Consider the following 57,671-nt stretch of genomic DNA (forward strand, 5'->3'; position numbering starts at 1 on the left):
CGGCGAGCGTGGCGTGCGGGCAGTCCGAACTTTTTTGGCTGACTTGCGCGGGATAGCCGTTTTTTTGGCAGCATGCGGCAGTTCGATTTTCAAATCCGGCTCATCTTCAAGAACCGTCTTGTTCTCCCTGCCGTCGCCGCATCCGCAATCGCCGGATTTATCGGCTGGTTCGAACTGCTGCAGCGGAGAGGTCAGACCGTAGCCGGAATAACCGTAAGTCGGAATCCCCCAATGTCCGCCCGAATAATTCGCTATGCCAGCCGTCTCTGGCCCATAGCCGTAATCATTAGGGCCACTTCCCGGTCCATAACCATAGCCGCCTTGCGGACCTTGGTACACCGGCAGCGTCTGCGGAGCTTCGTAGCCGTAACCATAGCCGCCTTGCGGACCTTGGTACGCTGGCAATGACTTCGGCGCTCCGTAGCCATAACCATAATCATCTTTCGGACTTTGGTACACTGGCAGCGTCTTGGGCGCTTCGTACCCGTAGCCATATTCGCCTTTCGAACCTTGGTATTCCGGCAGCGTCTTGGTCGCTTCGTACCCGTAGCCATATTCGCCTTTCGAACCTTGGTATTCCGGCAGCGTCTTGGGCGTTTCGTACCCGTAGCCATATTCGCCTTTCGAACCTTGGTATTCCGGCAGCGTCTTGGGCGTTTCGTACCCGTAGCCATATTCGCCTTTCGAACCTTGGTATTCCGGCAGCGTCTGCGGCGCTTCGTAGCCGTAGCCATAACCGCCTTGCAGGCCTTGGTACGTCGGCGCCGTCTGTGGCGTTTCGTAGCCGTAGCCATAGCCACCTTTCGGACCTTGGTCTACCGGCAGCGTCTGCGGCGCTTCGTAGCCGTAGCCATAACCGCCTTGCAGGCCTTGGTACGTCGGCGCCGTCTGTGGCGATTCGTAGCCGTAGCCATAGCCACCTTTCGGACCTTGGTCTACCGGCAGCGTCTGCTGCGCTTCGTAGCCGTAGCCATAACCGCCTTGCAGGCCTTGGTACGTCGGCGCCGTCTGTGGCGTTTCGTAGCCGTAGCCATAGCCACCTTTCGGACCTTGGTCTACTGGCAGCGTCTGCTGCGCTTCGTAGCCATAGCCATAACCGCCCTGCGGGCCTTGCTGAGCTGGAAGCGTCTGTGGTGCCTCGTAGCCGTAGCCATACCCGCCTTGCGGGCCTTGCTGGGCCGGGTACGCCTGCAGCCCTTCGTGGCCGTGTCCATAGCCACCTTGCGGAGCAGCAAGCGGCAAGACCTCGCTCTGATCGTATCCGAATGGTCCGATTCCTGCCGGTGAGCTGCCATAGCCATATCCCGGTCCGCCATGATCGGCTGGGCTTCCGCCATATGGATGCGGCGGCGTGATCGGCACCGGTGCTCCCCATGGAAGCTCCGAAGCTCCCAACGTGTGTTCTGGCGGGCAATCCGCTTCTTCAGCTGGGCTCTGCATCTCGGGCTTTTCGCCGTAACCGTAGCCCCCTTGCGTAGGCTGAATCACGCCATAACTCTCGTGATGATCATGCTTATGATGAGATTCGGGCAGAGACGGCATTTCATAGAGCGACATGACTTCCGTTGCCGGAATTCCGTACTGTGCGAACAGATCCGTACTCTTCTCGTATTCAATTTGGATCGCATAACCCGGTTTGGCGGCCGGCTGCTCCACGACAACGACAGGCGGCTGCTCAACAACTGGAGGCTGTTCAACAACTGGTGGCTGTTCAACGACAGGTGCCTCCTCGACTGGTGCTTCCTCTACAGGCACTTCCTCCACAGGAGGTTCCTCCGGAACGGGTTCCGGCACCGGTGTCGGGATCGGAGCCGTACTGGTTTTGCCTTCAATTGGAGCCGTATTGGCTTTGCCTTCTATCGGCGCCGTCGATTTTTTGCCCAGGAACGGAATCGACGGCAGCACTTCAGCCGGCAGTTTGCCTACTTTCCCGACTAAATCCGTCACGCCCTGCACGACCGACAACGGATGCAGCGGATGATGCCCGCTTCCTGCATGCGAATGCTCAACCGCCTCCGGCACGACGATCGGCGAGCCCGGCTTCGGCACGTTGACGACTTCGCCGGTCAGCAGCACGTTCGGATTTTTCAGATGCGGATTCGCCTTGATCATGTCGCTGAGCGGGATGCCCCACGATTTCGACAGCTTCCACAACGTATCGCCCTGCTTGACGACGTGCTGATGCATGACGTCGACTTGCACCGGCTTCCATGTCGGGACTTTCACTTTGGTCCCAACCTCCAGAACGTCGGGATTCGCAATGCCTGGATTCAGCTTTACGACTTCATCCAACGAGACGTTGTACTTTTTTGCGATTAAGTACAGGGAGTCGCCCTTTTTTACAATATGGATTTTCACTTGACGCTTACCTCCTGACGCATTCTCATACGTTCGCAACAGGCTAGCGCCCGTTGTTTATCCCTACATCCTATGCAGCAGATAGGCGAGTGTCTCCCTCTCAACGCAAAAAAAAATCGAGGCCCGGCCTGTTGGCAGGCGAGCCTCGAACGTGTCGAACCATTCCGATATGCAGTTAGCCTTCGTTGATCGGGTACGTAAAGCTTGGATAGGAGCCGAGCACGCGAACCTGGCATCCCAGCGCCTCGATCTCTTCAATGGCCGCCGGGAGCAGCACCGAGTCAAGCGACATGTTAATGTCGATAAAGAAATAATAGGTCCCGAGCTTCTTCTTCGTCGGACGCGACTCGATTCGGGTGAGGTTGATGCGGCGCCAGGCGAATGCGGAGAGCACCTGAGAGAGCGCACCTGGAAAGTCTTCCGGCAGCGTCACGAGAATACTTGTCTTCTGCACGTCCGACTGCCGTTCCGTGAATGGCCGATTGCCGACGAGCAGGAAACGGGTGAAGTTATTGTCGTGGTCGGTCACGCCTTGCTCCAGTATCTCGAGCCCATTGTTCGCCGCCGCGATCGTCGTCCCGATTGCCGCCCATCCTTTGCCCGGGTTGTCGCGTACTATCCGCACGGCTTCCGCAGTGCTGCTGACATGCTCCTGTTCCGCGTGAGGCAGATGCTCTCGCAAATACTGCAAGCATTGTGCCATGGCAACCGGATGGCTGAGCACCTTGACGATACGCCCGTAATCGAGCTTGTTATTCTCGTCCGTCACTTCTTCCTTGCGGCTGATCAGGTTTTGTATAGACGGATAGACCCATTCCGCCTGAATCGGCAAGTCCACTTCGTGAACAAGCCAATCCGTATGTAACGTAACCGAGCCTTCGATCGTGTTCTCGATCGGGATAATGCTGTAATCCGTCGTCCCGTTCGCCGTCGAAAGAAAGACGTTCGCGATTAACTTATGATACTCGTACTGTGCTTCCTGTCCCTCGAACAAATACCTGGCCGCTTCGTCAGATACAGAGCCTGACGGCAGCAGTGCGATTTTCGTCATGCCGTTGCTTCTCCTTTGATACGATCCATGAAGGCCAGGGCGTGTGCGGTTTCGCTCGTCGCCACGATCGGTCCGTCCGCGTCTGGACGCAGCCATTTCAATTCAGCCGTAATGCCCTGGTCACTCAGTGTTTCCTTCAAAAAATGCTCCAACTCGCGTTTGTTCGGATTTCCCGATTCAACCAGCGCAAGCAGCGTCGGTCCCGCCCCGCTCAGCGCGGCGCCCAGCGCTCCGTGCTCGCAGGCCCGATCCAAAATCTCCGCCATGCCCGGAATGAGCGCGGCGCGGTACGGCTGATGCAATCGGTCGCGCATCGCATGACGGATCAGCTCCAGCTTGCCGCTGGCAAAAGCAGCTACAAGCAGTGAGCTTGCGCCGACGTTGAATACGGCGTCCTTCATCGAAATCTCCGCGGGCAGCGCATGCCGCGCCTTCTCCGTGGACAATTGGAAATTCGGAATTGCTACCAGCGCCTCCATATCCTTATGTGGCTCGAGGCGCACGTGCTCCGCGCGACTGCCGTCCCACGCCGAGACCACGATGCCGCCGAATAGCGAAGCGCCTACATTATCCGGGTGGCCTTCGAGCTCGGTTGCGATTTGGAACAGCCGGTCATCGGATAACGGTTTGCCAATCAACGCGTTAGCCGCCACGAGCGCGCCTACGATAGCCGACGCACTGCTGCCGAGACCCCGCGTAAGCGGGATTTCGCTATACATCGAGATATGAAGCTCCGGCACTTGTACGCCGGCTTCGCCGAACACGCGCTGCGCGACTTTGTAGATTAAATTCGACTTGTTCTGAGGCACGCCTTCCAGCCCGTCTCCATACAGGTCGATGATCGTTTCGCCGTTAGCCGGGATCGACAGTTCCAGCCAAGCATATAAGGACAGCGCCATGCCAAGCGTATCGAAGCCTGGCCCCAAGTTCGCGGTACTGGCCGGAATTTTGACAAGTACGTGACGTTCGTTCATCGTGTGTTCACCTTCCACCTTCCATGCTAGCCTTCGACGCGGTAGACGCTCTTCACGCTTTTCACGACGTCCATGGATTCGAACGCGGCAAGCACTTTATTGACCGACGCCTTGCTGGCGTCATGCGTAATGATAATGATTTCGGCTTCCGAATGATTCGGGTTCGGCTGCTGCACGACCGATTCCAAGCTGACTTCGTATTCCGCGAATGCTTGTGTAATCCGTGCAAGCACGCCCGCGCGATCGTCTACATGAAGCAGCAAGTAATATTTCGAGGCGATCTGCTCGTCGGTCTTCAGCTTCTTCGCCTTGTACGTCAAGCCAAGCTGCTTGCCGTTCACGCCGAGCTTCAAATTCTTCACGACCGCGACCAAATCCGCTACGACTGAGGTCGCCGTCGGCAGCTCGCCTGCGCCAGGGCCATAGAACATCGTCTCGCCCACGGCTTCTCCGTAGACGTACACTGCATTGAACACGCCATTCACCGACGCGATTGGATGCGTCTTCTTCACCATCGTCGGCTGCACGCTGACGCTCATATAATCATCCTGCCGCTCCGCGATGCCCAGCAGCTTCACTTCATAGCCAAGACGCTTCGCGTATGCGATGTCCTCGCGGCTGACCGAAGAGATGCCCTTCACGTCCACGTCATCCAGCGCTATGTTCGCACGGAAACCAAGCGTCGAGAGTATGGTCATTTTGCGCGCGGCATCAAGCCCTTCCACGTCGGAAGTCGGATCCGCTTCCGCATAACCCAGCGCTTGCGCTTCTTTCAAGACGTCTGCGTAGTCCGCGCCCTCTTGACTCATTTTGGTCAAGATATAGTTCGTCGTACCGTTCACGATGCCCATGATTTTCGTAATCCGGTCCGAGGAGAACCCTTCGATCAGCGTCCGGATAATCGGAATGCCGCCAGCCACGCTTGCTTCGTACAAGACGTCGCAGCCATGCTGCTGCGCCTTGGCGAGAATCTCCGGACCGTGCAGCGCCATCAAATCTTTGTTCGCCGTGACGATATGTTTGCCGCGCGAGAGCGCTTCGAGAATGTAAGACTTCGTTGTCTCGATGCCGCCCATCACTTCGACGATTACGTCGATCTCCGGATTGTTGACGATCTCCCAAGGGTCTTCGGTCAATTTATCCGAGCTCACATTAATCGCGCGCGTCTTGCTTTTGTTCTGCACGAGCACCTTCTCGATGACGATCGGCGATCCGACCTGGCTTTGCAAATCCTCCTGATGCCCTTCCACAATACGAACGACGCCAGTTCCGACGGTACCTAGCCCAAGCAGGCCTACTTTAACAGGTTTCATAGGATTCTCCTCCATCTGGTTCAACATACACTCTCATCCTAGCCTTGTCCGATGATCGACGCCTTGCGTACGCCAGCCAGCTTGCGCAGCGACTCGACCAGCTCGATCGGAGTACTGCTCATAGGCGACGTATCGACAGTTACAACGACGTTCGCGAAGCCCTGAAGCGGAATGGACTGATGAATGGTCAAAATATTACCCTCCGAGCCGGCCACCAGGCCCAGCACTTTGGAGAGTATGCCCGCACGGTGCTCCAGGTCGACCGATATGGTCACGATCCGCTCCCGGTCCAGCTGATTCAGCGGGAATACGCCGTCTTTATATTTGTAAAAGGCGCTGCGGCTAAGGCCTGCCCGTTCTACCGCTTCATGGACGGTAGCCGCTTCGCCGCGCTGCAGCATCTCCTTTACGTGAATCGTCTTTACGATTCCTTCCGGCAAAATATCCTCACGGACGACAAAATAGCGTTCCGGCATGTTTCGTCCTCCTAATAAAGACATCTGTTCACTTATAGTGGACATTATAGCGGATAAACGGAGTAACGGCAATAGGCTTCGACAAAACTAGGAACTTTCACCGAAACTTCCTCGTTCAAAGTGAACATGTTCGTAACCATAACAAAAGCTGCTGTGCCCGGCCCATCAGAGTAAGGAGCCTTGCGCAGCAGCCTTTAGCCGCAGCGTGCTTATTCGTAGAAATAATCGGTGCCTTCGAAGAATTCAAAGGAAAACTCGCCGATATGGACCAGATCGCCGTCCTTCGCGCCAATCTTACGAAGTGCCTCGTCGACGCCCATCTTGCGCAGCGTGCGCGCAAATCGCATAACCGCGTCATAGGTGTTGAGGTTGATTCGTTTCATCATGCGTTCGACCGCCGGACTTTCAACGACAAACCAGTCGTTCTCGCGACGCACGGTGAACGTGTCGTCTTCCTTCTTCTCCATCGTGTACACTTTGCGCTCGGCGACTTCCTTAACCTCTTCGATGAGCGGCGCTTCCGGTACGGTCGCCAGGACGTCAGCCGCCTTGTACAGCAGCTCTTGCACGCCTTGCTTCGTCAACGAAGACGCCGGCATGATGTCGTATTCGAGCTCGCCGCCGTGTTCCTTCAGCTGTTCCTTGAACAGCTCCAGCTGCGCCTGCGCATCAGGCATGTCCATCTTGTTCGCCACGATGATCTGCGGACGCTCCGCCAACACCGGGTTATACAGCTTTAATTCTTCGTTGATTTTTATCCAATCCTCGAACGGGTCGCGCCCTTCCGAGCCGGACATATCGATCACGTGCAGAATGACGCGCGTACGCTCGACGTGACGCAGGAACTCGTGTCCGAGACCGATCCCTTCATGCGCACCTTCAATCAAACCCGGCAAATCCGCCATGACGAACGAACGACCGTCGCCGACGTCGACGACGCCTAGATTCGGCGTTAACGTCGTAAAATGGTACGCGCCGATTTTCGGCTTTGCTCCGGACACGACGGAGAGCAGCGTGGATTTGCCTACGCTCGGAAACCCGACAAGACCCACATCCGCCATAACTTTCAATTCCATCGTGATCCATCGTTCTTGGCCTTCTTCGCCATTCTCTGCGAAATCCGGCGCCGGGTTCTTCGCCGTCGCGAACCGCATGTTGCCGCGTCCGCCGCGCCCGCCCTTAGCGACCACGACCTTCTGTCCATGCCGAGTCATATCGGCAATAACTTCCTGCGTATCTTCGTCAATGATGATCGTCCCTGGCGGGATACGCACGTACATGTCTTCTGCTCCCGCGCCGTGCATCCCTTTGACCTTGCCGCGTTCGCCGCGTTCGCCTTTAAAGTGTCGCTGGTACCGGAAATCCATCAGCGTGCGCAGCCCTTCATCCACGACAAAAATGACGTCGCCGCCTCGACCGCCATCGCCGCCCGCTGGTCCCCCATTCGGGACATAGAGCTCTCGGCGATAGGATACGATTCCGTTACCCCCGTCGCCGCCTTTAACAAATACTTTGGCCTTATCTACAAACATGTATGTCCTCCGTTCAATGTGCGAGCTTCGCCAGCAGCTGCAAGCACGCCGGGCTTTGGTCCGATCCGGCCGGCGCCAGCCCAGAACCTTTCACCCGCTGCTTCCATCCTTGCTGCCACTGGGCGGGATCGTTCAGTTCCCCGCTTAACCGGAATGTGACGAGCAGCGCTTTCTCCTCGCGCCCAATTTCGAGCGTTATCTTGGCCGGCTCTCCGCCAGACGGTTTGATACCGAACCGGTATAAGTTAATGAGCTCCATAATTGCTTCCGATACACGATCGCTATCGATCGGCAATTCGGTTAAATTCAGTTCGCCTTCGATGCGTACATCCAGTTGGAGCGAATGCGTCAGTGTGCGGAACGATTGAATGAATGCAATCAGCGAAGGAACGCCGAGTCTTGCAATTTTGCTTTCTTCGGTCATTCTATCTCTTATTTGTTCCACATATTGCACCGTTCTATCCGTCTTCCCCATCCGTATGTACCCATATAACACTTGCAGGTCGTTCATCCAATCGTGCCGATGATGATTCAGCGTTCGCACCGATGCCGATTGCAGCGCATGTGTCGTTCTCGCGTGCCGCTGTTCCTGTTCTTTGCGTTCTACACTGATCCATACGATTGCTGCCAATATGGACCACGCTACGAATACGGCCAGAAGCCAAAGCTCGGACCGCCAAATCAGTACGGCTGCTGCAGGTAGCAACACGGATGCAGCCGCATAAAGCTTAACCGATGATAAGCGACTCATGCATACTGTCCTACTTTCCTGTCTTTTCCTTAGCTTAAACAGTATAGCACGACGAGGCGCAAAGTTCACTCCCGCGCTTGTTTCGGAGTGCGATTTGCGCCTCGTCGCGCTTCGCCCGGTATAAGGGCAAAAAGCCCCGGCCCTGCAAGCAGGACCGGGGCGGTTTGGACGATATTACTCCACTGCAGCTGCAACTGGAGCAACTTCGATTGGATACACGCTCACTTTTTTGCGGTCGCGTCCCCAACGTTCAAACTTCACGACGCCATCCACCAATGCGAACAGCGTGTCATCTTTACCGATGCCCACGTTGTTGCCCGGGTGAATTTTCGTTCCGCGTTGACGAACGAGAATGCTGCCGCCCGTTACCGCTTGGCCGTCCGCACGCTTAGCGCCAAGACGCTTCGAGTGCGAGTCGCGACCGTTCTTCGTGGAACCTACGCCTTTCTTCGAAGCGAAGAGCTGAAGATTCAGTTTCAACATGGTATTCCCTCCTTCATGTGTCGATTAGTTCACGAACTTCAACATATTTTCCGTAGGAAGCCGCAATCGATCCGAGCATTACCCGCATCGATTCCAGTAATAGTTGGATTCGCTCATTAATCGAATCGTCCGTTTGGAGCGGAATTGCCGACTGCAACCATCCGCTTCGCATGGAAGCCGGGAGCTCGACGCCGGTTAATTCCTCAATCGCGTTCACGGTACCGACCGATACAGTGGAAACGCCGGCGCAGATAATGTCTTTGCCGCGCTTCGCATAATCAGCATGTCCAGAAATCGCGAACGAAACGATTCGATTGTCCTCGGCCGACCGGATGAAAGTAGCGGTAATCATACGAAATCCTGCAATTAAGCTTGGATTTTGCCGATTGTTACTTTCGAGTACGGTTGACGATGACCTTGCTTACGGCGGTAGTTTTTCTTCGCCTTATATTTGTAGACGATAATTTTCTGACCTTTGCCGTGCTTCTCAACAGTAGCGGTTACGGATGCGCCGGAAACAACCGGAGTTCCTGTCACCAGACCGTTCTCGCTGGAAACTGCGAGTACGCGGTCAAACGTGATGTTGCCGCCTTCTGCTGCGTCCAGTTTCTCGATGTAAAGAACATCGCCCTCTTGGACTTTGTATTGCTTGCCACCTGTTTCGATAATTGCGTACATGGGTGCACCTCCTTATTTTCGAAGACTCGCCTGATACAGGTGTCTCGGATCGAAACCCGTGAACTTAATACCTGGTCTGCGCGGTATAGTGGATGAAAAGACCAGTTCTCATACGCACCATAGTATTGTAGCACAGTTGGAACCTAGACCGCAACAACAATATAGCGGCTATGAGAGCAGCAGCGGCGCGCTTTGCACTTTCCCCTTGCCCTTGCAAACGCTGCACGCTTCGATGCGCTGCGTATGTGCGCTCTCGCGCACCTTCTTGCGTGTCAGCTCGAGCAAACCAAGCTTCGTCCATCCAACGACCTGGCATTTGGTGCGGTCCTGCCTGATCAACGCCTCCAGCCGTTTCAACACTTCCTCGCGGTGACTGTCCAGCTCCATGTCGATGAAATCGATGATGATTATGCCGCCGGTGTCGCGAAGGCGAAGCAATCTCGCAATCTGTTCGACGGCTTCCATATTCGTACGGAACACGGTGTCTTCCAAGTCACTAGTACCGACATATTTGCCGGTATTCACGTCGATGACGGTGAGCGCCTCGGTCGTATCCCATACGAGATCCCCACCGCTGTTGAGCCGAATTCTCCGCTCGAACGCCTCGTTCAATTGGGTTTTGATTCGATACCGGTCGAACATCGGTTCCGGGCCGCGATAATGCTTCAGCTTGGGCAGCATCGCCGGCGCCATTTCTTTCACAAGCTGTTCCATCTCGGCGTACCGTCTACGGTCATCAATCCAGATTTCGTCCGTCTCCGCGGACAGAAAATCCCGGACAAGCCGCTGTGGCAGACTCGCTTCCCGATGCAGTTCGCACGGCGCCGCGCGATTGCCCCCCTTCCGCTCGATCTCGCGCCAACGCTCGCGAAGCAAGGTAATGTCCGCATCCAACGCCTCGTAAGCTTCGCCATCGGCTGCCGTTCGTAGAATGACGCCCTCCCCCTGCTCGCGGATCGCGTCACCGGTCATCCGAAGCCTTGTCCGTTCACCTTCGCTGGCCACTTTCTTGGAGACGCCGATATAGTCCGCGTGCGGCATATATACCAGGAACCGTCCCGGCAGCGAGTAGTGCGTCGTGACGCGCGCGCCTTTACCGCCGAACGGCTCCTTCACGATCTGAACGATCAGCTCTTGCCCATGCGACAACAGGTCGGTAATCGGGGGCTTCTCTTTCGGCTGCCTTTCCAAATGAGGATGCAGCACGTCGTCGATATACAGGAACGCGTTCTTGGCCAGTCCGATGTCCACGAATGCCGCCTGCATGCCGGGCAGCACATTCATGACTTTCCCTTTGTAGATGCTCCCGACGAGTCGGCCGGCGGCATCTCCTTTCTCCATGTCGAATTCGACAAGCAGACCATTCTGCACAATGGCCGTCTGGAGCGCGTCCTGACTGCCGTGTACGAGCATTTGCTTCATGATATCCAACCACCTGTCATGCCCATTGTTACGTCTATTTTACATGAAAAGCTCCAAAACTGCACGGTCGGGCTTCCCATCCTCCAAATAACCGTTGACCAGCTGCTGTTCAGGCAGCACGGCCAGAATTTGTCCGGAGTCTTCCATAACCACGATCAAGTGGTAGCTGTCCCGCTTGAATAGTCTTAGCGCAGAGGTGATCGTATGCGCCTTAGAGACGATTATCGGCAGCGCCCAAGCGCCTTTGGTCAAGTGCCGAGATGCGGTTAGCCCTCTGCCGGTCAAGAAACGGAGGAACAAAAAAGGTATATGCCGGTTATACGTCCAATTGGTCATAAGCAGGAAGATGCCGACAATAAGCAAATTCGGCTGGATCCTTGTCTCTCCACCGTGCAGCCACGGTATAATAGCGAACACGACCATCGCCCCGCTTAACACGAGACTGACGCGCGCCCCGATACGCAGCGTGCGGTGGAACGTCGTCGTACGGCTGAGCAGCGCGTTCATCAACTTGCCGCCATCAAGCGGCAGGATGGGCAGCAAGTTGAATAGCGCGATAATCGCGTTCGCCGAAATCACGTATTGCGACCATTCATCACTCCAAAGTCCGCTCAGCCCAAGCCCCCAAGCTGCCGCGGCCATCCATACATTCTGCAGCGGACCGGCAATCGCGACGATCGCCTCTTCCTTGGCCGGCATGCTGCTCGCATCCTCAACTTCCGCCACGCCGCCGAACGGAAGCAGCTTGACTTCGCGCACCGTCCAGCCGAATCCCTTCGCAACTGCCACATGTCCGAGTTCATGGACGAACACGAGCGCGAATAGCGTCATTAGCTCCGTGAAATATCCGGTTGCCACCGACGCAAGCATGATCAAGACGAATAACGGATGAACGGTCCATACGGTCCCGCCCCACTTAATCAAACGGGATTACGTCGGCGGGATCGACGTACCGGCCTTTCTCCTTGACGGCAAAAAACAACAAGCTTGTACCATCCTCGCCAGTCGTCCCCAGGGTGCCGATGTCCTGCCCCGCCTCCACCCAGTCGCTCTCGGCTACTTGTGCCGAGGCAAGCTTCCCGTAGATCGTCTCACGCCCATTAGCATGTTGGATGACCACCGTCTTGCCGCTCTCCCCGTTATCCGTTACTAAAGAGACCCGTCCCGTCTCGGATGCGATGACATTCCCACCGCCCTTAACCGCGATATCGACGCCGGACAGCGTCTGGGCGAACGATTGGACGATCATCCCGCCCGTGATCGGCGCCACCACCGGCAGTTGGATCGTCCCTTCCGTATATTGGGCCATGCCGCCGTCCTTGGCGCGAAAAATCGGAATAAACGATGGCGCACCGGCAAATGTTCGCTCATACCAAGTCGCGGCCGCCCCAAAATCGATCGCATCCGTGAGCGCTGCTGTTACGATCGCCTTGCCTCGCTGGGCAGCCGGATACTCCGATTGGAACATGGCATATAGAATGACGAATAATACGCCTGCCACCATGCTTTGGATGAAGAAAGCCCGCAATAACGGTCCGGTGCCGCCGCCGGACTCGGGTTGTTTCGTCTCCGATGTGCCTCGCGTCGGTTTGAGGGCCGTAACCGATCCCCACGACGGTTCGGATTCCCAGGGGTTGGGCCGTGTCTTCCATGCTAACTCGGGATCCAGGTTCTTTGGCTGCGTCGTTACGCTCGCGGGCAAAGGCGGTTTGCCCACCCAGGCGTCCGGCGGCAGCGGCTCGAATTCGTGTGGCAATGTCTGGGCGTTCTGCGGCGGTTGCGCGGCTTGCGCCTCCTGCTCCAAGATCCGCCGTATCCGTTCTTGGCGGCGCTGCTTCACGCCGTTCTTCGTATCCATGATTACATCCCCCCATCAGCCGACTCCCGAAGGACTTGGTTCGCGCGGCGATTTGCGCAAGACCTGATCCGCCAGGCATAGGCTTGTTCGCATCATATATATGAGCGAGATGGACGAGATATGAACGAACGGCTGCAGCGGAACGAGCCATTCGAGATCACAGAATGAACTGTTCCTGCTGCTTTATTTCGTCTGCATAAAAAAACCGCTCAGCGGGATTTCCGCTGAACGGCAACATGATCAAGTTCATATTTCTCTTGATGGGCTTTCACGCTGAACACCAGCCCGATGCACATCATGTTTAGCAGAAGCGAAGTCCCGCCGTAACTGATGAAAGGAAGAGTTATTCCGGTAATCGGCATCAGACCGATCATCATCCCGATATTCTGAAAGATCTGGAACACATACATGGATACGATCCCGATAATAATGAATGATCCCCGCAAATCGTAACACTGAAATGATATGAGAATCATCCTATATATCAGCAAGAAGTAAAGCAGCAAGACCACCGCGGCCCCCTGGAAGCCGAATTCCTCGCCGACCACGACGAAGATGGCATCCGAATACGGATAGGGGATGAACTTGCGGTTTTTGGAATCGCCTTTCATATATCCGTCCCCGGTTAATCCGCCCGAGCCGATGGCGATCTTGGCCTTGTTCGCCTGATAGACCTCTTTGTCCGACGCTTTGTCGGGGTTGATGAAGCCGTTAATCCGCTCATACCAGTGTGTTTTTTCCTTCTCGACGAGGAAGTTCTTGATCTCCGTGTTGTACTGGTTGAACAAGAAGACGAACAGCACCAAGCTCCCAATAACAATCGTCAGCCCCAACAGGACATGCGTGTACCGCACGTTCCCGATCCACAGCATGCCCAGCACGATGATCAGGTAAATAATCGCGTTCCCCAGGTCCGGCTGGATCATGACGAGCACGAAAGGCACGAACGAGAATGCCGCGATGAGCAGCAGATCCGAGCGAGCCCGAAGCGGATCGCCCTGCCTGCGCCCCATCAAGAAGGCGATCGTGATGATCAAGATGACCTTCTCTAATTCCGCCGGCTGAAATTGCAGTCCGCCCGGGAGCTGGAACCAGCTTCTCGCACCGTTAATTTCGGGGGCTGTTAAATAAACCACCACAAGCAGGATGATGCCGATCACGTACAGGTAAACCCAAAATTTCAAGAGAATACGGTAGTCGAACAACGTAACCATAGCCATGACGGCGAATCCGATACCGTAAAAGATAAGCGTCTTAACGTCGTAGTTCTTGAACTGAGGATCGCCGAAGGTGGCGCTCCTCACGAGCAGCGTACTGACGACCATGAGCATCAATAGTAGAAGGATGATGCCCCAATCCATTTTTTTAAATTTAGCGAGCAAATCCGATCATCCCATTCCGAGAAACTTCCGGAACCGCTTCAACGCGCTGGACTTGTCTTCAAGCGGCATTAGCGGCACCATGTCGCCGAGAATCCGGCGAGCAATATTACGATATGCGATCGCAGCGCGCGAAGAAGGATCCATGACCGTCGGCTCGCCGGCATTCGCCGCTTTGATGACACGCTCATCATCCGGCACGATACCGAGCAAATCGATAGCCAACACCTGGCAAATCTCGTCAATATCGAGCATCTCGCCTGAACGCACCATATTGGCGCGAATGCGGTTAATGACGAGACGCGCTTGCATGCCGCTTTGCTCCAGCAGCCCGATGACGCGATCGGCATCGCGAACGGCGGCATTCTCCGGCGTCGTGATGATGATCGCTTTGTCCGCGCCTGCGATGGCATTGCGGAACCCTTGCTCGATGCCCGCCGGGCAATCGATGATGACGAAATCGTAATCCTTCTTCAGTTCCAGTACAATATCGCGCACTTGGTCGGGCGAAATATCATGTTTGTCTTTTGTTTGCGCCGCAGGAAGCATGTAAAGTTCATCGAACCGTTTGTCCTTCACAAGCGCCTGATTCAATCTGCAGCGCCCTTCGGCGACGTCGATAAGGTCGTAAATGATCCGGTTCTCGAGTCCCATGACCACGTCGAGATTCCGAAGACCGATATCTGTATCTACCATGCACACTTTCTTGCCCAGCAGAGCCAGCGCTGTACCTAAATTGGCAGAAGTCGTCGTTTTGCCAACGCCGCCCTTACCTGATGTCACTACAATTGCCTCTCCCATGACAGACACTCCCCACTTGCCTTATTCAATCCTGCAAGGTAAACCGCTCCGATTCCGTATTAGACCTTGAACAGAATCGGTTCCTTGCGCAGCCGGTTTAAATGCGCCATTTTGTCAATCTGCATAACGCCCTCATTCAAGTACGCGAATTCCATCATTGCTTCCCCTGACATCCATTCATCCGGCGGGCGGCTGATGACATCGGCGATGCGAAGCTGGGTCGGTCTTAGCACGGAAGCGGCAATGACGGCGTCGTCCCTTCCGTCCTTGCCGGCATGCGCCAAGCCCCGAAGAGCGCCGAGCACGTAGATATCCCCCGTGCATAGCAGAGTCCCGCCTGGATTGAGATCCCCCATGAGCAGCAGATTGCCATCATGTTCGATCGTCTGGCCGGAGCGGACGATGCCCGTCAATATTTTGAGATTATCGCTCGATGGCGCCTCTTGCTGCGGAGGTTCTTCGCCCTCGATCGTTTGAACGAGCAGATTGCCGCGAGCTCTGATCATCGAACGAATCTGTTCCTTCATCTCGTCCGTCGCGACGCGCGCGCCTAACTTGACATGGACATGAACGATCGGACCTGTCAGCAGCTGTTGATGCGACTTTTCCAGTTTATATTGAAGTTCGGCCAGCAGTGCGGAAAAATCGCAGGCGTCATCTAGAAGGAACACGAGCCCTTCCTTTACGCCTTTAATCGTAATATGCTGCTTCTCGGTCACGCCCGTCCCTCCCCCTCTCTCTAGTATACGATTCTTTCCACGATGCGGCGATTCCTGCTTGCTTCGCTTCTATTCTTCCTCTTCCTCGGATTTCTTCGCGCCATTCCATTCGAACCAGCGCCGTGCCGGGATATACATAAGAAGCGCAAATCCAAATTGGAGGAATACACTCGGCAAAATATGATTGATGAGCGCCCAATCGTAGGCCATATGATTCAAGCGAAATACCTGATAGATAAAAAATACGGTCGTATCGTAGACGTATGTCGCAAGTCCGATGATCACGAGCGCCATCAGCAGCGTGCTGCGCTTGCGTTCCATCAACAGCCCTGTCAAGTAGCCGACGGCCGCGCCTGCAAAGGCATGCACGCCTAAAATATTATTGTAGAACACGATATCCTGCAGCAGTCCGAAACCGAATCCGAGAAAAAGAGCAGCATACCGATTCTTGTACAACGCAGCGAATAGGGCAAATGCCAGCGCGAAATGCGGAACAAGCCGGCTGGTCCATGCGTCGGGGAGCAGCCAGTAAAAAATCGTCCCTTCCGCGTAAAAAAACAGCAGCATGACGATTACGATGCGCGTCATGCTCATTGGTCCAGTTCCTCTACATCCGGCACCTTCACGACCAGAACCTCGGTCAAGTGTTCGAAATCTGCCGCAGGCTTGATCGTGGCCGTGTACGTCAGACCAAAATCGCCGACCTGCGCGGACTCGACCGTTCCAATGACCATTCCTTGCGGGAAGACGTTCACCAAACCGGATGTAATGATCGTGTCGCCTTTAACCGGTCTGTAACTTTCGGAGATCCGCGACATCGACAGCATGCCGGTCTCCGGATTATAGCCGTCGATTATGCCGAATGCATCCTTCTCGTGTCCGAGCACAGTCGCCGCGATCAACTTTGTGTCGGGAGACTTTTCGTCCAGCTCTGTAAGCGGCATGACATTCGAATATAGCGGATCTACACGATTGACTAATCCGACGAGTCCTTCGGTCGTGACGACGACCATATTGAGCTTGATGCCATCCTTCGACCCAAGGTCAATACGAATCGTTTGGTTGTAAGGATCGTTGCTGACCGCGATAACGTGCGCGATCATGTATTCATAGTCGTTCATCTTTTCTTGACGTTTGGTGAAATTAAGCGCTTTTTGGAGCCCTTCTATCTTATCTTCCATGTAATTAAACTTGCTCTTGTCCCTAGCATAGGCCGCGGCCGTCTTGCGCAGCTCCTCGTTCTCCTCGTAGATTCCGCGGAGATTCGCCAAATCTTCAAAGAAGCCCGCTATGTAGCCAGCGGGCTTGTAGAACCATTGCTGCACAACGCCGGATGCGTCCATGATGAAATTCTCGGGCCAGGTCAGCTTCTTCCGCTCTCCGATCGAGAATCCCATCACCGCCACGAACAGAACGACGACGATCATTAACACGATAATTCGTCTGTTGCGCATCCAATTAAACAATTTTCCTTCTCACCCGCCCATAATTCTTATCTTCCACCCCGTTAGCCGCACAAGCCTCGGATGTTAGCGTTTGGAGCGGGAGACAGGGCCTCCCCGCGTTTTGAACAAATCGATATTGTCGAGCGCCCGGCCCGTGCCGATCGCAACGCAATCGAGCGGATTCTCGGCGACGATGACCGGCATCCCCGTCTCGCGGGATAGCAAGCGGTCCAAATTGCGGAGCAACGCGCCGCCACCTGTCAGCACGATGCCGCGGTCCATAATGTCGGCGGACAGCTCTGGCGGGCACTTCTCGAGCGTGACCTTAACAGCTTCCACGATCGAGTTCACCGTATCTGCCAACGCTTCGGCAATTTCTTCGGAAGAGATCGGCAGCGTCTTCGGCAGACCGGATACCAGATCACGTCCGCGGATTTCGATAGAATGAGGCTGGTCCAGCGTAAGCGCCGAGCCGATCTCCATCTTGAGCTGCTCCGCAGTGCGTTCGCCGATCATCAGATTGTACATGCGTTTGATATATTGGATTATCGCCTCATCCATTTCGTCGCCAGCCACGCGGATCGAACGGCTGGTTACGATGCCGCCAAGGGAGATGACCGCTACTTCTGTCGTACCTCCGCCGATATCGACGACCATGCTTCCGGTTGGCTCCCATACCGGCAGGTCGGCGCCGATCGCCGCCGCGAACGGCTCTTCAATCGTGAATGCTTCCTTCGCCCCGGCTTGTTCTGTCGCGTCCTTGACCGCGCGCTGTTCAACGGCGGTAATGCCCGACGGCACGCATACCATCACGTTCGGATGACGCGGGAATACCGAACGCGCCTTCTGCGCCTGGCGGATGAAATATTTAATCATCGTCGCAGTCGTCTCGAAATCGGCGATGACGCCGTCTTTCATCGGACGTACCGCGCGAATGTTACCGGGCGTGCGGCCAATCATTTTTTTGGCGGACTCGCCTACCGCCTCGATCGTTTTTGTATCCGTACGCAGCGCAACCACGGATGGTTCTCTGACGACAATGCCTTTTCCTCTTACGTATACGAGCGTATTCGCCGTACCCAAGTCAATACCGAGATCTTTGGAGCCACCAAACATAATCAACTCTTCCTTTCTATAGACAGACAATCTTTCTTATTATATTACATCAAACCCTGCTCCTTCAAACTGACGAAGCGGTTGTCTCCAATCACCAGATGGTCGAGCACATCAATACCTACAAGCTCGCCCGCTTCCTTCAATCGGCGCGTCATTGCGATATCTTCGGGGCTTGGCGTCGGGTCCCCGCTCGGATGATTATGTACGCAGACAATCGAGGCGCTGCTGCATTTGATCGCCGCGCGAAACACTTCCCGGGGATGGACAAGCGATGCGTTCAACGTGCCGACAGAGAGCGTCTCCTTGACGATCACTTGATTCTTCGTATTCAGGAAGAGACACACGAAATGCTCCTTCTTCAAATATCGCATCTCGTCCATTACCAGTTCGGCGGCGTCCTGCGGCTTGCGTATCGCCGGCAGTTCGCCTTGACGGCTCTTCGCGAGCCGCCGGCCCAGCTCGATCCCCGCCAGCAGCTGTACGGCCTTCGCCGGTCCGATGCCGCGAATGGCGGTCAGCTCCTCAACGCTCATATCGACGAGGCCGCGCAGATTGCCGCATTCCTTCAAGATCCGTGCCGCCAATAGAACGGCGGACTCCCGTTTCGTTCCCGTTCGCAGCAATATCGCCAGCAATTCCGCGTGACTTAATGCTTCTGCCCCAACCGTCATCATGCGCTCTCTAGGTCGTTCTTCGCTGGGGACATCGCGCAGTACATAACTTTGCGCTTCCATGTCCACTCCACCTTCAGTGATAGGCTGGTTCGCGTTAGAATACCTCGACGCCGAACTCGGCCAACATATCCGACAGCAGCGACAGCGGCAATCCTACCACGTTGAAATAACATCCGTCAATCCGTTCCACAATCGTAGCCCCAAGCCCTTGGATGGCATAACTGCCCGCTTTGTCCATCGGTTCGCCGCTTGCGATATACCGTCGAATCTGATCCGCGCCGAGCGGTTTCATCCGAACGCGGGTCATCCGATGCGAGACCGCTTCTCGCGACTTGTCGTCGGCATGCACGCAAGCGACGCCCGAATAAACTTCATGATCCTGCGATTGTAGCAGATTCAACATCCGAAATGCGTCCGATTCGTCCTTCGGCTTGCCCATCACTTCGCCGCCAAGCACAACGATCGTATCAGCGCCGACGATAACGGCATTCCGGTCCTCGTCCTCCGCAAGCAGCGACCGGGCCGCGCGCGCTTTAAGCAGCGCAAGCTGCTCCACGATCTGAACCGGCGTCCAATCCGGCGGCGTCGATTCGTCCACATCGGGCGACAAAATGAGAACCGGCAGGGAGAGGCCGAGCGATGCGACCAGTTCCCGCCGGCGCGGTGAAGATGACGCCAGCACAAGCCGGCGTACGGCTGTATCCTTCTTGTGATCATATGCGACCATCGATCAAGCACTCCTTGGACAGCTGTATATTCATTATGCTTCCCTACATTTTCCGGTATAACCAAATTGCCACAATAAGTCCGATGACGCTGATAAGACTAACGTCGAGCTTAATCGTCAGATCATAACTGAGAATGAGCAGATCGGCGGCCGGCGACCATGTTATCGGATAGGATTTCGTTAGAAAATCGAGTCCGGGCACGGCTTGCAGCCATCGCGAGACGAGCGCGCCGGATAGCAGTCCAATCAGGATAAACAACAGAAGTATCCATATATTTTTCTTCATCTTCTTACGTCCCTCGCCATAATTTGACACACCCATCATTATACGCGATGAACCTATTGCTTACAATGCATTCGTGGACGCAAACCAAGCCTGAAGAATAAAGACCGCGTCCATGAGCGAAGACTGAACCGCCCACAGCTGCGCCTCATCCGGTTGTTTCCCGTACTGAGTGGCTGCATTTGCCGCTTGGGCTAACGTCTCTTTAAGTTCTTTCATCGCCGTTAATCCCGTCTGATCCGTTATGGACGCTTCCATGCCAGGTACGGCCTTGGCCCACTTCTCGTAGGCCGCCCTCCAGACCTTCGCATCTGGTTGGGCACCTTCTAATCGGTCCGATGCGTACCGATCGAGCTGCTCCAACAAATTGGCTTGAAGCGCGAAGAATGATTGCGCGGTCTCCGCTTTACCGTTATAAGGAAGCTGTGTTAGGCCAGCGACTTCAATCGGCTTAACATATAGCTGAAGATCCGGTAGCACGGCTTGCAGCGCTTCAGCTTGGCCGCGGTCTGACGACATGCCGGCATAGACGCGATAATCCTTGCCAGTCGCCACGGCGGCCGCCGCCAAGCCTTTGCCCTGCAGCTCCTTCACCGCGGCTTCCATTCCTTCCTTGCCGCTGAATACGCCGTATTGAAGCATCATGTACGTGACCGGCGGGACCTCCAGCGAAATCAACTTGCCTGACTTCGCGGCTTCCCCCGTGATTCCGACATTCGCAATACCGCTTGAGCTATCAGAGCTCGCATCCTGCTTAGTTCCCGCCGACTGCGCGGTGCTCCCCAGTGCATTGGCCGCTGTACCGCCGGAATTCATCTGCGCGCCCTGCTGTGACTGGGTCGGAACGTCCGGCTGTCCAGACGGTTCGCTTCCCGTGAAGAGCGAGAGCGCCATATAGCCGAACAACGCTCCCGTCGCAACCGCCCCGGCTACGGATGCGAACACTTTCAACCAGGAAGGCCCTTGATTCGACCGATAAACCGTCGCCCGCGATGTGGCAAAGGTGCCGCGACGCTTCTCGTCCTCCAGCAGCAACCTAGGATCGATGAACGGTCCTTCCGGAACCTCTATTACATTCGCAGCCGCCGGCGGTTTATCGTCCGTCTTGATCGGAATTGTTCTGGCATGATGTTCGAGCCGTTCATCTCCAAGCTCTATGTTCATCGTCTCGTCATCGACTTGGTCAACTGGCTCCGGAGGCAGCTCAGGCTCATTGGGATACGCCGGAACTACCGGGAAGCTCGCATCTACGCCATACAACTCACTCTGTACGCTAGACCGCTGATTGGCCCGCAAGGGAGCCGGTCCATCTGAGTCTCGGATCAATTGCTCCAATGCCGACGCATCGTCTTGGAACGGGCTCTTCCACTCCGTCTGCCGCGCAAACGACATTTCTTCCCGGAAGAAAGGCATAACGTTCGGCGGAGTCGTCGGCTCCGCCTGCAGCGGCTGGCGCTGCTGGAGCGCTCCGTGATCTTTGTCGAATCGGTATGTGATGCGTGCTTTCGTAGTCATGTCCCTCTCTCCTTGTCCGCGTTCTTCTATATTGCTAGAGTATGGGGATTTTAAGAGATTTAGAACCGGTCCACCGGCGAACCGTTCGAAAGCCGAATCACGCGCGCATACCTTATAACGAGGCAGCGTCCCATTTCGTTTTGGGCATGTCGTATTTTCGCACGCAAAAAAACCGGTCCATCCGCCATAGCGAACGAAACCGGTTCTCATTATGCGTCGTATTTAGCGCGCAGTTGTTTGGCCAGACCATCGGCCGCTTTCCAGATGTCTCCCGCGCCCATCGTAATGACGAGATCGCCAGGTTGAATCCGTTCTGCAAGCACACGCTGGACCTCTTCCTTCGTCGGGATATACGACGTGTTCGAATTGCTGTTCTTCACGATCAGCTCCACTAATTTCTGCGAGGTGACGCCTTCGATCTGCTTCTCGCCAGCTGGCGAGTAAATATCGGTGATGATGACCTCATCCGCCTCGGGGAACGCCCGGCTGAACTGTTCCAGCAGGAAATATGTTCTTGTATAGCGCTGCGGCTGAAATACCGCGATAATGCGTTTGCCCGTCGCCTTGGCCGCGCTGATCGTCGCTTGGATCTCCGTCGGATGGTGCGCGTAGTCGTCGATAACGAGAATATCGTTCACTTCGCCGAGCACCTGGAATCTGCGCTTCGCGCCGCGGAACTCTACGATCGCCTCGGCGATCTGTCCGAACGGCACACCGGCTTCGAGACAAGTAATGATGGTTGCCATCGCATTATACACGTTATGCCGTCCGGGGACGGATAGATGAACGGTGCCGAGCAATTCGCCATTATGACTCATGTCGAAGGACACTTTACGGTCGCCAAGCGCCAAATTGGATGCCGTATATTGGGCGTCCAGTCGGTCAATTGCATAAGTCAGCAATCCGTCATTGCCAAGTGCTCCGCTCTGCACTTGCGGCAGCAACTCACGGATCGTCTCGTCATCCAGACAGACGATCGCCTTGCCATCTTGTTTGACCTGGCTCAAGAACTGTACGTAAGCTGCCTTCAACTTGCCGAAATCGCCGTCATAATTCTCCAGGTGATCCGGCTCGATGTTCGTGACGATCGCAACCGAGGGATGATATTGAAGGAAAGAACCGTCGCTCTCATCCGCCTCCGCGACAACATAATCGCCCTTGCCCGCCTTTGCGTTCGTGCCGACGTTGACGATTTCACCGCCGATGATGTAAGTAGGGTCAAGCTGGCAGTTTTCCATCACGAGCGCGATCATGGAAGAGGTCGTCGTTTTGCCGTGTGCGCCGGCGACCGCAACCCCCTTGCCATTGTTCATCAGCCGAGCCAGCATTTGCGCCCGGTGCAGGATCGGAATGTTCAGATCTTCCGCCGCCTTGCGCTCCACGTTGTCGCGAGCGAGCGCGGTCGAATAGACGACCAGGTCCGCGCCTCTCACATGCTCTGCTTCATGTCCGATAAATATGCTCGCGCCTTTGGCCGCCAGCTTCTCCGTCAGCTCCGCTCTCGCGACGTCGGAGCCCGTAACTTTGTACCCCATTTCCAGCATGACTCGCGCGATGGCGCTCATGCCGTAACCGCCGATTCCGATGAAATGTACGTGTTCTGCCGTATTCAAAGACGGTTCACCAACCTTTTTCAGATTCCATATTGTAGAGCAGCCGGGAGCGGACATCGGCTATTAGATAAAGCGTTCCGGTCACCACCGCCAGGTCGGATTCGCCTGTCAGCGATTGAAGCCGCGCAAGCGCCGCCTTCCAATCCGGCTCGACGATCAGCTCGAACGAAAACCCGCTCTCTTCTTTCAACCGCTGCGCGAGCTCAGCCAGCTCCTGTGCAGGCATCGCTTTGCGAAAATCAGGCTCGGTCACGACAAGCGTATCCACTAGAGGTAGTATATGCCGCAAGGTGTCATGATGATTCTTATTTGCCATCATGCCCATCATTACATGCAGCCCGTCACTCGCGTATCCGCTCTTGAGCGCGGCAGCCAGCGCTTCGGCGCCTTCGGGATTATGGGCCCCGTCCAACAGCAACCTCGGCGATTGCTGCACGAGTTCCAGTCTGCCCGGCCATGCCGCCCGCTGGAGCCCTTCTCGCAGATCCTCATCCTCCACAATCAGTGCATAGTACTGGCGCAGCACTTCCAATGTCATGACAGCCACGGCCGCGTTCGTCCGCTGATGCGCTCCTTGCAGGGTAATCGTCAGCGGGTCGATTGCGCGGAACGGGCCTTCGAACCGGAACGCTTGCTCACCATCAGCGGCGCTTCCGTTCCGTTCATGGAACTGTTCACCCAGTAAATAGAGCGAGCTATTGCGGGACGCGGCCGACTCCTTGATGACTTCCACCACATCCGGTTGACTGACCGCCGAGATGACCGGTACGCCCGGCTTGATGATGCCCGCTTTCTCGCGCGCAACAGCTGTTAACGTATCGCCCAATATATCCATATGGTCGTGTCCGACGTTCGTGATGACCGACACGACCGGCACGACGATATTCGTCACGTCGAGTCTGCCGCCCAATCCCGTCTCCCAGACGACGTAATCGGGATAAGCCACAGTGCCATAGTAAAGGATCGCAAGCGTCGTCGCGACCTCGAACATCGACGGTGAGCCCAGCTCGGTCGCGGCGATCGCTTCCACCTGCGGCTTAATTCTGTTGGCCAGTTCAAGCAGCGTCTCTTCCGGGATATCGGCGCCGTTATATTGGAAGCGGTTCGTGAACTTCGTGATATAAGGAGACGTGAACGTCCCTACGTCGTACCCGCTTTTTTGCAGGACGCTGGTTAAAAAGGCGCAAACCGAACCTTTGCCGTTCGTGCCCGCCACATGTATGAATTTAAGCCGCCGGTGTGGATTGCCGAATGCTTCCATTAACCGTTCGACGCGCTCTAGACCCGGACGGATCCCAAACGGCACCAAGCCTTCGATCCAGTCTCTGGCCTCTTCGTAGGACGCGAGCGGTCCCGCGGCGAATTGCATCTCTTGATTACTCATCGCTAGTCCTTCTTCCTGCTCTCGATTGAACGTTGCTGACAGCTGCGCGCTTAAGCGCGCAGCTCGGCCAGACGCGCCTGAACGACGCTGCGTTTCTCTGCGTAATCAGCCATCTTCGCCTTCTCTTCCTCAATGACCTTGGCTGGCGCCTTCGCCACGAAGCCTTCGTTGGCAAGCTTCTTCTCGACGCGCTCGACTTCGGCGTTCAGCGTCTGGATTTCTTTCTCCAGACGGGCGATTTCTTGCGAAATATCGATCAAACCCGCAAGCGGGAAGTACAATTCCGCGCCGGTGACGACTGCGGTCATCGCTTTATCTGGCGCGCTTAGGGACAGATCGATCGTAAGCTTAGACGTGCCGCAGAACCGGCTGACGAACTCATCGTTGCGGCCGAGAATCGCAGCTTCGGCCTCGGTCTTCGGCTTGATCAACAGCTCGATCTTCTTGCTCATCGGTACGTTCACTTCGGCGCGGATATTGCGAACGGCGCGAATAAGCTCCATCAGCAGCTCCATCTCGCGCACCGCTTCCGGCGCCTCTAGCGCTTCATCGTACGTCGGCCAGGAAGCGACCGTGATCGACTCGCCTTCATGCGGCAGATGCTGCCAAATTTCCTCGGAGATGAACGGCATGAACGGATGAATCAAGCGCTGCGTGCGATCCAGCACGTAAGCCAGCACCGATTGCGTGGCACGCTTCGCTTCTTCGTCGGCACCGTACAGGTTCAGCTTCGCAAACTCGATGTACCAGTCGCACAAGTCGTCCCAGATGAAATTGTACAACTGACGGCCTGTTTCGCCGAACTCGTAGCTGTCAATCAGACGGGTGACTTCGCGCGCCGTTTCGTTCAGACGATGCAAAATCCACTTGTCCGCCGTGCCTAATTTGCCGGTAATATCGATGTCGGCTGCCTCGACGCCTTCCAAGTTCATGAGCGCGAATCGGGACGCGTTCCAAATTTTGTTCGCGAAGTTGCGCGCTTGTTCGACCCGCTCCCAGCGAAAACGCAAATCTTGCCCCGGCGTGCTGCCTGTCGCAAGCATGAAGCGCATCGCATCCGCGCCGTACTTTTCGATGACGTCGAACGGATCGACGCCGTTGCCGAGCGATTTGGACATTTTGCGGCCTTGCTCGTCGCGGACGAGACCGTGAATCAAGACATCCTTAAACGGCATTTCCCCTGTGAATTCGAGCCCTTGGAAAATCATGCGCGACACCCAGAACGGAATGATATCGTAACCCGTTACGAGTACCGATGTCGGGTAGTAACGCTTCAGGTCCGCTGTAGCTTCAGGCCAGCCGAGCGTGGAGAACGGCCACAAAGCTGAGCTGAACCACGTATCCAGCACGTCTTCGTCCTGACGCAGATCCGCTCCGCCGCATTTGCCGCAGACGGTCAAATCTTCTCGGGAAACGTGCATCTCGCCGCAGGAATCGCAGTACCAAGCCGGAATTCGATGTCCCCACCACAGCTGGCGGGAAATACACCAGTCTCGCACGTTCTCCATCCATTGCAGATAGGTACGTCCGAAACGATCTGGAACGAAATTCGCGCCTTTACCCGTGCGCTGCGCCTCAATAGCTTGATCCGCCAGCGGCTTCATGGCGACGAACCATTGCGTGGACAAGTACGGCTCGACGACGGCGCCGCTTCGCTCGCTGTGGCCAACTTGGTGAACGTGTTCCTCGATCTTGACGCAGACGCCCTGTTCCTTCAAATCCGCTACGATTTGCTTGCGGCAATCAGCGCGATCCATGCCTTGGTATGGTCCGGCTTCTTCGTTCATGACCCCGCTCTCGTCCATGACGACGATCTGCGGAAGATTGTGGCGAAGACCGACTTCGAAGTCGTTCGGGTCGTGAGCCGGCGTAATCTTGACCGCACCGGAGCCGAAGTCCTTCTCGACGTATTCGTCGCCGATAATCGGAATCTCGCGTCCGACGATAGGCAGCACGAGCAGTTGTCCGATCAAGTGCTTATAGCGCTCGTCCTCCGGATGCACGGCGACTGCCGTATCCCCGAGCATCGTCTCCGGACGGGTGGTCGCGACTGTCAGATAGCCGCTGCCGTCCTTGAGCGGATATTGCAGATGATAGAGGCTGCCGTTCACCTCTTTGTATTCCACCTCGATATCCGACAGCGCCGTACGGGCAGCCGGATCCCAGTTGATGATTTTTTTGCCGCGGTAGATTAATCCCTTGTCATAGAGACGGACGAATACTTCGCGAACCGCCTTCGACAGACCTTCATCCAGCGTGAAGCGCTCGCGGGAATAGTCCAAGGAGAAGCCCATCTTCGCCCATTGGGCATGGATCTTGTCATTGTAGAGCTCCTTCCACTCCCATACGCGTTCCAGGAAGTTCTCGCGGCCCAGATCATAACGGGACACGCCTTCCTCCCGCAGCTTCTGCTCCACCTTCGTCTGCGTAGCGATACCCGCGTGATCGCTGCCTGGCAGCCAGAGCGCGTCATAGCCCTGCATGCGTTTCGTGCGGATCAAAATATCCTGCAGCGTACAGTCCAGCGCATGGCCGATATGCAGCATCCCGGTCACGTTCGGCGGCGGGATGACGATCGTATAGGCCGGTGCGTCCGGTCTTGTGCCCGCTTCGAAGAAATTACCCTTCATCCAGAAATCGTACCACTTCGCTTCGGCCGACTTCGGATCATAGGTCGTCGGCATCGATGTGCCCGTTGCTTTGTCAGACATGAGATTCTACCTCCAGTAATGTTGCAATGCGCCAGTTGGTCATCCAGCCGCCCTTGCCGAAAATAAAATAAACCTTTCGTCCTTCTTGCAAAGGACGAAAGGTTTTGCTTCCGCGGTACCACCTTTGTTTCGCGTGCGAATCTATCTCCCGCTGCGCGACACTTCATGCAGGTAACGGCTGCGCCCGGCCCCTACTAACGAAGAACCTTGCGGGTCAACGCTCATAAAGGCAACTCCGGGGCGACCTGTAACATTAAGCCTCTTGCAGAACCTCGCAGCAATTAACGGTTCCGCTCTCTGAAAGCGCTGCTGTCACTCTTCCCCTTCAACGTCGTTAGAAGAAAGTATTTCCGTATACCCTTTATCATACACGTTATTAATTCCAACAGTCAACCCGGATGGGCGGTAGGATCAGGCGTTGGTACCGTTTCAACAAAAAACCCTTGCAGAAAGCGCCGCTCTCTACAAGGGTTATCGGACTTATGGAATATAGAGCACCTGGCCTTCGGTCACGCTTTGATCGTTCAGCCTATTGTAAAGGGCGATTTCGCGCGCCTGCAGCTGATAGCGGTCGGCGATCGAATCGAGCGTATCCTCCCGCTGCACGATCGCCATCCGCACTTTGCGGAATGCATTCTGCTCACTAGTCCGGTTCAAGAACAAGCTCTTCCATTCGATCTCGTCCGCGGACGCGCGTCTGGCTTCTTCGGCCGCGCGCTTCGCGCTTAACTCCGCAGCCGCCCTCGCTTCCTGTTCCCGCTGGCTAGAATGGAGGATCGAGCGGAAGCCGATTCCGACTCCGCTTGCCCGCTCGGGCTGCTCTGGACTGTCTTGAAGCGGCTTGGCGTTAACGGCTACTCGTGGCTCTTTACGCGATTGATCGGCGTCTTCGACTGCGCGCGCAACTTCCTCGACCGGTTGTTCGCCGGATTCCTGCGCTTCAGCGCGCTGGTCTTCGGCTTGCGCGACCTCTTCGGACAGGAACGGCGTGAACACCGTTTCGGCCGGCCGGTTCAGATCCGCTTCTAGTTGCTCGTCCTGACCGCTCGTCTGCGCCAGTTCGATCTCCGCTCTGGCCGCTTCTTCCCGTTCGCGCTCCTCCCGCGCCTCCCGTTCCGCCTGCTGGGCTTCGCGTTCGCGCTGCTCGGCGGCCTCTCGCTCGATCTGGGCGATCGCCTCCCGGGTCTCCTGCTCTTCCCGTTCGCGCTGCTCGGCAGCCTCCCGCTCGATTTGTGCAATCGCCTCCCGGGTTTCCTCCTCTTCCCGTTCACGCTGCTGGGCGATGATCGCTTCTTGTTGGCGCCAGAGCTCGTGCTGCCGTTCTTGCGCTCGCTCCGCCTCGCGCGCCTCTTCTTCCGCGGCTGCCCGCAGCGCCGCCTCCCTGGCTTCGCGTTCGGCGATCTCGCGTGCTTCCGCTACCTTGAACTGCTCGGCTTGTTCCGAAGCCGCCCAATTGTCGTAGTAGCGATTGTCCAGGGCGGGCTCCGCCTGTCCCGCTTCACCATCCTCATGGAGCGACCGTTCATGTACGACCGTATAAGGCTCCTCCCGCCACGACTCCGCTTGATTGGCCGGTTCCAGCTCGATCCCAAGCAGCGATAATACGCCCGTAATGTTCAGCGTACGGGCCGACAGCAGGTCGACGTCAAAGTTATCGATTTCGACCGAAATGTCGTCCAGACGGCTCACCCGATTGAGCGGCAGCGTAATCTCGACCGGGATCCAATGTTCGAGCGACTGCGCATCCGCCCGGCCGTTGCTCGAACGGTAAACACCGGAAAGCAGCAGATGGCCTTTGAGCAGCACCTGCTCGCCTTGCCTGATCACTTGTATACGCGGCACGAGCTCAATCTCTTCCAACTCGTCGATGCCCAATACGTCATCTGGCAAATGCACGCGCTCATAAACGTCAAACCGTAGTCCGTTCGTTTGGTTAGACAAGCGTCTCGTCCTCCTTTCCCCTCCTAAACAGCTTGGATACAGCTATCTTCCCTATTCACTATATGGTTAGGAGGAGGCGGGCATGACTACGATTTTGCCTCTATATAGAGGTTGTTCAAGAAGTCGCCAATTGATCACGATGCAAATCACGGGGCCTCCCGGTGCTGAATTGTCGACTTATCGAACTCTTGCTACAAGGCGAGCTTGGCCGCCAGCGACGAGAACCACGCCGGTTCAGGACAATCAACCTGCACCGGATCGCCGGTAAACGGATGCGGGAACGTCAGTCTGGCTCCGCGAAGCGCCTGATGCCTGATGACCTCCGTACGCCCGCCGTAGAGATCATCGCCCGCAAGCGGATGGCCGATATGGCTCATATGCACGCGGATTTGATGCGTTCGGCCCGTCTCCAGGCGCAAGCGAAGCCTGGCCCAACCGGAGCCTTGTCGAACCACTTCATAATGGGTGACGGCATGATCGCCGCCCGGCGAGACACGGCGGCGCGCACCGTGGTGACGATCTTTGCCGATCGGCGCATCGATCTTGCCCGAAAAGTTGCGCAACTGCCCCTGCACGATGGCTTCATATTCGCGATCGATCCGCTTCTCCCGCATCGATTCGTCAAGCCTCAGTTGGGCCAACTCGTTCTTGGCATACAACACCGGACCTGACGTATCGTCGTCCAGACGGTGGATATGTTTCATCGGAAGCGGATCTCCGCGCAGCAGCGCATACCGGGCGGCCGCTTCGTCCAGCGTGCCCCGGTGGCCTGGGCCGTTCGGATGGACCGGCATGCCGGAGGGCTTGTCGAATACGACGCACCAATCATCTTCGTAAAGAACAGGCGCTTCGCAGCGTTCATGGGCGGCAGGCAGCTGCGCAAGCCGGTAGGACAGCTCCTTCTGTTTATCGGCTGGTTCGAACGCTCTTAGCAGAATCGACTGATCCGTGCATTGAATCCCGCCGACGGAGAACAGCCGATTGACCCATTTCTCCGGAAACAAAGCAAGAGCCAGCAGCCGCTGTCGCACGATGTGCGGATGGCTGCCGGCCCGAAGAGGAGGGTAGCGGTCCGGGTCGATCGAGGCGCCCTGCTCGTTCAGGGCATCGACAGTCGTGACCAGCCACTCCCCTTGACGTCTAAAGCTCGTCATGTTCATGGGTTCTGCTCTCGCTCCTTGCTTATAGACGGCGGAGCGCTTCGTCATGCGCCGCGATCGTCGCATCGATCGCCGCTTCGTCGTGAATCGCCGATATGAACATGCCTTCGAATTGCGAAGGCGGGATGCTGATGCCGCCTTCCAGCATCGCGGCGAAATACGCCTTGAAGCGCTCGAGATCGGCGGTTTTGGCCGTCTCGTAATTGATGACATGCTTGTCCGTGAAGAATGGACACACCATGGAACCGACGCGGTTGATCGTCATCGCGATGCCATGCTTCTGCGCGTTGCCCTGGAGACCCCGCTGAAGACGAACGGCCATCCGCTCCAGATGCTCATACGTCTCTGGCTTCAAGAGACTGAGCGTCGTGTAGCCTGCAGCCATCGCAAGCGGATTGCCGGACAACGTACCCGCCTGATAGATTGGGCCTGAAGGGGCCATCATTTCCATAATTTCGCGTTTGCCCCCGTAAGCGCCCACAGGCAAGCCGCCGCCGATGACTTTGCCAAGACAAGTCAAATCCGGCGTAATGCCGTACAGCCCTTGCGCGCAGTTAAAGTGAACGCGGAAGCCGGTCATGACTTCGTCGAAGATGAGCAGGCTGCCAAATTGCTCGGTAATATCGCGCAAGCCTTGCAGGAAACCCGGCAGCGGCGGCACGACGCCCATATTACCCGCTACTGGTTCGACGATAACGCAGGCAATCTGCTCGCCGAACTTCTCGAACGCCAGCTTGACGGACTCGATGTCGTTGTAGGGCACCGTCAGCGTGTGGGACGCGACGCTCTCCGGCACGCCCGGGCTATCGGGCAGACCAAGGGTCGCGACGCCGGAGCCCGCTTTGATCAGAAGGCTGTCCGCATGTCCATGATACGAACCTTCGAATTTCAAAATCATGCTGCGCTTCGTATAGCCGCGCGCCAGACGAAGCGCGCTCATCGTCGCTTCCGTGCCGGAATTGACCATACGCACCAAATCAATGGAAGGCACGCGCTCCGCCACGAGCTTCGCCATCGTCGTCTCCAGCTCGGTCGGCGCGCCGAAGCTTGTCCCTTTCTCCGCCGTCTTTTTAATTGCCTCGACGACTTCCGGGTGGGCATGCCCCATAATCAGCGGTCCCCACGAACCGACGTAATCGATATAGCTGTTGCCGTCGATATCATAGACGCGGTATCCTTCCCCGCGTTCCATATACACCGGCGTCAAACCGACGGAGCGGAATGCCCGTACCGGTGAGTTGACGCCGCCCGGAATAACCTCCTTGGCGGAGGCGAAAGCTGCTTTGGAACGCTCATCCAATCTAGCGCGACCCTTCTCGCTCATAGTAGACACCTGCCTGTTCGTAATTTGCCGGCATGTCTCATGCCAGCTTGGATATGGAAGTTACTCTCCGCGCAGCCACTTCGCCGCATCCAGCGCGTGATAGGTAATAATGAGGTCCGCACCGGCGCGTTTCATGCCCGTCAACGTCTCCAGCACGACGGCGCGCTCGTCCACCCAGCCATTCGCCGCAGCCGCTTTGACCATGGAGTATTCCGCGCTAACGTTGTATGCAACGAGCGGCAGGTCGAAATTCTCTTTCACCATGCGCAGCACGTCCAGATATGCGAGCGCCGGCTTAACCATCAGCATGTCGGCGCCCTCGAGTACGTCGGCTTCCGCTTCGCGCATCGCCTCGCGTATGTTTGCCGGATCCATCTGGTACGTCTTCCGGTCGCCGAATTGCGGCGTCGAATGCGCGGCGTCGCGGAACGGGCCGTAGAACGCCGATGCGTATTTGACGGAATACGACATAATCGGAATGTTCTCGTACCCTGCTTCGTCAAGACCCGCTCGGATCGCGTAGACGAAGCCGTCCATCATATTCGACGGGGCAATGATGTCAGCCCCCGCTTCCGCTTGCGACACGGCCGTCTTCACCAGCAGCGCGAGCGAAGGATCGTTGTCGATCTCGGCGTAACCGGTTCTCGGATCATGATGAATGACGCCGCAATGTCCGTGGTCGGTGTAGGCGCATAGGCAGGTATCGGCAATGACGACAAGCTCTGGCGCCCATTCTTTCACTTTGCGGGTTGCTTCCTGCACGATGCCGTTATGGTCATAAGCGGAAGAACCGACGGCATCTTTCGAGGCCGGTACGCCGAATAACAGCACGGATTGAACGCCGCTTGCGACGACCGCGTCGATCTCCGGCTTAAGCCGGTCCAAGGAGAAGTGGTGTACGCCCGGCATCGACGGAATTTCCGCCTTGATGTCCGTTCCGTGCGTCACGAATATCGGATAAATAAAGTCGTTCGACGTCAAAATCGTTTCTTTGACCAGTTGACGAAGCGCCGGCGTACGGCGCAGACGACGTAATCTTGTAATTGGGTAACTCATTTTGTTCGAGTTCCTCCTTCTAGGTTTGTGAGGGTTGTGGGGCCAGGCGATCGGCCGCGATCGCTGCGATAAGCGAATCGATCGTCGAATCCGCCGGCATGATGTCAACCTGAAGCCCTGCGTCGATGGCAGTCTGAGCCGTGACCGGCCCGATGCACGCGATTCTAGCGTTCTGCAGAAGCTGGGCCGGGGACTCGACGCCCATGCGCCGCAGTACGGCAAACAGATTCGTGACCGTCGACGAGCTCGCGAACGTAACGACGTCAATCGCTCCTGCCTTCAACAACTCGAGCGTCCCCTCATCTTGTCGGTCGGCTGCGACGGTCTCGTATACATCGATCTCGATGGCCGTTAGACCGCGAGCTTCAAGCGTTCTGGGCAAAATATCTCTGGCCAAATCGCCTCTAGGCAGCAAGACGCGCTGGCCTGGTACGAGTTCGTCCGCCAAGCGTTCGAGAAGTCCTTCTGCTTGAAATTTCACAGGCAGCGCCTCCACGACTAAACCGCGCCTCTCGAGCGCTTCCGCCGTCTTAGGCCCCACCGCGGCAATGCGCGACCGATGGAACTGTCTGATGTCGATGCGGTAGCGCTGCAAGTAACGAAAAAAATAGTCCACGCCGTTCACGCTCGTAAACATGATCCAGTCGTATTCGTCCCCTTTGCGAAGCGCCGTCTCTGTCTCCGCCACGACGGTCGGATCAACCGGCTCCCGCGTTTCGATCACCGGGAACTCGCATGGCTCTCCGCCAAGCGCCTCTATACGGTCGGCCAGATCGCTGCTTTGCGCGCGCGCGCGCGTGATAAGAACTCGCGTGCCGAACAAGGGACGTCGCTCCACCCATTGTATCTTCTCTCGTTGGCGGACGACCTCGCCAACGACGATGACCGCCGGCGGGCGAACTCGTTCCTTCCGAACGACCGCTTCGATATCCGCCAACGTTCCGGTTACCGTCCGCTGATCCGGCGTCGTGCCCCATTGCACGACAGCAACCGGCGTATCCGGACTTTTGCCATTTCGGATTAGCTCTTCGGTTATGTAGCCTATATTGGCGACGCTCATCAGCATAACGAGCGTGCCATCCATGCGCGCGATCTTGTCCCATTGCACGGACCGATCTTCTTTATCCGGAGTCTCATGACCGGTGATAACGGACACCGCCGAAGCCAGTTCTCTATGGGTAACGGGAATGCCCGCATAAGCCGGTGCGGCTATCGCCGATGAAATACCAGGGACGATCTCGAATTCGATCCCGTTCGCCGCGAGCAGCTCCGCTTCTTCCGCCACGCGGCCGAATATCGACGGGTCGCCGCCCTTCAACCGCGTGACGATCTTGCCCTCATGTGCCAAATCGACAAGCAGCTGGTTAATTTCCTCCTGCTCCAGCGTATTGCGATCCGGGAGCTTGCCTACGTAGATGCGCTGAATATCCGGCTTCAGGTTGGCAAGCAATCTCGGGCTGGCAAGCCGATCGTATACGACCGCATCGGATGCCTGCAGGCACTCTAGTCCTCGAACTGTAATGAGCTTTGGATGGCCAGGCCCGGCTCCAACCAGATATACTCTCCCTCTCCCCGCGCTCATGCCGGTTAACCCTCAAGCTCGGCCAGAATACGATCCGCTCCTTTGGCCCGAAGCGCTTCCGCCACTTCGAGACCGAGCTGTTCCGGATCGCGTCCTTGCCGGATTTCCTTGAGCAGCACCGAGCCATCGGCCGTCCCTACAATGCCCGTCATCGTCAAAAGCGGTGCTTCGCCGTCCGTTCCTTCCGCCAGCGTCGCGTACGCGCCAATCGGGATTTGGCAGCCACCATTCAACGCCCCCAGGAAAGTCCGTTCCGCACGGACGGCCAATTCGGTCTGGCGGTCATTCAGCAGTGCCAGCAGCTCGCGCACCTGCTCGTCGTTCACGCGGCATTCGATGCCGAGGGCACCTTGTCCGACGGCGGGCACGGAGACATCCTCCGGCACGTAAGACGAGATTTTATCCTCCCACCCCATCCGCTTCAGACCGGCTGCGGCCAATACGACCGCATCGAACCCTTCCGTCTCCAACTTGCGGATCCGGGTGTCGATGTTCCCGCGGATGGACTCGAGCACGATATCCGGCCGGGCATTCTTCAACTGGCTTGCGCGGCGAAGACTGCTCGTGCCGACTTTCGCGCCTTGCGGCAGCGTCTCGAACGTTAACCCTTCACGGGCGATAATCGCGTCGCGCGGATCTACCCGGCGTGGAATTGCGCCGTTCATCAGTCCATCCGGAAGCTCGTACGGCATGTCCTTCATGCTATGTACCGCCAAGTCGATTTCGCCGCTTAGCAGCGCTTCCTCAATTTCTTTCACGAACAATCCTTTGCCGCCGACTTTGGACAGCGTGACATCCAGAATGCGGTCGCCCTTCGTGATGATTTTGCGAATATCGAACTCGTACGGAAGACCGTGCTTCTCGCATAACGCGCGAAGCTGGTCGATGACTTGTCCCGTTTGGGTAAGGGCAAGCGCGCTTTGGCGCGTGCCGACGATAATGGTTTTGCGTTCTGCTCTCGTTTCGTTCATGTTCCGTCCAAACCTCCGTCATGGCATGCCTGCCGAGCTAATCGGCTCATCCACGCCTCTATCGTTTCCTCTTCTCGCTGCGGGGATCGTCGCTCGCCTTGCAAGTCGAGCACGGCTTCATCCGATGCGCCACGCAGCATGTCGCGTTTCGCTTGTTGCGCAATGCCTTCCTCTTTCAATACTATCTTTCTAAGTTCACCAAGCCGCTCGATCCACCAAGCGTACGGCTCGCCATACCGGCGTTCGAGTTCTCCCCGGATGCGCATCGCTAGCGTAGGGCTCATACCTCCTGTAGACACCGACAGCAGCATCGCGCCTCTGCGCACCGCCGCCGGCACTATAAAGTCGCCATCCGCCGCTTCGTCCGCTTGATTAAGTAAGGCACCTGCAGCTCGCCCATCCCGTACGATCTTCTCGTTAACGGTTCGACTGTCCGTCGCTGCGAACACGAGCGTCGCGCCGGTTACATCCTTTTCTTGGTATTCCCTGCGTTCCCACCGGATAGACCCCAGTTCAGCCATCTTGGCTAGACCTGGAGTTACGATCGGACTTATGATCGTAACTCGGTCCGCCCCACCTTCGATCAGACCGCGCGTTTTGCGCTCCGCGATTTGACCTCCACCCACAACAATGCATCGTTTGCCGTACAAATCGAGGTATAGCGGATAATAGGTTCTCTTACTCCCCTCTCGCTCCATTACGACCACCCGTGGAACGAAGATGCTTGATTAAGGAAGACGTTCAGGAATAACAAAGCGTAGCTATACAAGTTCCAGCGTGCCATTTTCCAGCCTGGACCATCCAGCCAGCGGCGCTTCAACACCGTCCATATGTACAAGCCTAGCGAGATAAATGACGCGATGACTTTCAGATCGAATAGAAGGGCGTATTGCCCCTCGGTCAAAATCGATGTGACGGCAACCGCCAGCGACATGGCCAGCAGCGGCGTGCCGATCAGCGTGCTTCGGTACATGTAGATGTCAATCAGTTCCAAACTGGGAAGCCGCCGTACTGATTTGGTCCACTGCTTGCCCTTCAACCTGCTGTGCAAGAACAAATACATCCCTGCAAAAATCGTCGCGATTGTAAGGGCCGCGTACGCGCAAATCATAAGACTGACATGTACGTAAAGCAGCTTGCGTGCCAGCTCCCAACGCTCGAGCGACGTCCCGCTGCCGATGCCGAACATATTAAGCGCCAGCACCGCAAAACCGATCACATTGACGAAAAACACGATAAATTCGATTCGAAAAAACCGGTTCATCACGAGCGAGATTGTCACGAGCAACCAAGAGAATAAGAGCAAATATTCAAATAAACTAAAAAAGGACATATTCAAGTGCGATACGATACGCTGGATCAAATAGGCGGTCTGCAATACCCAAACGAAAACAAGCAGCCCTGTACCCATCTGCTTCGCTCTCCGGTTGCGATCTACGAAATCGGAGAAGTAAAACAGCAGGCTCAGGGCGTATATGTATAACATTGCATCATATAACCAATTCTCTGTAATCATACGCGCCTCCACGCCTTACGGGTTCGGCTATTGCGTGAGAGGCAGGCCACGCTTGCGCGGCCTGCCTCCCTGCGTGGTTATGGCGTTACAGCTGCCGCCATGCCCGGCAATTGCAGGGCTGACTTGCCTTTCGCCACTTTCGAATTGCCCTCCACCGCGGACGACTGGAGCTCTTTCATGACGGCCGCGGATTTCGAACGATTCTCCTCTTGCGCAACCGAATCCTCTAATGCGAACAATTTCACAAACAGATCCATCGCTTCATCGCCGCGCTTCTCGCCTGCCATTTCTTTAATTCGGACGATTGGATCCTGCATCATTTGGTTGACGATGCTCTTCGTCAGCTTCCGGATCACCTTCAGCTCGCGTTCATCCAAATCAGGCAGCTTGTTCGTCAAACTCTCCATCGTCTCCTCATGAATGGCTGCCGCCTTGTCCTGCAGCGCGCGAATGAGCGGCACGACGCCAAGCGTGCGATACCAGTTCTGGAATGCGTCGAGCTCGATCGCGATGAACGATTCGATCTTGGCGGCTTCCTGACGGCGCAGCTCCATGTTGCTCTCGACAATGCCTTCCAGGTCGTCGATGTCATACAAGAACACGTTCTCGATCGTGGCAATACGAGGATCTAAATCGCGGGGAACCGCAATATCGATCATGAAGAGCGGCTTAGACTTCCGCTTCTTCATCGCGCCAGCCACTTGCTCCCGGTTCAGCACATAACCGTCGCTGCCCGTCGAGCTAATCAAGATGTCGGTCTCGTGCAATCGGCGAACGGCGTCTTCCATCGCACACGGCACACCGCCGAATTTCTCCGCCAGCTGCAGCGCGCGTTCGAACGTTCGATTCACGACGATAATCTGCTTCACGCCGTTCGCGTGCAAATGCTTGGCGGTTAATTCGCTCATCTTGCCCGCTCCGAGAATCATGACGGTCTTGCCGGCGAAATGGCCGAAGATTCGTTTGCCGAGTTCTACGGCCGCGTAGCTGACCGATACGGCGGACTCGCCGATGCTTGTCTCCGTATGAGCGCGCTTGGCAAGCGTCACCGCTTGTTTGAACAACATGTTGAAGACCGTTCCCGTCGCCTTGTGCTCCTGCGCCAGCAAGAATGCGCTTCGGACTTGACCAAGGATCTGCGTCTCGCCAATCACCATCGAGTCGAGCCCGCTTGCAACGCGGAACAAATGTTTAATCGCCCCGTCGTCCTCATGCATATATAGATGACTCGTAAACTGCTCACGAGGCAGCCCGAACCATTGTTCCATAAAGTTCCGAATGTAATGGCCGCACAACTGCGGACGGTCCACGACGGCATACAGCTCGGTGCGGTTGCAGGTCGCTACAATGACACATTCCATGATGCTCTTCGTCTGCTGCAGTTGTTTGAGCGCTTCTGGCAGTTCCTGCTCAGCGAACGTAAACCGTTCGCGAACTTCAACGGGAGCTGTCCGGTAGTTAAGCCCGACAACGACAATGTGCATGCGCGTTCACCTGCCCTCCAGTAAATTTTGAACATTAGTTATTATAGCACAGTTCGACAAGCTATACGCCCGCATTTATGAAAAAAGTTTGAAGATGCGCATATTCTACTTACACAAAAAACGCCATATAAAAACGGCTACGGAGTGAGGCCCCATAGCCGCTAATCATCGGTTATTTTACACGAATTGCGCTTGTTTCATTTCTGGTTCTACGACTTGCAATTCACCCATACCGCGAACAAGCTTCTTCGCATGTGTCGTTGTCGGTTTCAGCACGGAGATCATGTAATCGATCGCCAGCTGCGGATCAACAGTCTCGCCGCAAGTGTAACAGTCCAGCGCCGCGAAACCTTTCTCAGGATACGTGTGAATCGAGAGATGACTTTCAGACAGCAATACGAGCACTGTTGCTCCCTGTGGCTCGAATTGTTTGGCTTGCACTGAGAGTACGGTAGCGCCGCACGCTTCTGCAGCCTCCACCATTTGGGCTTGCAAAAATTCCGCGTTGTTGAGCAACTCAAAATCTACACCCCAAGTGTCAACAGCAACGTGTCTTCCGAAAGTTGAATATTCCATCTTTCGGTTCCCCCTTCCTAGGAATAAAATGTTTTAAAAATTTCATCCGCTAGGACCTACGTCATTCACTGCCCGAGGGAATAATCTCTCGCAACATAACCATGTCCTGAGTGAATCCTGGTTCCTAATTTGTAGCTGATTATTTTCAACGAAAATAAAAATAACATCTATCCGGGATAAATGCAACCTTTTTTTTTGCGTTTTTCCCCAGGCTCTCCCACCGCCTCCTAGCCCGAATTTATCGTATGCAGATGCCTGCCTCTTCGCGCGCCTAAAGAATGGGGTTTACATAAACAGCAAAACGAAAAGAACCGCTGCCAGGCAGCGGTTCCAGGTCATGCTATAAGGACAGATTAAGCTTCTAGAATGAATAGTTGGTGGGTTGCAAGCCGTAGTTTCTCGTCAATCAGAGCAATGTGAGATACGTCCGAGCATTGATTGCGAAGGTCTAGTAATTCATTCACGGCGTTCTGCAATAGAACGATGGATTGCTCGACATCATTGCTTCGGAATTGCTTCTCTAGTTGACCGACCGTGTCCTTGTATTCAAACACGACGCGGACCTCGCCTTGCTTATGTTCGACGATCTGTCTTACGGAGCCTTGCACATAATGATACGTCATCGTATACGTTGGATAAATGCGGTTGACAATGGCATCGCCCCGGAATGCTGCGACTGCTTTGCGCATGGCATTCGTTAATTTGGGATGCATCAGTCGGCAGGATAACGAGCATACATACCGATCCTGCATTCGTTCAAAAATCAAGCGGACCTCTTCCCGACCTGCCTCGTCTTCGAGAACCATTTCGTGATTGCCGTTGTCGAGCACGCGCACTTGCTGTCTCACATGCTGTTCCTCAAAAAACCGGACAAATCCCGCCATCTCATCAGCCGTTAATTGCAGAGAAGCTTTGACATACTCCGTGGCTATCCGCTGAGCCATAAAAATCTCCTCAATTCTTTAACTTGCACGATCCCCTCGACGGGGTTCGTTCAAACCGATTGTACTGCTTACGTATATTATACCCGATCCAACATCTTTATTCCTGCCATCTGTTCTCGATATTCTCGCATATTTCTGAAAAATCCCGGAGAAAACGGCGATCGCATCGCATTATTACCCGTTATTCTCGCTTTTCAACCACAAACTCACTCGGATGCTACCGTATTCTCTGTCGTCTCCTCCATCTGGCTAAGCAAGACTTCCCACAGCTCGTCGCGGCCAAGCCCGGTTTCGGACGAAAAGAGCACGACGCGGTCGTGCGGATCTGCTTCCAGCGTCTCTTTAATCATCTTAATATGCTTCTGCCATTGGCTTTTGGGGATTTTGTCGGCTTTTGTCGTGACAATGGTCAACGGGATGTTATAGTGACGCAGCCATTTATACATCAAACAATCGTCTTTGCTCGGGGCATGACGAATATCGATGATAAGCAGCACCATCTTGAGCGGCTCCCGGTCGCCAAGGAACGTTTCGATCATTTGGCCGAATTGCTCCCGCTGGACTTTGGATACCTTGGCATAGCCATAGCCCGGAAAGTCAACAAAGTACAATTTCTGATTGACCCGGTAGTAGTTCAACTGCTGCGTCTTGCCTGGCTGCGAGCTTGTGCGAGCCAGATTCTTGCGTTGGATCATGCGATTGATCAGCGACGACTTGCCGACATTGGAACGCCCTGCCAGAGCGAACTCTGGCAAGGCGTCTTCTGGATATTGTTCCGGCCGGACCGCGCTGATAATAAACTCAGCTTCCGTTATTTTCATGCTTCTCACAAACCTGCTTTCTCTTAATCAATAGTGCACGTATTGCTCGTCATCTTGAAGTTTAGTGCGCTTCAACCGGGGCTTGGCTAGTCGCCTGATTCACCAGCGCATGGCTGAGCACTTCATCCATATGCGCAACCGGGATGAACTCCATGTCCGCGCGGATGCTGTCCGGAATATCCCGTAGGTCGCGCTCGTTATCCTTCGGCAGCAGCACTTTACGGATGCCAGCCCGATGCGCGGCGAGCGATTTCTCCTTCAAGCCGCCGATCGGCAGCACACGCCCACGGAGCGTGATTTCGCCGGTCATCGCGACTTCACGGGATACCTTGCGCCCGGTCAACGCAGAGATAAGCGCTGTAGCCATCGTGATGCCCGCGGAAGGACCGTCCTTCGGAATCGCGCCTTCCGGAATATGAATATGGATATCGTTCTTCTCATGGAAGTCGGGCGCAATGTTCAGTTCGGCCGCACGAGAGCGTGTAAAGCTGAACGCCGCTTGCGCAGACTCCTTCATGACATCGCCGAGCTTGCCCGTGAGCGTCAATTTGCCCGTACCCGGCAGCACTGTCACTTCGATCACGAGCGTATCCCCGCCTACCTCCGTCCATGCCAATCCGGTCACGGCTCCGATTTGGTCCGACAATTCCGCCATGCCGTACCGGAATTTTGGCGGTCCGAGCCATTCCTTGATCGTCGCCACATCGGCTTCGATCGGCTTACGTTCCGTATCCGACACGATCGTTTTGGCCGCTTTCCGGCAGATCGAAGCGACCTGCTGCTCTAAGTTCCGAACACCGGACTCCCGCGTATATTCGCGGATGACGAGCTGCAGCGCTTCTTCCGTTACCGTCAGCTGATCTGGTTCCAAGCCGTGATCCTTCTTCTGCTTCGGCAGCAGATAACGGGTTGCGATCTGCAGCTTCTCCAGCTCCGTGTACCCCGGGATATACAGCACTTCCATCCGGTCCAGCAGCGGTCTTGGAATATTATGAATCGCGTTGGCCGTCGTAATGAACATGACGTTCGACAGATCGAACGGCATCTCGATGAAGTGGTCGCTGAACGTGCTGTTCTGCTCCGGATCAAGAACCTCCAGCAGCGCGGACGCCGGGTCACCTCGGAAATCCATCGCCATCTTATCGATCTCATCGAGCAGGAACACCGGATTCAGCGAGCCGGCCGTCTTCATCCCCTGAATAATACGCCCCGGCATTGCGCCCACGTACGTCCGGCGATGTCCGCGGATTTCCGCCTCGTCTCGCACGCCGCCAAGCGAGATGCGCACGAATTCGCGTCCGAGCGATTTGGCAATGGAGCGCGCCATCGAGGTTTTACCGACGCCCGGAGGGCCCACGAGGCAAAGAATCGGCCCCTTGAGCTTCTTAACCAGCTGCTGGACCGCCAAGTACTCGAGCACGCGTTCCTTCGGTTTCTCCAGACCGTAATGGTCCTCGTTCAAAATCGCTTCGGCGCCGGCGATATCGAGAATATCGTCCGTCACGTCGTTCCAAGGCAGCGATAACAGCCAATCGATATAATTGCGAATGACGCCGCCTTCGGCCGAAGTCGATGGCATTTTCTCGAGACGGTCGATTTCCTTCTCGACTTTCTCCTGGACTTTCTCCGGAAGCTGCGCGTTTGCAAGCTGATTCCGAAGCTCCTCCACTTCGCCAGCCCGGCCTTCTTTCTCGCCAAGCTCCTTCTGGATCGCCTTCATCTGCTCGCGCAAGTAGTATTCCTTCTGCGTCTTCTCCATCTGTTTCTTGACGCGCTGGCTAATCTTGCGTTCGAGCTCGAGCACTTCGCGCTCGTTATTGAGCAAGTCGAGCAGCTTCTCCAGCCGCGCCTTCACGTCGATCGTCTCCAGAATGTCCTGTTTGTCTTTGATCTTCAAGGACAAGTGACTGGTAATGACATCGGCGAGTCGCCCCGGCTCATCGATATCCGACACGGCCGCATGCGTCTCCGGCGTCACTTTCTTGGAGAGATTGATGTAATGCTCGAACTGGTTCAGAACGGTGCGCATAAGCGCATCGATCTCCGGATCGTTCGATTCGGTCTCCGGCAGCTCCTTAACCGATACTTCATAGAAGTCGTCGTTCGGCAAATAATCGACGACCTCCGCGCGTACGACCCCTTCGACCAGAACGCGGATTGTGCCATTCGGCAGTTTGAGCATTTGCCTTACTCGCGCGATCGTGCCAACCCGGTATATATCTTCTTGGGTCGGTTCTTCGATATTCACTTCCGACTGCGAGCAAAGCAGAATCATATGATCGTCTAACATCGCGCGGTCTAGCGCGCGAACGGACTTTTCCCTGCCCACATCGAGGTGGAGCACCATGCTGGGGTATACAAGGAGCCCCCGAAGCGGAAGCAGGGGCAGCCGACGACCTTTCCATTTTGCAGGTCCCATTCCAGCACCTCCATGATCGCTGAAGTTCTCCGTCCATACGATTGTTGGCGGAAAACACGCTTAAGCTTCTACCGTGTTTCTATTCCATTTTATCACTCTACGGAATCCGCCTGCAAATAGGGGAGACTCGACGCGATAAATACGTCGCTTGCGGCTGCCGGAGCGGGAGCGGCAATGCGCGTTTCTTCGGATTTGAACACATGGCGGAATACTTCGTCGATGTGATCGACCGGTATGACTTGCAAGCCCTCTAAATCCGCAAAGACGGCTTGCCAATTCTCTCGTGGGATAATAACCCGATTCGCGCCGGCTTGAAACGCAGCCTCGACCTTCGCAAGCACACCCCCGACAGGCTTCACGTTCCCATGGATACCTACTTCACCTGTCATCGCCAGCTTGTTATCTACCGCTTCGCCTCTAATGGCCGAAGCGATCGCGGTCGCCATCGCGGTGCCGGCCGACGGACCGTCGATCGGCGTGCCGCCTGGAAAGTTGATATGCAGGTCGTAATTCTCCGGCGCAAGTCCCAGACGTCTCAGTACGGTCAGAACGTTCTCCACCGAGCCTTTCGCCATACTCTTGCGCCGAAGCGTCCGGCTGCCGCCGCCAAGCTCCTCTTCATCGACGACACCCGTAATGGTGTATCGTCCTCTTCCTGGTTTGGCCACGATGGCACTCACTTCGATCTCCAGCATCGTGCCCATGTTCGGACCATAGACCGCCAAGCCGTTCACGAAGCCGATCTGCGGCAAAGAAGGTACTTTGCGGTCGGGACGCGGCGGAATCTGGCTGCTATTGACAACCCACTCCACGTCGGCTGCCGTGATGGTGTCGCGTTTCTCGGATAACGCAAGTCCAGCCGCCAACTGAATGACGTTGACCGCTTCGCGGCCATTCGTCGCATACCGCTTCACGACGTCAACCGCTTCCGGGCAAGGCGGCAATCCGATCTTCTTCAGCGCGTTCACCGCGATCTCCGCGATTTCCTCGGCCAGCAGCGGTCTAAAATAGATTTCCATGCAGCGCGAGCGCAAAGCCGGCGGAAGCTCTTGCGGCGACCGCGTCGTCGCGCCGACTAAGCGAAAATCCGCAGGAAGTCCATTTTGAAAAATATCATGAATATACATCGGAATATTCGTGTCTTCCGAGTTGTAATAAGCGCTCTCGAGATAAACCTTACGGTCTTCCAGCACTTTTAACAATTTATTCATCTGGATCGGATGCAATTCACCGATTTCATCGATAAACAGCATGCCGCCGTGCGCTTTCGTGACTGCACCGGGTTTCGGCTGAGGAATACCGGCCACCCCCATGGCGCCCGCACCTTGATAGATCGGGTCGTGCACCGAACCGATCAGCGGGTCTGCGATGCCGCGTTCATCGAACCTCGCGGTCGTCGCGTCGATTTCCGTGAATTTCGCATCCTGCTGGAAAGGCGACGTCGGGTTCTTCTTCGCCTCTTCGAGAACGACCCTTGCGGCGGCTGTCTTACCTACACCGGGAGGCCCATAGATAATGACATGCTGAGGGTTGGCGCTGCACATGGCCGCCTTGAGGGCTCGTAGACCGTCTCGCTGCCCAACGATGTCGTTCATCGTCTGCGGACGAGTCTTCTCCGCAAGTGGTTTCGTCAGTGAGATGGAGCGCAGCTTCCGCAGCTTATCCATCTCCTTGCGGGATTCTCGATCGACCGCGGTACGATTCGTTTTTTGGTTGCGCAGCAAGTTCCAGAAGTACAGACCGATCACGATCGCGAAAAAAACTTGAATTAGCATGACGATTAAACTGATATTGCTCATTACCAAATCGACTCCTCTCCAAACAAAAACATCCGGCAATTCCGGGCTCATACTTGTCAGTATTGCCCCGTGCCGGATGTAATAATCGTGAGAAGCGATCTAAAGTTTTTCGTTCGGTTCGTTACTTGGATGCCGCGTGATGCGCCTTCCGTCCCGGAATCTCGCCTGTTTCTTCGAACACGCGCACGATTTCGTCGATTTCTTTCTTCAACTCGTCCAGCAGTTCGGCTTCCGGCACCTTGCGGATCATCTCTCCGTAACGGAACAACATGCCTTCGCCGCGTGCGCCCGCAATGCCGATATCCGCTTCGCGCGCCTCGCCGGGGCCGTTCACCGCACATCCGAGGACGGATACCTTGATCGGCACCTTAATCTTGCTAATATACTCCTCGACTTCGTTGGCAATCGAGAACAAATCAATGTCCAGACGTCCACAGGTCGGGCAGGATACTAGCGTCGCGGCATTCGTAATCAGACCGAAGCTCTTCAGAATTTCGCGCGCGACTTTCACTTCCTCGACCGGATCCGCGCTTAAGCTAATGCGGACCGTGTTGCCGATTCCCATAGCCAGCAAGGCACCGATACCCGCCGAGCTCTTAATCGTGCCGGTCGTCAGCGTGCCTGCCTCCGTGATACCAAGATGAAGCGGATATTTGATCTTCTCCGCAGCCATTCGGTACGCCGCAATCGCCATTGGCACGTCGGACGCTTTCAGCGAAACGATAATGTCGTGGAAGTCGAGCTCCTCCAGAATGCCGATATGGAAGAGCGCGCTCTCGACCATCGCTTCAGGCGTTGGGTAGCCGTACTTCTCCAGCAGATGATTCTCAAGCGAACCTGCGTTCACGCCGATCCGAATCGGGATTCCCTTATCTTTGCAAGCTTTCACGACTGCTTCGACCTTCTCGCGGCGGCCGATGTTGCCCGGGTTGATTCGGACTTTATCGACGCCGTTCTCGATCGCGGCCAGGGCCAGACGGTAATCGAAGTGGATGTCCGCCACGAGCGGAATATGAATGCGTTTCTTGATTTCTTTGATGGCTTCAGCCGCTTCCTTATTGTTCACCGTAACGCGGACAATTTGACAGCCCGCTTCCTCAAGACGCAAAATCTCCGCTACAGTCGCTTCCACGTCCGCCGTCTTTGTCGTGCACATGCTCTGAATGATGACTTCGTCGCTCCCGCCAATCGTAAGGGGACCTACTTTGACAGGCACGGTATCTTGACGTAAATACATGTTTGGTTTCCTCTCCCATCGAAGCGAAAATCTTCCTATAACGTCAAAGTCCACCCCTGAAAAGAGCGGCTTTCGCCGCCATCCAAGGGTGGAAATGACGTCTATCTTTCTATTAGGCGCTTTCTTCCTTCTTCTTGCCTTTCTTGCTCGTAAGCTCCGGCATGATCTTCTCTTGCACGACCTTCTCCGTGATGAGGCATGTCTGCACATCGTCGCGGGAAGGAACTTCGTACATGACGTCGAGCATAATGCCCTCGATGATCGCACGAAGACCGCGGGCGCCCGTGTTCCGCTTGATCGCTTCTTTGGCAATCGCCTCCAAAGCCGGTTGGTCGAAGTCAAGCTTCACATTGTCCATCTCCAGCAGCTTCTGATACTGCTTCACGAGCGCATTCTTCGGTTCCGAAAGAATGCGGACAAGCGCAGCTTCATCGAGCGGCTCAAGCGTCGAGATTACCGGCAGACGGCCGACGAATTCCGGAATAAGCCCAAATTTCAGCAAGTCTTCCGGCAAGACCATGCTCAGATATTCGCCTGGCTTCAAGTCCTTCTGACCTTCGCCAGCGGTATTAAAGCCGATTACTTTCTTGCCGATCCGGCGTTTGATGTACTGCTCCAAACCGTCGAACGCGCCACCGCAAATGAACAAAATGTTCGTCGTATCGATTTGGATGAATTCTTGATGCGGGTGCTTCCGTCCACCCTGAGGCGGCACAGATGCGACCGTACCCTCGAGGATCTTGAGCAGCGCCTGCTGCACACCTTCGCCCGATACGTCGCGCGTAATAGACGGATTTTCCGATTTGCGGGCAACTTTATCGATTTCGTCGATGTAGATAATGCCGCGCTCGGCTTTCTCCACGTCGTAATCGGCCGCTTGAATGAGTTTGAGCAGTATGTTCTCTACATCTTCGCCGACATAACCGGCTTCCGTCAGCGATGTCGCATCCGCGATCGCAAACGGCACGTTGAGAATCTTCGCCATCGTCTGTGCGAGCAGCGTCTTGCCGGAACCCGTTGGGCCGACAAGGAGAATGTTGGATTTCTGCAGCTCGACATCTTCAATCTTGCTGCCCGAGTTAATCCGTTTGTAATGGTTGTACACGGCGACGGAAAGCGACTTCTTCGCTTGTTCCTGGCCGATTACGTACGAATCCAAAATGTTGCGGATGTCTTTCGGCTTAGGGATATCCTTCAGATCGAGCTCTTCCTCATGGCCGAGCTCCTCCTCCACAATCTCCGTGCACAGTTCGATACATTCATCGCATATATAAACGCCAGGTCCAGCAACAAGTTTGCGCACTTGATCCTGGGATTTGCCGCAGAACGAGCACTTCAACTGGCCCTTCTCGTCGTTGAATTTAAACATGGGATCACCCCTTCGTATCGATGGTTACAGGTTGACGGCAGACGTGACGATCTTGTCGATCAACCCGTAATTGAGCGCTTCTTCGGCACTCATGAAATTGTCGCGGTCGGTATCGCGTTCAATTTTCTCGTATGGCTGGCCGGTACGTTCAACATAGATGTTGTTCAGCTTCTCTTTGGTCTTCAAAATCCAATCGGCATGGATCTTGATATCCGACGCCTGACCGCGAACGCCGCCCAGCGGTTGATGGATCATCACTTCTGCATTCGGCAGCGCAAAACGTTTGCCTTTCGCACCGGCCGTCAGCAGAAGCGAGCCCATGCTTGCGGCAAGTCCCATGCAAATCGTGGATACGTCCGGCTTAATGAATTGCATCGTATCATAAATACCCATCCCCGCGGTTACCGAACCGCCTGGCGAGTTGATGTACAAATGGATATCCTTCTCCGGGTCGTCCGCTGCCAAGAACAGCAGCTGCGCGATGACAGAGTTCGCGACATCATCGTCGATCGCACTTCCCAGGAAAATGATCCGATCCTTCAGCAGACGGGAGTAAATGTCGTAAGAACGTTCTCCTCTGTTCGTTTGTTCAACGACGACTGGTACGAGATTCATGCGACCAACCTCCTTAAATTTAATGCGGTCCTATATGGCCGCTTACCCTCGTGGTCCCCCCACTGCGCGGTTGATTCAAGGTGTCTCTTCAAGTAAGTAACCGGGTATCTATGTTAGTTTACCACGTTCCGATTACAAAGTCATTTTTCCACCCGAAAAGCATGGAGTCGCTTCGCTCACTGAACGCGGCCTCGCCGAATGTTACAGTATACGGCGAAAGGTTATGGTTATGTACGGGGCAAGCCCCAATCAATCGTTATGTCCCTTCCTTCAATTAAGGCAGGGGTTGAAGCCTTGAGTTGAAAGAAGGCACGTTTGCACGTGCCTCCCCTCTTGATAGAACGAGCCGCCCACCGGGGACGGCCTCGATCCTTAAGCTACCTCAGTAGCGACTTTGCTGTTGTCGAGCAGGAACTTGATCGTTTTACGGATCACGATGTCCGCTTTGAGGTTGTCGATGTTGCCGTTCGAGGCGAACAGCGTGCGAAGCTCGTCCACCGGACGGTTGTACATGCCGGAGAGCTTCTCGAGTTCTTCCGTCAGCTCTTCTTCGGAAGCGCTGATGCCTTCATTCTTGGAGATTTGCTCCAGTACCAGGTTGTTGCGAACGCGCTTCTCGGCATCTGTGCCCATTTGTTCGCGAAGCACGGACTCGTCTTGACCGGAGAACTGGTAGTACAGGTCGAGATTCATGCCTTGCATGCGGAGACGTTGCTCGAAATCGCGCAGCATGAAATCCACTTCCGTGTTGATCATCGCTTGCGGCACGTCGATCTCGGCAGTTTCAGCTGCTTTCTCAACGACGGCAACTTCGCGAGCTTGCTCATTTTCTTTCTCTTTACGGTCAGCCAGCTTCTTCACAAGATCTTGCTTGAACTCATCAAGCGTGTCGAACTCGCTTACGTCTTTAGCGAACTCGTCGTCGAGCGCAGGAAGGTTCTTGCGTTTGATTTCGTGAAGCTTGACTTTGAAGACCGCTTCTTTGCCAGCCAGGTTGTCCGCATGGTAGTTCTCTGGGAACGTCACGACGACGTCTTTGAAATCACCTGTAGCCAAACCTACAACTTGTTCTTCGAAGCCCGGAATGAACGAGCCGGAGCCCAGCTCAAGGGAATAACGCTCGCCTTTGCCGCCTTCGAATGCGACGCCGTCCACGAAGCCTTCAAAGTCGATTACAGCTGTGTCGCCGTTCTGAGCTTCGCCTTCATCGATGACAGTCAGCTCAGCGTGACGCTGCTGCAGGCGCTCAAGCTCTTCCGCAATTTCTTCTTCGCCTACGCTAGCGTCCGTCGCCGGAAGCTCGATGCCTTTGTACTCGCCGAGCTTCACTTCAGGCTTAACCGTTACTTTCGCCTTGAATTTGAAGGACTCGCCCTTCGCGAATTGCTCAACATCGATTTCCGGACGATCGACCGCTTCAACGCCCGTCTCTTGCAGCGCTGCCGTGTATGCCGTCGGAAGAAGAATGTCGATTGCGTCTTGGTACAAGCTTTCTACGCCGAAACGCTTCTCGAACATCGCGCGCGGCACTTTGCCTTTACGGAAGCCGGGTACATTTACTTTTTGGACTACTTTCTTGAATGCTTTGTCAAGCGCTTCCGAAACTTGCGCCGCATCGACTTCAACGTCGATGGCGACAAGATTCTTGTCTATTTTTTCCCATGTTGCTTTCATGTTATGCTTTCCCCTCCAGATAAAATCACGCATCAAGCGTACAGGTTTCGCGATCATAAACCACTACATTATAATCAAAATCTACCTGAATATCAAGGCTCGTTCCAGTCTCTACCGCGATGAAAATGCGAAGCGTGCCGCAAATTGCGGCAAGCCTGTTCATAGCGGAACCGCAACGCGTCCGTAATCCCGTATGTATCCCGTACTTGATCGTCTTCGCTTCGCCCATATAGCGACAACTCCAACGTTTGGTGAAGCGCGGCCGCATAACAATCGACCGTCTCATCGTCGTCTGCAGCCATACGTTCGTATGCGGACGTGCCATAAATGCACTGCAGCGTCTCTTTCCACAACTCACGCGCAAAATGCGGCATCGTGGAATCAATCACCTCGGTCACCGATTCGACGCGTTCCGCAATTCTAACGGTCACATCCGGGAACTCCCCCATGGATAGCGGCGTGCGCTCTATCTCCAAATCAACCGTTTCTCCCAGACGCTCAAGCATGACCCGCCCTGTCACGCCCCGTCTGCGTAGACATTGAAGCGCCTTGAATTGTAAGGCAGGATGAAGCTCCTGCTTGGTCAACCAATTGATAATCGTCTCGTCCACATCGGGGTGCTCCAAATGAGCGGCCCTCTCCAGCGCGAGAATTTGTTGATCCACGACCGGATGATGCTGCATGATGTACAGCACTTGCTCAACATAGGCTTTATCCTGTTGGACGGGCGCTATCGTCTGCTGCCTGATCGAATCCTCGGTCTCTTCTTCCGTGTCTTCTCCGTGCAGCGAATCGCCTGGAAGCGCGCCATATCCGTCGTCCGGACCTGGAAAAGCCATCTCCAGCCACGACAGCAAATTGGTCCATTCCTCGTAATGCCGTTTGTCTTCCCCTTGACACTGTAGAAGAAATCTAAGCAAGCTCTTGGCTTCGCCATACCGTTCGGATTCCAGCATGCGGGTCAACTGTACTTGATATTGATCCAGCATTCTGGGAAATAGATACACATTGTCTTTATGTTCGCCTTGCGGCGTTTTGGACGTCGTAATGAGATCACCGCCTTATTTGCACCTATACCGCTTCCGCGCGTCCGATGCACACGCGCCGTATACGCCGTTGTATTATAACACTCCCATGCCTTGATTTCCATGTGCGCGTATGCTATTATCTTGTCATTGACTGCGCGGGTGTAGTTCAATGGTAGAACGCCAGCTTCCCAAGCTTGAGGCGAGGGTTCGATTCCCTTCACCCGCTTCATATCGACTTACCCGAAGAAGCCTTGATTAATCAAGGCTTCTTTTTTCATTTCCTCAACCGCCATTTTGTGCAAGAACTCCTCATACTATTTCCAACAACTCCATAACTAAACGGACGACAACTCGATAATTGTCGGAAACGAACAACGAACCTGCGGCACGTCCATTGCAAGGATAACCTTACAGTCTGTTTAGAGAAACACCGACTTGTGATTAATGCGAATCAAAAGATATGCCCAGTTTCATGGATCGACAACTTTAACCTTTATTTCTCCAATCTATCTAGCCCATTTTTTAGCAAGTCGATAGTAACTTTGTCCTTTTCCATTAGGACAAGAGAATGAATCAATATCATTATTTTGTAATATTATTGTAATTAAATTACGACTCCAAGACCATTTACCAAATTCAGGAATTCGATTTATTATACAGATGTTACCATATTTTAACCAAAAAGGAGAATCCAAGTTTATGAAAAAGAAAAAGCTGCTCATCTCCGCAGTCGCGGCAGTCTCCGTACTGGGATCCGCGCAATCCGCATTCGCGATCTCGGGCATCGCCGACACTCTGACTAACCCCATCCCATTAGGTCTCGGCTCTAATTATTCCAGCTATGTGGACTACATGGACGGGGACTGGTTCTCCTACACGAACACGACCAGCTCGAACGTAAGCATCATCTACGGCGTCTATCCGAATTCTTACAGTTCAGGGGCCAATTTCGATGTTACCGCGCTTCTTCAAGACCCGTCCGGCAACTACATTCCGATCGGTACCTTATCCGACAATGGCGCAGGCTACGGAGATTACGGCACAGGCTCGCTGGCGCCGGGATTCAAAATCATTTGGCGCGTGTTCGGACACTCCGGCAGCGATTACGGATCGAGCAAGCCATATACGGCTTATGTCAGCCGGAACTAATTCGCAATGCACATAAATGTGGGCCGCTGCGATCGCAGCGGCCCATTCGTCTTTTGCCTACTTAGAGCAAAATCGATATTCCATTTTCCAATTTCCCGATTTTCTTGCGAATATCCGGCGTCTTTACCGCCTTCAGCAGCGCCAGCATGCCTTTCAGTACGACCGGCTGCGACTCGTTCTTGTCCAGCTCTGCCGATAATACGTCCAGCGTCGATTGCAGCTCGTCGGCGTCGTCCGCCGGGTCCAGCAAGCCCGCCGCAGCTACAGCTTCTCGGAGCGACTGAATCTCGGCAAGAAGCTCTGCCTTACCGGTCTGCCGACCGCGAACGGACGCAAGCCAACCCTCCAGCACGCCCGGAACGATAATCGGTTCGCCTTCACCCTTGCTTAGATCCTCAGCCATCGCATCCAGACGCGCGACGATGTAATCCGCCAACCGCTCGGGATCGATCCGCTGCTGCTCGAACACGACGAGCGCCAGAAACCCTTCAGTTATCGACTGGAAGACGATCGTCAGATCGAGCGCGTAAGCATTCGCTCGCTCTCCGTATGTCTTGAGAATCAATTCATGCGTCATGACCAGACCTTGTCGGCGGGTACTCAACATCAACTCGTGCAGCTCGTCATGCACTTCGAAACGTTCGCGAAGGAGCATGGAGAAGAACGCTTGATGCTCTTCGTACATGCGGTATCCGGTCAGTACGTGGCGACGGAGCAAATCGCGGGGAGTCAAGTCTTCCCGGCTGTTCAGCGCCGAATATTCCGCCATAATGCGATCGAGATAATCTTTAATAATAAATTGAAGGAGGTCGCTCTTGGATTTGAAATAAAAGTAGAGCGATCCCTTCGCGATGCCGAGCACGTCCGCAATGTCCTGGATAGACGTGCCCCTGTAGCCCTTCTCCGAGAAACATTGAACCGCCGCCCGGATTATCTGCTGTTTCTTGCCTTCCAACTGTAAGGCACCTGCTTTCGGGCCAACCGCTTAGTGCGTCGCTTCGCGCACCTCGTGGTCGGCAGGTTGTCTTCTGAACCGTGCCAGGAATTCGTATACCACCGGCACGATAAGCAGCGTCAGCAGCGTCGAGCTGATGAGACCGCCGATTACCGTAACGCCCAGTCCTTTGGAAATCAAACCGCCGCTGCCGCCTTCAAAGCCGAGGACGAGCGGTAGCAGCGCACCGACCGTCGCAAGCGCGGTCATCAAGATCGGACGCAGACGCGTACCGGCCGCTTCAATCAGCGCTTCGCGCGTCGTCAAACCTTCTTTCTCCATATGCAGAACGCGGTCGAGCAAGACGATTGCATTCGTGACGACGATACCGATCAGCATCAGCATCCCCATCATCGCTGTTGCGCTTATCGTTTCGCCAGCCAGGAACAACCCTACCAACGCGCCAATGATCGTGAATGGCAGCGAGAACAGGATGGCGAACGGCGTAATCGCGCCGCCGAACGTGATGACGAGCAGCAAGTACACGATCGCAATCGCTGCAGCCATAGCGAGCCCAAGCTGCGTGAACGTCTCGTTGATTTGTTCCGTGACGCCACCGAAATCGACCGATACAGTCGGTGGCAAATCGAGCTTATCCACCGCTTCCTGCAAGCTCGTCGAGACACTGCCGACGTCTTTACCCGTCGCTTCCGCCGAAACTTCCACGTACAGTTTGCCATCCATGCGCGTAACCGAGTTGGCAGACGTGCCCTCTTCGACCTTCACCACGTCTTTCAGCGGCACCGATATGCCTAGTGGCGATTGGATCGTCTCATTCTCGATATCCGAGATCGTCGAGTACGTTTTCTTGTCCACCTGAATGTATACGTTGTAAACTTTACCGTCCTCTTGAACGGTCGTCAATACAGGGGTTTCCCGGACAGGCGCAAGCTTCATCGCGATTTGTCCCGCGGTCAGGCCGAGCTTACTCAGCTTCTCCTGGTCAGCGACGAGCGTATATTGCTCGTACTGTTTGGAGAGCGACGTCTCGACTTTCTCCAGCGATCCGTTCTTCTCCATGATCTGCTGGATTTGCTCAACGACCGGCTTGATTTCATCGAACGATTCACCGTAGACGTTCAAGCTAATCTTGCTGCCGCCCATACCGCCGGAGAAGTCCATCTCGCCCCATTTGCCAGTCGGTTCGATCTTGGTTAAGTCTTCGACAAGCTTATTCTTCACATCGCCGAAGTTCTTGGTGTCATCTTCGTACTGGACATAGAACAGCGCATTCTTGTTCGGTCCGAAACTCATCGGGCTTTGGCCGCCGACCGAATATTGCAGGTTCCTCATGCCCTCTTGGCCCATGATCAGCTTCTCAGCCTCGAGTGCGGTCTGTTCCACATCCGAGATCAGCTTGCCAGGACCCGGGGAGTAGGTGATCATTGCATATTTCTCTTCTTCCTCCGGCAAGAAGCTGGACCCGATGTACGGGACAAGGAAGAAGCTTGCGACGAGCAGCGCAACCGCCCCGATGAACGTAATCAGCTTGTGGTTCAGCGACCAGTTCAAAATTTTGCGGTAGCGAAGGCCAAGCGCGCCAGGCTTCTCTTCGTGCGTCTGGTTCGCCTTCAGCCCTTTGCGGAACATCATATGCGTCATCATCGGCACGATCGTGATCGCGACGAGCAGTGACGCAAGCAGCGCGAACACCATCGTCAACGCGAATGGCATAAACATCTCGCCGATCGGTCCGCTTACAGTGCCTAGCGGCAGGAAGACCGCGATCGTGACGAGCGTCGAAGACAGAATTGGGATAAACATCTCCCGCGTGGCTTCGGTAATGAGTTCCTTCCCGCGCAGCCGCTCGCCGCGCAGCGACATCCGCCGGTAGTTATTCTCGATGACGACGATCGAGTCGTCGACAACCCTGCCGATAGCAACGGTCATGGCGCCGAGCGTCATGATGTTAAGCGTAATGTCCAGCTGCTGCAGAATGAGCAGCGCGATGACGAGCGACAACGGAATCGAAACGACCGAAATAATCGTCGTTCGGATATTGCGCAGGAACAGCAGGATGACGATAACTGCAAACAGCGCGCCGAACAATGCTTTGTCGATCATCGTCGTAACCGACTGCTCGATCGGCTTGCCTTGGTCAAGCAATACGACTGTGTTGATGTCTTTATGTTCGGCCTTGAATGCCTCGGCCTTATCTTTCACGGCATTGACCACGTCGACCGTGTTCGCGTCGGAGGCCTTTGTGGCATTGATGCCGATCGAAAGCTCGCCGTTCGTTCGGGAAATCGATTCGGCTTTGTTAACCATCTCGATCGTTGCGATATCGGAGAGCTTCACAGTTGGGATCCCTGCCGCAGCTCCGGCTTGCGTCTGCGCACCAGTCCCACCGACACCAGCTGCACCTACGCCAGGGCCAGTTCCTGCGCCCGCGGCACCTCCCGCGCTAGATGGAATGGCGGGTATCGCGATATTGCGCAGCTGCTCAAGCGTGGCGACATTGCCGTCCACAACGACCGTTTTCTCGGTCTTGTCCAATTCGAACAAGCCAAGCGGCACTTTCATGGCGGAAGCCTGCACAATGCCTTTCACGGTGTCCTCGCTTAAGCCGAGCTGCGCCATTTTTTCTTTATTGAACGTGAGCTGCGCTTCTTTGACGTTCTGCCCGGAGATAGCAACCGAGCCGATGCCATCGATGCCTTCAAGAGAAGGCGTAAGCTCCGTCTCGACCAGCTTCGTGACTTCCTCCAAGCTGCGTTCTTTGGAGGAGATGCTCAGCGAGACGACCGGAAAATCGTTCAGACTGATCTTGGAAATCTGCGTATCCTGAGCCCCAGACGGCGCTTCGAATCCATTGATCGCATCGCGGAGCTCGCTCTCCGCTTCCTTCATATCTTTGTCGTATCCATACTGAATCGTAATGATGGATACATTCTCGCTCGAGGTCGAATTGACGGCGTCGACGCCGTTCAAATTCTGAATGCGCTGCTCGAGCGGTACCGTAATCTGATCGGCCACTTCTTCCGGCGCCGCGCCGGGAAATACGGTGTTAACGGTCAGAATCGGGACGTTAATGTTAGGGATCGTCTCTTGCTTCATGCTCGTGCCAGCATACAGTCCGGCAACGACGACGATGATCGTCATGAGCCATAAAGCGAATTTGTTATTCAACGAAAATCGGATAATGCCCTTCACTTTCCCACTCCTTGTCTTTGTTCTCTTTGACTTGCCTTCCCGGCCCCCGTCATTTGAACGCCGGTCATTCTATCACAAATATTATTTGACCGATGTTCAAAAGTCAATTGATTGAACGGTCAGTCACAAATATTACATACGTCAGTACGCCCATATTCTTAAATTGTGCCATCCGTCTGTGTACAATTCTATTTTTCGTCACATTCAGATTTTTTTTCGTGAAATGCAGAAATATTGGTTGCAAGTTCCTAAAACAATATGGTATATTAATATCCGTTGTCCCGGTAGCTCAGTTGGATAGAGCATGCGCCTTCTAAGCGCACGGTCGGGGGTTCGAATCCCTTCCGGGACGCCATTCCCTATTCAAACAAAACTCCTCATGACTCGTCATGAGGAGTTTTTTGCATTAGCTTCTTTCATCTTCCACAAACAGCCTGCCATCGCGAATGAGCTTACCCATACGCCAATGGCGATATAAGAAAAAGAGATAAGCCCCCGCGAAGATTAGCGGCGTCATGATTCCGCTCCGAACGACTAAATCATCGCGGAACAGCGCCCCGTCACGGCCATCCGACTTCACCTGCATCGTATGATTCCAGCCCTTGATCAGCGCTCCCCGCTCGGCCGTCGAGAACCGCCTAGCCGAACGATCAATCGTAGCAATCGTGATCCAATGCCCGCCGAGCGGAATGCATCCGAGCAGCCACATCGAAAGGGCATACGTCTCCCCAACCACCCACTGCCGCGGGAGTCCGCCGTGGTCGCGACTCCGAAATACCATAAGCGGCGCGGATACCAGCCGGAATGTCCCGGTATCCGCTACTTGCTCCCACATCAATGCCGGATCGCACGGCAATCTGGATTCCATCGTGAATTTCACGCTTCCACCTACATCCACCAAGTTGTCGCAACGCCGGCGATCAACGCCAGTCCCGTCAACATCCACGCCGGCATTTTCCACAAGACCAACAAGCCGTAAGCCACCAACACAACGCATAAATCAAACCTATCATGTACGGCCCCTGTAAACACGGGATCATACAGAGCGGCAAGCAGAATGCCTACGACCGCTGCGTTAATCCCTTTCAATACCGCCTGAAGGCGTTGCTGCCTACGGATTCGGCTCCAGAACGGCAGTGTCCCGCCCACTAGAAGAAATGAGGGGAAGAACATCGCTAAGACCGCGACGATCGAGCCCACCCAACCGGCAGCCGCCATGCCGATATATGCGGACAACGTAAACAGCGGCCCAGGGACGGCTTGCGCAGCGCCGTATCCGGCCATGAACTGTTCGCCGCTCATCCAGGCCTGCTCCGCCACCGCCGGCTCCAGCATCGGCAGCACCACATGCCCGCCGCCGAACACAAGCGCGCCAGCGCGATAGAAGTTGGCGGCAAGATGGAGCCACGCGCTGTCAGCCAGCGCGGCAGCAGCCGGCAGACCGAACAACAGCACCAGCAAAAGGCCAAGCAGCCAAACGGCCGATCGCGCCCCTACCGGCGAGGCCAATGGATTCATCGCATTCGCGTCCGGATCAGCTCGTCTGAACAGCAGCATACCAACACCAGCTGCGCCGGCAAGGATAACAAGCTGAGC

50 protein-coding genes and 2 tRNA genes (2 of these 52 only partly in view) are annotated in these 57,671 nt (G+C 55.3%); 3 read left to right on the top strand and 49 right to left on the bottom strand.

The window, feature by feature from the left end; genetic code table 11:
• The 45 genes from ACFFSY_RS14980 to ACFFSY_RS15200 all read right to left on the bottom strand — a co-directional run.
• Window positions 1-2,358, bottom strand: the 5' portion of a protein-coding gene (locus tag ACFFSY_RS14980; RefSeq protein ID WP_377495312.1) for a LysM peptidoglycan-binding domain-containing protein. 45 nt of this gene lie to the left of the window's left edge; only the first 2,358 of its 2,403 coding nucleotides appear in the window; it begins with the start codon at window positions 2,356-2,358; its stop codon lies off the left edge, out of view.
• Window positions 2,359-2,533: 175 nt separating this feature from the next.
• On the bottom strand, window positions 2,534-3,409 hold the full coding sequence (pheA, locus tag ACFFSY_RS14985; RefSeq protein ID WP_377495314.1) for a prephenate dehydratase: 876 nt from the start codon (window positions 3,407-3,409) through the stop codon (window positions 2,534-2,536).
• Window positions 3,406-4,383 (bottom strand): homoserine kinase, encoded by a 978-nt coding sequence (thrB, locus tag ACFFSY_RS14990; protein ID WP_377495316.1) that lies wholly within the window; start codon window positions 4,381-4,383, stop codon window positions 3,406-3,408. The genes pheA and thrB overlap by 4 nt, the downstream gene beginning before the upstream one ends.
• Before the next feature lie 26 nt (window positions 4,384-4,409).
• Window positions 4,410-5,696 carry a homoserine dehydrogenase gene (locus ACFFSY_RS14995; protein WP_377495318.1) on the bottom strand — a complete coding sequence of 429 codons (1,287 nt, stop codon included), beginning with the start codon at window positions 5,694-5,696 and terminating at the stop codon, window positions 4,410-4,412.
• Between the two features lie 38 nt (window positions 5,697-5,734).
• Entirely contained in the window at window positions 5,735-6,172 is a 438-nt protein-coding gene (locus ACFFSY_RS15000; RefSeq protein ID WP_377495320.1) for an ACT domain-containing protein, read from the bottom strand.
• Between the two features lie 209 nt (window positions 6,173-6,381).
• Window positions 6,382-7,704, bottom strand: coding sequence for a GTPase ObgE (obgE, locus tag ACFFSY_RS15005; protein WP_377495322.1), 1,323 nt, complete (start codon window positions 7,702-7,704; stop codon window positions 6,382-6,384).
• 13 nt (window positions 7,705-7,717) lie between these two features.
• Window positions 7,718-8,455, bottom strand: coding sequence for a Spo0B domain-containing protein (locus tag ACFFSY_RS15010; protein ID WP_377495324.1), 738 nt, complete (start codon window positions 8,453-8,455; stop codon window positions 7,718-7,720).
• 174 nt (window positions 8,456-8,629) lie between these two features.
• A complete protein-coding gene (rpmA, locus tag ACFFSY_RS15015; RefSeq protein ID WP_377495326.1) occupies window positions 8,630-8,938 on the bottom strand; it encodes a 50S ribosomal protein L27 in 309 nt (102 codons plus the stop codon).
• A 13-nt stretch (window positions 8,939-8,951) separates the two neighbouring features.
• Window positions 8,952-9,290: a ribosomal-processing cysteine protease Prp gene (locus ACFFSY_RS15020; protein ID WP_377495328.1), complete on the bottom strand. Its 339-nt coding sequence runs from the start codon at window positions 9,288-9,290 to the stop codon at window positions 8,952-8,954.
• A gap of 14 nt (window positions 9,291-9,304) precedes the next feature.
• Entirely contained in the window at window positions 9,305-9,616 is a 312-nt protein-coding gene (gene rplU, locus ACFFSY_RS15025) for a 50S ribosomal protein L21 (RefSeq protein ID WP_377495330.1), read from the bottom strand.
• Between the two features lie 168 nt (window positions 9,617-9,784).
• Window positions 9,785-11,038 (bottom strand): Rne/Rng family ribonuclease, encoded by a 1,254-nt coding sequence (locus ACFFSY_RS15030; RefSeq protein ID WP_377495332.1) that lies wholly within the window; start codon window positions 11,036-11,038, stop codon window positions 9,785-9,787.
• Between the two features lie 39 nt (window positions 11,039-11,077).
• Window positions 11,078-11,962 (bottom strand): site-2 protease family protein, encoded by an 885-nt coding sequence (locus ACFFSY_RS15035; RefSeq protein ID WP_377495334.1) that lies wholly within the window; start codon window positions 11,960-11,962, stop codon window positions 11,078-11,080.
• Complete coding sequence (locus ACFFSY_RS15040; RefSeq protein WP_377495336.1) at window positions 11,955-12,896, bottom strand: peptidoglycan DD-metalloendopeptidase family protein; 942 nt, start codon at window positions 12,894-12,896, stop codon at window positions 11,955-11,957. Before ACFFSY_RS15040 ends, ACFFSY_RS15035 begins: the two co-directional genes overlap by 8 nt.
• Window positions 12,897-13,105: 209 nt before the next feature.
• A complete protein-coding gene (locus ACFFSY_RS15045; RefSeq protein WP_377495337.1) occupies window positions 13,106-14,278 on the bottom strand; it encodes an FtsW/RodA/SpoVE family cell cycle protein in 1,173 nt (390 codons plus the stop codon).
• A gap of 6 nt (window positions 14,279-14,284) precedes the next feature.
• Window positions 14,285-15,076, bottom strand: coding sequence for a septum site-determining protein MinD (gene minD / locus ACFFSY_RS15050; protein ID WP_377495339.1), 792 nt, complete (start codon window positions 15,074-15,076; stop codon window positions 14,285-14,287).
• Window positions 15,077-15,135: 59 nt separating this feature from the next.
• A complete protein-coding gene (locus tag ACFFSY_RS15055; protein WP_377495340.1) occupies window positions 15,136-15,795 on the bottom strand; it encodes a septum site-determining protein MinC in 660 nt (219 codons plus the stop codon).
• Between the two features lie 69 nt (window positions 15,796-15,864).
• Window positions 15,865-16,389, bottom strand: a complete 525-nt coding sequence (mreD, locus tag ACFFSY_RS15060; RefSeq protein ID WP_377495342.1) for a rod shape-determining protein MreD — start codon at window positions 16,387-16,389, stop codon at window positions 15,865-15,867.
• Complete coding sequence (gene mreC / locus ACFFSY_RS15065; protein WP_377495344.1) at window positions 16,386-17,249, bottom strand: rod shape-determining protein MreC; 864 nt, start codon at window positions 17,247-17,249, stop codon at window positions 16,386-16,388. Before mreC ends, mreD begins: the two co-directional genes overlap by 4 nt.
• A 75-nt stretch (window positions 17,250-17,324) precedes the next feature.
• Window positions 17,325-18,356 carry a rod shape-determining protein gene (locus ACFFSY_RS15070; RefSeq protein ID WP_377495346.1) on the bottom strand — a complete coding sequence of 344 codons (1,032 nt, stop codon included), beginning with the start codon at window positions 18,354-18,356 and terminating at the stop codon, window positions 17,325-17,327.
• 44 nt (window positions 18,357-18,400) lie between these two features.
• Complete coding sequence (radC, locus tag ACFFSY_RS15075) at window positions 18,401-19,090, bottom strand: RadC family protein (RefSeq protein ID WP_377495349.1); 690 nt, start codon at window positions 19,088-19,090, stop codon at window positions 18,401-18,403.
• 34 nt (window positions 19,091-19,124) lie between these two features.
• Window positions 19,125-19,757 (bottom strand): Maf family protein, encoded by a 633-nt coding sequence (locus ACFFSY_RS15080; protein ID WP_377495351.1) that lies wholly within the window; start codon window positions 19,755-19,757, stop codon window positions 19,125-19,127.
• A 43-nt stretch (window positions 19,758-19,800) separates the two neighbouring features.
• Window positions 19,801-20,043 carry a DUF4321 domain-containing protein gene (locus ACFFSY_RS15085; protein WP_377495353.1) on the bottom strand — a complete coding sequence of 81 codons (243 nt, stop codon included), beginning with the start codon at window positions 20,041-20,043 and terminating at the stop codon, window positions 19,801-19,803.
• 60 nt (window positions 20,044-20,103) lie between these two features.
• On the bottom strand, window positions 20,104-21,555 hold the full coding sequence (locus ACFFSY_RS15090; RefSeq protein WP_377495355.1) for an SPOR domain-containing protein: 1,452 nt from the start codon (window positions 21,553-21,555) through the stop codon (window positions 20,104-20,106).
• Window positions 21,556-21,764: 209 nt separating this feature from the next.
• On the bottom strand, window positions 21,765-23,168 hold the full coding sequence (murC, locus tag ACFFSY_RS15095) for a UDP-N-acetylmuramate--L-alanine ligase (RefSeq protein ID WP_377495357.1): 1,404 nt from the start codon (window positions 23,166-23,168) through the stop codon (window positions 21,765-21,767).
• A gap of 7 nt (window positions 23,169-23,175) precedes the next feature.
• On the bottom strand, window positions 23,176-24,552 hold the full coding sequence (locus tag ACFFSY_RS15100; RefSeq protein WP_377495359.1) for a bifunctional folylpolyglutamate synthase/dihydrofolate synthase: 1,377 nt from the start codon (window positions 24,550-24,552) through the stop codon (window positions 23,176-23,178).
• A gap of 50 nt (window positions 24,553-24,602) precedes the next feature.
• On the bottom strand, window positions 24,603-27,263 hold the full coding sequence (locus ACFFSY_RS15105) for a valine--tRNA ligase (protein WP_377495361.1): 2,661 nt from the start codon (window positions 27,261-27,263) through the stop codon (window positions 24,603-24,605).
• A gap of 480 nt (window positions 27,264-27,743) precedes the next feature.
• Window positions 27,744-29,204: a LysM peptidoglycan-binding domain-containing protein gene (locus tag ACFFSY_RS15110; protein ID WP_377495363.1), complete on the bottom strand. Its 1,461-nt coding sequence runs from the start codon at window positions 29,202-29,204 to the stop codon at window positions 27,744-27,746.
• Window positions 29,205-29,395: 191 nt separating this feature from the next.
• On the bottom strand, window positions 29,396-30,364 hold the full coding sequence (locus tag ACFFSY_RS15115; RefSeq protein ID WP_377495365.1) for an RluA family pseudouridine synthase: 969 nt from the start codon (window positions 30,362-30,364) through the stop codon (window positions 29,396-29,398).
• A gap of 22 nt (window positions 30,365-30,386) precedes the next feature.
• Window positions 30,387-31,688, bottom strand: coding sequence for a glutamate-1-semialdehyde 2,1-aminomutase (gene hemL / locus ACFFSY_RS15120; RefSeq protein ID WP_377495367.1), 1,302 nt, complete (start codon window positions 31,686-31,688; stop codon window positions 30,387-30,389).
• A 60-nt stretch (window positions 31,689-31,748) separates the two neighbouring features.
• Window positions 31,749-32,744: a porphobilinogen synthase gene (gene hemB / locus ACFFSY_RS15125; RefSeq protein WP_377495369.1), complete on the bottom strand. Its 996-nt coding sequence runs from the start codon at window positions 32,742-32,744 to the stop codon at window positions 31,749-31,751.
• Between the two features lie 19 nt (window positions 32,745-32,763).
• Window positions 32,764-34,326 carry a uroporphyrinogen-III C-methyltransferase gene (cobA, locus tag ACFFSY_RS15130; protein WP_377495371.1) on the bottom strand — a complete coding sequence of 521 codons (1,563 nt, stop codon included), beginning with the start codon at window positions 34,324-34,326 and terminating at the stop codon, window positions 32,764-32,766.
• A gap of 5 nt (window positions 34,327-34,331) precedes the next feature.
• The gene (hemC, locus tag ACFFSY_RS15135; protein WP_377495374.1) at window positions 34,332-35,297 is read right to left on the bottom strand and encodes a hydroxymethylbilane synthase; all 966 of its coding nucleotides are present in this window, start codon (window positions 35,295-35,297) and stop codon (window positions 34,332-34,334) included.
• Complete coding sequence (locus tag ACFFSY_RS15140) at window positions 35,294-35,995, bottom strand: precorrin-2 dehydrogenase/sirohydrochlorin ferrochelatase family protein (protein ID WP_377495376.1); 702 nt, start codon at window positions 35,993-35,995, stop codon at window positions 35,294-35,296. The genes hemC and ACFFSY_RS15140 overlap by 4 nt, the downstream gene beginning before the upstream one ends.
• Entirely contained in the window at window positions 35,995-36,813 is an 819-nt protein-coding gene (locus tag ACFFSY_RS15145; RefSeq protein WP_377495378.1) for a cytochrome C assembly family protein, read from the bottom strand. Before ACFFSY_RS15145 ends, ACFFSY_RS15140 begins: the two co-directional genes overlap by 1 nt.
• A 77-nt stretch (window positions 36,814-36,890) precedes the next feature.
• On the bottom strand, window positions 36,891-38,297 hold the full coding sequence (gene hemA, locus ACFFSY_RS15150) for a glutamyl-tRNA reductase (RefSeq protein ID WP_377495380.1): 1,407 nt from the start codon (window positions 38,295-38,297) through the stop codon (window positions 36,891-36,893).
• A 177-nt stretch (window positions 38,298-38,474) separates the two neighbouring features.
• Window positions 38,475-38,873, bottom strand: a complete 399-nt coding sequence (speD, locus tag ACFFSY_RS15155; protein ID WP_148930304.1) for an adenosylmethionine decarboxylase — start codon at window positions 38,871-38,873, stop codon at window positions 38,475-38,477.
• A gap of 353 nt (window positions 38,874-39,226) precedes the next feature.
• Window positions 39,227-39,817, bottom strand: coding sequence for a non-ribosomal peptide synthetase module (locus tag ACFFSY_RS15160; protein WP_377495382.1), 591 nt, complete (start codon window positions 39,815-39,817; stop codon window positions 39,227-39,229).
• A 206-nt stretch (window positions 39,818-40,023) separates the two neighbouring features.
• Window positions 40,024-40,638 carry a ribosome biogenesis GTP-binding protein YihA/YsxC gene (yihA, locus tag ACFFSY_RS15165; RefSeq protein ID WP_377495384.1) on the bottom strand — a complete coding sequence of 205 codons (615 nt, stop codon included), beginning with the start codon at window positions 40,636-40,638 and terminating at the stop codon, window positions 40,024-40,026.
• Between the two features lie 61 nt (window positions 40,639-40,699).
• Complete coding sequence (gene lon, locus ACFFSY_RS15170) at window positions 40,700-43,057, bottom strand: endopeptidase La (RefSeq protein WP_377495387.1); 2,358 nt, start codon at window positions 43,055-43,057, stop codon at window positions 40,700-40,702.
• Between the two features lie 92 nt (window positions 43,058-43,149).
• Window positions 43,150-44,856 carry an ATP-dependent protease LonB gene (lonB, locus tag ACFFSY_RS15175; protein ID WP_377495389.1) on the bottom strand — a complete coding sequence of 569 codons (1,707 nt, stop codon included), beginning with the start codon at window positions 44,854-44,856 and terminating at the stop codon, window positions 43,150-43,152.
• Window positions 44,857-44,977: 121 nt separating this feature from the next.
• On the bottom strand, window positions 44,978-46,093 hold the full coding sequence (gene ispG / locus ACFFSY_RS15180) for a flavodoxin-dependent (E)-4-hydroxy-3-methylbut-2-enyl-diphosphate synthase (protein WP_377495391.1): 1,116 nt from the start codon (window positions 46,091-46,093) through the stop codon (window positions 44,978-44,980).
• 112 nt (window positions 46,094-46,205) lie between these two features.
• Entirely contained in the window at window positions 46,206-47,462 is a 1,257-nt protein-coding gene (clpX, locus tag ACFFSY_RS15185; protein WP_377495394.1) for an ATP-dependent protease ATP-binding subunit ClpX, read from the bottom strand.
• 24 nt (window positions 47,463-47,486) lie between these two features.
• The gene (gene clpP / locus ACFFSY_RS15190) at window positions 47,487-48,077 is read right to left on the bottom strand and encodes an ATP-dependent Clp endopeptidase proteolytic subunit ClpP (protein ID WP_148930311.1); all 591 of its coding nucleotides are present in this window, start codon (window positions 48,075-48,077) and stop codon (window positions 47,487-47,489) included.
• A gap of 372 nt (window positions 48,078-48,449) precedes the next feature.
• Window positions 48,450-49,751 (bottom strand): trigger factor, encoded by a 1,302-nt coding sequence (gene tig, locus ACFFSY_RS15195; protein ID WP_377495396.1) that lies wholly within the window; start codon window positions 49,749-49,751, stop codon window positions 48,450-48,452.
• 92 nt (window positions 49,752-49,843) lie between these two features.
• On the bottom strand, window positions 49,844-50,740 hold the full coding sequence (locus ACFFSY_RS15200) for a hypothetical protein (RefSeq protein WP_377495398.1): 897 nt from the start codon (window positions 50,738-50,740) through the stop codon (window positions 49,844-49,846).
• A gap of 194 nt (window positions 50,741-50,934) precedes the next feature.
• On the opposite strand from ACFFSY_RS15200, the gene ACFFSY_RS15205 reads away from it, so the two are divergent.
• Window positions 50,935-51,005, top strand: a tRNA-Gly gene (locus ACFFSY_RS15205).
• Window positions 51,006-51,478: 473 nt separating this feature from the next.
• Window positions 51,479-51,928: a hypothetical protein gene (locus tag ACFFSY_RS15210; RefSeq protein ID WP_377495400.1), complete on the top strand. Its 450-nt coding sequence runs from the start codon at window positions 51,479-51,481 to the stop codon at window positions 51,926-51,928.
• Between the two features lie 61 nt (window positions 51,929-51,989).
• Here ACFFSY_RS15210 and ACFFSY_RS15215 read toward each other — a convergent pair whose 3' ends face one another.
• Window positions 51,990-52,883 (bottom strand): TetR/AcrR family transcriptional regulator, encoded by an 894-nt coding sequence (locus tag ACFFSY_RS15215; RefSeq protein ID WP_377495402.1) that lies wholly within the window; start codon window positions 52,881-52,883, stop codon window positions 51,990-51,992.
• Window positions 52,884-52,913: 30 nt separating this feature from the next.
• Window positions 52,914-56,075 (bottom strand): efflux RND transporter permease subunit, encoded by a 3,162-nt coding sequence (locus ACFFSY_RS15220; RefSeq protein ID WP_377495404.1) that lies wholly within the window; start codon window positions 56,073-56,075, stop codon window positions 52,914-52,916.
• Window positions 56,076-56,353: 278 nt separating this feature from the next.
• Between ACFFSY_RS15220 and ACFFSY_RS15225 the strand changes: the two genes are divergently transcribed.
• Window positions 56,354-56,430, top strand: a tRNA-Arg gene (locus tag ACFFSY_RS15225).
• A gap of 51 nt (window positions 56,431-56,481) precedes the next feature.
• Here ACFFSY_RS15225 and ACFFSY_RS15230 read toward each other — a convergent pair.
• Together ACFFSY_RS15230 and chrA are read right to left on the bottom strand one after the other, a co-directional pair.
• Window positions 56,482-56,955, bottom strand: coding sequence for an Rv1443c family protein (locus ACFFSY_RS15230; RefSeq protein WP_377495406.1), 474 nt, complete (start codon window positions 56,953-56,955; stop codon window positions 56,482-56,484).
• Window positions 56,956-56,963: 8 nt separating this feature from the next.
• Window positions 56,964-57,671, bottom strand: partial view of a chromate efflux transporter gene (gene chrA / locus ACFFSY_RS15235; RefSeq protein WP_377495408.1) — the 3' portion only. Its footprint extends 501 nt past the window's final position; 708 of the gene's 1,209 nt are visible here — the last part of the coding sequence; its start codon lies beyond the right edge, outside the window — the gene reads right to left on this strand; its stop codon occupies window positions 56,964-56,966.

It is taken from the genome of Paenibacillus aurantiacus, from assembly GCF_042431225.1.
GTDB lineage: Bacteria > Bacillota > Bacilli > Paenibacillales > Paenibacillaceae > Paenibacillus_Z > Paenibacillus_Z aurantiacus.

Excerpts from the sequence above, each read along its gene's own strand:
- lonB (WP_377495389.1), bottom strand. The coding sequence starts at position 44,856 with ATGAGCAATATCAGTTTAATCGTCATGCTAATTCAAGTTTTTTTCGCG.
- ACFFSY_RS15100 (WP_377495359.1), bottom strand. The coding sequence starts at position 24,552 with ATGAGTAATCAAGAGATGCAATTCGCCGCGGGACCGCTCGCGTCCTAC.
- radC (WP_377495349.1), bottom strand. The coding sequence starts at position 19,090 with ATGGAAGCGCAAAGTTATGTACTGCGCGATGTCCCCAGCGAAGAACGA.
- hemB (WP_377495369.1), bottom strand. The coding sequence starts at position 32,744 with ATGAGTTACCCAATTACAAGATTACGTCGTCTGCGCCGTACGCCGGCG.
- ACFFSY_RS15085 (WP_377495353.1), bottom strand. The coding sequence starts at position 20,043 with ATGAAGAAAAATATATGGATACTTCTGTTGTTTATCCTGATTGGACTG.
- hemC (WP_377495374.1), bottom strand. The coding sequence starts at position 35,297 with ATGAACGAAACGAGAGCAGAACGCAAAACCATTATCGTCGGCACGCGC.
- ACFFSY_RS15160 (WP_377495382.1), bottom strand. The coding sequence starts at position 39,817 with ATGGCTCAGCGGATAGCCACGGAGTATGTCAAAGCTTCTCTGCAATTA.
- ACFFSY_RS15080 (WP_377495351.1), bottom strand. The coding sequence starts at position 19,757 with ATGGTCGCATATGATCACAAGAAGGATACAGCCGTACGCCGGCTTGTG.
- ispG (WP_377495391.1), bottom strand. The coding sequence starts at position 46,093 with ATGTATTTACGTCAAGATACCGTGCCTGTCAAAGTAGGTCCCCTTACG.
- rpmA (WP_377495326.1), bottom strand. The coding sequence starts at position 8,938 with ATGTTGAAACTGAATCTTCAGCTCTTCGCTTCGAAGAAAGGCGTAGGT.
- ACFFSY_RS15145 (WP_377495378.1), bottom strand. The coding sequence starts at position 36,813 with ATGATTACAGAGAATTGGTTATATGATGCAATGTTATACATATACGCC.
- cobA (WP_377495371.1), bottom strand. The coding sequence starts at position 34,326 with ATGAGCGCGGGGAGAGGGAGAGTATATCTGGTTGGAGCCGGGCCTGGC.
- mreD (WP_377495342.1), bottom strand. The coding sequence starts at position 16,389 with ATGAGCATGACGCGCATCGTAATCGTCATGCTGCTGTTTTTTTACGCG.
- ACFFSY_RS15090 (WP_377495355.1), bottom strand. The coding sequence starts at position 21,555 with ATGACTACGAAAGCACGCATCACATACCGATTCGACAAAGATCACGGA.
- ACFFSY_RS15040 (WP_377495336.1), bottom strand. The coding sequence starts at position 12,896 with ATGGATACGAAGAACGGCGTGAAGCAGCGCCGCCAAGAACGGATACGG.
- hemL (WP_377495367.1), bottom strand. The coding sequence starts at position 31,688 with ATGAGCGAGAAGGGTCGCGCTAGATTGGATGAGCGTTCCAAAGCAGCT.
- thrB (WP_377495316.1), bottom strand. The coding sequence starts at position 4,383 with ATGAACGAACGTCACGTACTTGTCAAAATTCCGGCCAGTACCGCGAAC.
- ACFFSY_RS15010 (WP_377495324.1), bottom strand. The coding sequence starts at position 8,455 with ATGAGTCGCTTATCATCGGTTAAGCTTTATGCGGCTGCATCCGTGTTG.
- clpX (WP_377495394.1), bottom strand. The coding sequence starts at position 47,462 with ATGTTTAAATTCAACGACGAGAAGGGCCAGTTGAAGTGCTCGTTCTGC.
- yihA (WP_377495384.1), bottom strand. The coding sequence starts at position 40,638 with ATGAAAATAACGGAAGCTGAGTTTATTATCAGCGCGGTCCGGCCGGAA.
- pheA (WP_377495314.1), bottom strand. The coding sequence starts at position 3,409 with ATGACGAAAATCGCACTGCTGCCGTCAGGCTCTGTATCTGACGAAGCG.
- ACFFSY_RS15000 (WP_377495320.1), bottom strand. The coding sequence starts at position 6,172 with ATGCCGGAACGCTATTTTGTCGTCCGTGAGGATATTTTGCCGGAAGGA.
- rplU (WP_377495330.1), bottom strand. The coding sequence starts at position 9,616 with ATGTACGCAATTATCGAAACAGGTGGCAAGCAATACAAAGTCCAAGAG.
- lon (WP_377495387.1), bottom strand. The coding sequence starts at position 43,057 with ATGGGACCTGCAAAATGGAAAGGTCGTCGGCTGCCCCTGCTTCCGCTT.
- tig (WP_377495396.1), bottom strand. The coding sequence starts at position 49,751 with ATGAAAGCAACATGGGAAAAAATAGACAAGAATCTTGTCGCCATCGAC.
- hemA (WP_377495380.1), bottom strand. The coding sequence starts at position 38,297 with ATGCACATTGTCGTTGTCGGGCTTAACTACCGGACAGCTCCCGTTGAA.
- minD (WP_377495339.1), bottom strand. The coding sequence starts at position 15,076 with ATGGGAGAGGCAATTGTAGTGACATCAGGTAAGGGCGGCGTTGGCAAA.
- ACFFSY_RS14995 (WP_377495318.1), bottom strand. The coding sequence starts at position 5,696 with ATGAAACCTGTTAAAGTAGGCCTGCTTGGGCTAGGTACCGTCGGAACT.
- ACFFSY_RS15020 (WP_377495328.1), bottom strand. The coding sequence starts at position 9,290 with ATGATTACCGCTACTTTCATCCGGTCGGCCGAGGACAATCGAATCGTT.
- ACFFSY_RS15210 (WP_377495400.1), top strand. The coding sequence starts at position 51,479 with ATGAAAAAGAAAAAGCTGCTCATCTCCGCAGTCGCGGCAGTCTCCGTA.
- ACFFSY_RS15070 (WP_377495346.1), bottom strand. The coding sequence starts at position 18,356 with ATGTTTGGTGGCTCCAAAGATCTCGGTATTGACTTGGGTACGGCGAAT.
- clpP (WP_148930311.1), bottom strand. The coding sequence starts at position 48,077 with ATGAATCTCGTACCAGTCGTCGTTGAACAAACGAACAGAGGAGAACGT.
- speD (WP_148930304.1), bottom strand. The coding sequence starts at position 38,873 with ATGGAATATTCAACTTTCGGAAGACACGTTGCTGTTGACACTTGGGGT.
- ACFFSY_RS15140 (WP_377495376.1), bottom strand. The coding sequence starts at position 35,995 with ATGGAGCGAGAGGGGAGTAAGAGAACCTATTATCCGCTATACCTCGAT.
- mreC (WP_377495344.1), bottom strand. The coding sequence starts at position 17,249 with ATGCGCAACAGACGAATTATCGTGTTAATGATCGTCGTCGTTCTGTTC.
- ACFFSY_RS15115 (WP_377495365.1), bottom strand. The coding sequence starts at position 30,364 with ATGAACATGACGAGCTTTAGACGTCAAGGGGAGTGGCTGGTCACGACT.
- ACFFSY_RS15200 (WP_377495398.1), bottom strand. The coding sequence starts at position 50,740 with ATGCTGGATCAATATCAAGTACAGTTGACCCGCATGCTGGAATCCGAA.
- ACFFSY_RS15030 (WP_377495332.1), bottom strand. The coding sequence starts at position 11,038 with ATGAAGCAAATGCTCGTACACGGCAGTCAGGACGCGCTCCAGACGGCC.
- ACFFSY_RS15105 (WP_377495361.1), bottom strand. The coding sequence starts at position 27,263 with ATGTCTGACAAAGCAACGGGCACATCGATGCCGACGACCTATGATCCG.
- obgE (WP_377495322.1), bottom strand. The coding sequence starts at position 7,704 with ATGTTTGTAGATAAGGCCAAAGTATTTGTTAAAGGCGGCGACGGGGGT.